58 protein-coding genes (2 of these 58 cut by a window edge) are annotated in these 56,155 nt (G+C 67.2%); 35 read left to right on the top strand and 23 right to left on the bottom strand.

All coding sequences use genetic code 11. From position 1 onward, the window contains the following. Positions 1 to 749, bottom strand: the 5' portion of a protein-coding gene (gene cobF / locus ACZ50N_RS01600; RefSeq protein ID WP_048421656.1) for a precorrin-6A synthase (deacetylating). The gene continues 40 nt to the left of window position 1, outside the view; 749 of the gene's 789 nt are visible here — the first part of the coding sequence; the start codon lies at positions 747 to 749; its stop codon lies beyond the left edge, outside the window. 24 nt (positions 750 to 773) lie between these two features. Beyond that, positions 774 to 1,640 carry a LysR family transcriptional regulator ArgP gene (locus ACZ50N_RS01595; protein ID WP_133412872.1) on the bottom strand — a complete coding sequence of 289 codons (867 nt, stop codon included), beginning with the start codon at positions 1,638 to 1,640 and terminating at the stop codon, positions 774 to 776. A gap of 83 nt (positions 1,641 to 1,723) precedes the next feature. On the opposite strand from ACZ50N_RS01595, the gene ACZ50N_RS01590 reads away from it, so the two are divergent. Continuing rightward, entirely contained in the window at positions 1,724 to 2,497 is a 774-nt protein-coding gene (locus tag ACZ50N_RS01590; RefSeq protein WP_464474443.1) for an alpha/beta fold hydrolase, read from the top strand. A gap of 17 nt (positions 2,498 to 2,514) precedes the next feature. Here ACZ50N_RS01590 and ACZ50N_RS01585 read toward each other — a convergent pair whose 3' ends face one another. The 3 genes from ACZ50N_RS01585 to ACZ50N_RS01575 form a co-directional block, all read right to left on the bottom strand. Further along, positions 2,515 to 4,011: a flavin-containing monooxygenase gene (locus tag ACZ50N_RS01585; protein WP_464474442.1), complete on the bottom strand. Its 1,497-nt coding sequence runs from the start codon at positions 4,009 to 4,011 to the stop codon at positions 2,515 to 2,517. Positions 4,012 to 4,037: 26 nt separating this feature from the next. After that, positions 4,038 to 4,748: a cutinase family protein gene (locus tag ACZ50N_RS01580; RefSeq protein WP_048421659.1), complete on the bottom strand. Its 711-nt coding sequence runs from the start codon at positions 4,746 to 4,748 to the stop codon at positions 4,038 to 4,040. Positions 4,749 to 4,862: 114 nt separating this feature from the next. Then, on the bottom strand, positions 4,863 to 5,663 hold the full coding sequence (locus tag ACZ50N_RS01575) for a DUF5718 family protein (protein WP_048421660.1): 801 nt from the start codon (positions 5,661 to 5,663) through the stop codon (positions 4,863 to 4,865). A 49-nt stretch (positions 5,664 to 5,712) separates the two neighbouring features. Between ACZ50N_RS01575 and ACZ50N_RS01570 the strand changes: the two genes are divergently transcribed. The 5 genes from ACZ50N_RS01570 to ACZ50N_RS01550 all read left to right on the top strand — a co-directional run bounded on the left by ACZ50N_RS01570 (position 5,713) and on the right by ACZ50N_RS01550 (position 9,578). Next, entirely contained in the window at positions 5,713 to 5,859 is a 147-nt protein-coding gene (locus ACZ50N_RS01570; RefSeq protein ID WP_464475752.1) for a hypothetical protein, read from the top strand. 64 nt (positions 5,860 to 5,923) lie between these two features. After that, positions 5,924 to 6,820 carry a spore photoproduct lyase family protein gene (locus ACZ50N_RS01565; protein WP_464474441.1) on the top strand — a complete coding sequence of 299 codons (897 nt, stop codon included), beginning with the start codon at positions 5,924 to 5,926 and terminating at the stop codon, positions 6,818 to 6,820. Positions 6,821 to 7,266: 446 nt separating this feature from the next. Next, entirely contained in the window at positions 7,267 to 8,349 is a 1,083-nt protein-coding gene (locus ACZ50N_RS01560; protein ID WP_464474440.1) for a YihY/virulence factor BrkB family protein, read from the top strand. Positions 8,350 to 8,374: 25 nt separating this feature from the next. Further along, complete coding sequence (locus tag ACZ50N_RS01555; protein WP_464474439.1) at positions 8,375 to 8,497, top strand: hypothetical protein; 123 nt, start codon at positions 8,375 to 8,377, stop codon at positions 8,495 to 8,497. Between the two features lie 4 nt (positions 8,498 to 8,501). Further along, positions 8,502 to 9,578 (top strand): NAD-dependent epimerase/dehydratase family protein, encoded by a 1,077-nt coding sequence (locus ACZ50N_RS01550; RefSeq protein ID WP_464474438.1) that lies wholly within the window; start codon positions 8,502 to 8,504, stop codon positions 9,576 to 9,578. 70 nt (positions 9,579 to 9,648) lie between these two features. On the opposite strand, the gene ACZ50N_RS01545 is transcribed toward ACZ50N_RS01550, so the two are convergent. Next, positions 9,649 to 10,482: a GNAT family N-acetyltransferase gene (locus ACZ50N_RS01545; protein ID WP_464474437.1), complete on the bottom strand. Its 834-nt coding sequence runs from the start codon at positions 10,480 to 10,482 to the stop codon at positions 9,649 to 9,651. A gap of 118 nt (positions 10,483 to 10,600) precedes the next feature. On the opposite strand from ACZ50N_RS01545, the gene dctA reads away from it, so the two are divergent. The 7 genes from dctA to ACZ50N_RS01510 all read left to right on the top strand — a co-directional run bounded on the left by dctA (position 10,601) and on the right by ACZ50N_RS01510 (position 20,587). Beyond that, on the top strand, positions 10,601 to 11,977 hold the full coding sequence (gene dctA, locus ACZ50N_RS01540) for a C4-dicarboxylate transporter DctA (protein ID WP_464474436.1): 1,377 nt from the start codon (positions 10,601 to 10,603) through the stop codon (positions 11,975 to 11,977). Positions 11,978 to 12,059: 82 nt separating this feature from the next. Next, on the top strand, positions 12,060 to 13,352 hold the full coding sequence (locus ACZ50N_RS01535) for a cytochrome P450 (protein WP_464474435.1): 1,293 nt from the start codon (positions 12,060 to 12,062) through the stop codon (positions 13,350 to 13,352). Positions 13,353 to 13,431: 79 nt separating this feature from the next. Further along, positions 13,432 to 14,667: a PucR family transcriptional regulator gene (locus ACZ50N_RS01530; RefSeq protein ID WP_464474434.1), complete on the top strand. Its 1,236-nt coding sequence runs from the start codon at positions 13,432 to 13,434 to the stop codon at positions 14,665 to 14,667. A gap of 108 nt (positions 14,668 to 14,775) precedes the next feature. Next, positions 14,776 to 15,732: a fumarylacetoacetate hydrolase family protein gene (locus tag ACZ50N_RS01525; protein WP_046361554.1), complete on the top strand. Its 957-nt coding sequence runs from the start codon at positions 14,776 to 14,778 to the stop codon at positions 15,730 to 15,732. Between the two features lie 15 nt (positions 15,733 to 15,747). Further along, a complete protein-coding gene (locus ACZ50N_RS01520; protein ID WP_073684422.1) occupies positions 15,748 to 16,437 on the top strand; it encodes a VOC family protein in 690 nt (229 codons plus the stop codon). A gap of 3 nt (positions 16,438 to 16,440) precedes the next feature. Next, on the top strand, positions 16,441 to 18,222 hold the full coding sequence (locus tag ACZ50N_RS01515; protein WP_464474433.1) for an FAD-dependent monooxygenase: 1,782 nt from the start codon (positions 16,441 to 16,443) through the stop codon (positions 18,220 to 18,222). Between the two features lie 22 nt (positions 18,223 to 18,244). Beyond that, the gene (locus ACZ50N_RS01510; RefSeq protein WP_464474432.1) at positions 18,245 to 20,587 is read left to right on the top strand and encodes a thiamine pyrophosphate-binding protein; all 2,343 of its coding nucleotides are present in this window, start codon (positions 18,245 to 18,247) and stop codon (positions 20,585 to 20,587) included. Positions 20,588 to 20,626: 39 nt separating this feature from the next. Here ACZ50N_RS01510 and ACZ50N_RS01505 read toward each other — a convergent pair whose 3' ends face one another. Then, positions 20,627 to 21,607 carry an NmrA family NAD(P)-binding protein gene (locus ACZ50N_RS01505; RefSeq protein ID WP_464474431.1) on the bottom strand — a complete coding sequence of 327 codons (981 nt, stop codon included), beginning with the start codon at positions 21,605 to 21,607 and terminating at the stop codon, positions 20,627 to 20,629. Between the two features lie 82 nt (positions 21,608 to 21,689). Then, complete coding sequence (locus ACZ50N_RS01500) at positions 21,690 to 22,484, bottom strand: SDR family NAD(P)-dependent oxidoreductase (RefSeq protein ID WP_464474430.1); 795 nt, start codon at positions 22,482 to 22,484, stop codon at positions 21,690 to 21,692. 108 nt (positions 22,485 to 22,592) lie between these two features. On the opposite strand from ACZ50N_RS01500, the gene ACZ50N_RS01495 reads away from it, so the two are divergent. Then, positions 22,593 to 23,315 (top strand): TetR family transcriptional regulator, encoded by a 723-nt coding sequence (locus tag ACZ50N_RS01495; protein WP_464474429.1) that lies wholly within the window; start codon positions 22,593 to 22,595, stop codon positions 23,313 to 23,315. A 228-nt stretch (positions 23,316 to 23,543) separates the two neighbouring features. After that, the gene (locus ACZ50N_RS01490) at positions 23,544 to 24,302 is read left to right on the top strand and encodes a YoaK family protein (protein ID WP_464474428.1); all 759 of its coding nucleotides are present in this window, start codon (positions 23,544 to 23,546) and stop codon (positions 24,300 to 24,302) included. Positions 24,303 to 24,318: 16 nt separating this feature from the next. On the opposite strand, the gene ACZ50N_RS01485 is transcribed toward ACZ50N_RS01490, so the two are convergent. Together ACZ50N_RS01485 and ACZ50N_RS01480 are read right to left on the bottom strand one after the other, a co-directional pair. After that, positions 24,319 to 27,231: an MMPL/RND family transporter gene (locus ACZ50N_RS01485; protein WP_464474427.1), complete on the bottom strand. Its 2,913-nt coding sequence runs from the start codon at positions 27,229 to 27,231 to the stop codon at positions 24,319 to 24,321. Beyond that, the gene (locus ACZ50N_RS01480) at positions 27,228 to 27,674 is read right to left on the bottom strand and encodes an MmpS family transport accessory protein (RefSeq protein WP_048421671.1); all 447 of its coding nucleotides are present in this window, start codon (positions 27,672 to 27,674) and stop codon (positions 27,228 to 27,230) included. Before ACZ50N_RS01480 ends, ACZ50N_RS01485 begins: the two co-directional genes overlap by 4 nt. Positions 27,675 to 27,852: 178 nt before the next feature. Between ACZ50N_RS01480 and ACZ50N_RS01475 the strand changes: the two genes are divergently transcribed. Further along, on the top strand, positions 27,853 to 28,464 hold the full coding sequence (locus ACZ50N_RS01475) for a TetR/AcrR family transcriptional regulator (protein ID WP_464474426.1): 612 nt from the start codon (positions 27,853 to 27,855) through the stop codon (positions 28,462 to 28,464). On the opposite strand, the gene ACZ50N_RS01470 is transcribed toward ACZ50N_RS01475, so the two are convergent. Next, positions 28,461 to 30,155, bottom strand: a complete 1,695-nt coding sequence (locus ACZ50N_RS01470) for an amidohydrolase (protein ID WP_464474425.1) — start codon at positions 30,153 to 30,155, stop codon at positions 28,461 to 28,463. The genes ACZ50N_RS01475 and ACZ50N_RS01470 overlap by 4 nt on opposite strands. Before the next feature lie 5 nt (positions 30,156 to 30,160). Then, positions 30,161 to 31,585, bottom strand: coding sequence for an APC family permease (locus tag ACZ50N_RS01465; protein WP_046361565.1), 1,425 nt, complete (start codon positions 31,583 to 31,585; stop codon positions 30,161 to 30,163). Between the two features lie 81 nt (positions 31,586 to 31,666). On the opposite strand from ACZ50N_RS01465, the gene ACZ50N_RS01460 reads away from it, so the two are divergent. Continuing rightward, positions 31,667 to 32,269: a TetR/AcrR family transcriptional regulator gene (locus ACZ50N_RS01460; protein ID WP_464474424.1), complete on the top strand. Its 603-nt coding sequence runs from the start codon at positions 31,667 to 31,669 to the stop codon at positions 32,267 to 32,269. Positions 32,270 to 32,327: 58 nt separating this feature from the next. On the opposite strand, the gene ACZ50N_RS01455 is transcribed toward ACZ50N_RS01460, so the two are convergent. From ACZ50N_RS01455 to xylB, 4 genes are all read right to left on the bottom strand, one after another. Continuing rightward, the gene (locus ACZ50N_RS01455; RefSeq protein ID WP_464474423.1) at positions 32,328 to 32,852 is read right to left on the bottom strand and encodes an SIS domain-containing protein; all 525 of its coding nucleotides are present in this window, start codon (positions 32,850 to 32,852) and stop codon (positions 32,328 to 32,330) included. Next, the gene (locus ACZ50N_RS01450) at positions 32,849 to 33,523 is read right to left on the bottom strand and encodes a beta/alpha barrel domain-containing protein (RefSeq protein ID WP_464474422.1); all 675 of its coding nucleotides are present in this window, start codon (positions 33,521 to 33,523) and stop codon (positions 32,849 to 32,851) included. The genes ACZ50N_RS01455 and ACZ50N_RS01450 overlap by 4 nt, the downstream gene beginning before the upstream one ends. A gap of 105 nt (positions 33,524 to 33,628) precedes the next feature. Beyond that, entirely contained in the window at positions 33,629 to 34,861 is a 1,233-nt protein-coding gene (locus ACZ50N_RS01445) for an integrase catalytic domain-containing protein (RefSeq protein WP_048421677.1), read from the bottom strand. Between the two features lie 9 nt (positions 34,862 to 34,870). Then, complete coding sequence (xylB, locus tag ACZ50N_RS01440; RefSeq protein WP_464474421.1) at positions 34,871 to 36,388, bottom strand: xylulokinase; 1,518 nt, start codon at positions 36,386 to 36,388, stop codon at positions 34,871 to 34,873. 196 nt (positions 36,389 to 36,584) lie between these two features. Between xylB and lysE the strand changes: the two genes are divergently transcribed. The 4 genes from lysE to ACZ50N_RS01420 are packed head-to-tail and all read left to right on the top strand — an operon-like array spanning position 36,585 to position 39,519. Then, complete coding sequence (gene lysE / locus ACZ50N_RS01435) at positions 36,585 to 37,193, top strand: L-lysine exporter (protein WP_464474420.1); 609 nt, start codon at positions 36,585 to 36,587, stop codon at positions 37,191 to 37,193. Between the two features lie 44 nt (positions 37,194 to 37,237). Continuing rightward, complete coding sequence (locus tag ACZ50N_RS01430; protein ID WP_464474419.1) at positions 37,238 to 37,822, top strand: TetR family transcriptional regulator; 585 nt, start codon at positions 37,238 to 37,240, stop codon at positions 37,820 to 37,822. Positions 37,823 to 37,869: 47 nt separating this feature from the next. Continuing rightward, positions 37,870 to 38,823 (top strand): ABC transporter substrate-binding protein, encoded by a 954-nt coding sequence (locus ACZ50N_RS01425; protein WP_464474418.1) that lies wholly within the window; start codon positions 37,870 to 37,872, stop codon positions 38,821 to 38,823. Between the two features lie 12 nt (positions 38,824 to 38,835). After that, positions 38,836 to 39,519 carry a queuosine precursor transporter gene (locus tag ACZ50N_RS01420; RefSeq protein WP_073684435.1) on the top strand — a complete coding sequence of 228 codons (684 nt, stop codon included), beginning with the start codon at positions 38,836 to 38,838 and terminating at the stop codon, positions 39,517 to 39,519. Here ACZ50N_RS01420 and ACZ50N_RS01415 read toward each other — a convergent pair. Next, positions 39,516 to 40,382, bottom strand: a complete 867-nt coding sequence (locus ACZ50N_RS01415; protein WP_046361572.1) for an EamA family transporter — start codon at positions 40,380 to 40,382, stop codon at positions 39,516 to 39,518. The two genes, ACZ50N_RS01420 and ACZ50N_RS01415, sit on opposite strands and share 4 nt — an antisense overlap. Positions 40,383 to 40,421: 39 nt before the next feature. Here ACZ50N_RS01415 and ACZ50N_RS01410 point away from each other — a divergent pair, with 39 nt between their 5' ends. From ACZ50N_RS01410 to ACZ50N_RS01390, 5 genes are all read left to right on the top strand, one after another. Further along, a complete protein-coding gene (locus ACZ50N_RS01410) occupies positions 40,422 to 41,066 on the top strand; it encodes a 5-oxoprolinase subunit B family protein (RefSeq protein WP_464474417.1) in 645 nt (214 codons plus the stop codon). Continuing rightward, a complete protein-coding gene (locus ACZ50N_RS01405) occupies positions 41,063 to 41,971 on the top strand; it encodes a 5-oxoprolinase/urea amidolyase family protein (RefSeq protein ID WP_464474416.1) in 909 nt (302 codons plus the stop codon). The genes ACZ50N_RS01410 and ACZ50N_RS01405 overlap by 4 nt, the downstream gene beginning before the upstream one ends. A gap of 10 nt (positions 41,972 to 41,981) precedes the next feature. Beyond that, a complete protein-coding gene (locus tag ACZ50N_RS01400) occupies positions 41,982 to 42,518 on the top strand; it encodes a GNAT family N-acetyltransferase (RefSeq protein ID WP_464469467.1) in 537 nt (178 codons plus the stop codon). A 117-nt stretch (positions 42,519 to 42,635) separates the two neighbouring features. After that, on the top strand, positions 42,636 to 43,778 hold the full coding sequence (locus ACZ50N_RS01395; protein WP_464474415.1) for a uroporphyrinogen-III synthase: 1,143 nt from the start codon (positions 42,636 to 42,638) through the stop codon (positions 43,776 to 43,778). Next, on the top strand, positions 43,775 to 44,464 hold the full coding sequence (locus ACZ50N_RS01390; protein WP_464474414.1) for a sirohydrochlorin chelatase: 690 nt from the start codon (positions 43,775 to 43,777) through the stop codon (positions 44,462 to 44,464). Before ACZ50N_RS01395 ends, ACZ50N_RS01390 begins: the two co-directional genes overlap by 4 nt. On the opposite strand, the gene fdxA is transcribed toward ACZ50N_RS01390, so the two are convergent. From fdxA to ACZ50N_RS01365, 5 genes are read right to left on the bottom strand one after another with little or no spacing between them, the layout of a single operon-like run. Next, positions 44,455 to 44,808: a ferredoxin gene (fdxA, locus tag ACZ50N_RS01385; RefSeq protein WP_111509128.1), complete on the bottom strand. Its 354-nt coding sequence runs from the start codon at positions 44,806 to 44,808 to the stop codon at positions 44,455 to 44,457. The genes ACZ50N_RS01390 and fdxA overlap by 10 nt on opposite strands. Before the next feature lie 49 nt (positions 44,809 to 44,857). Continuing rightward, positions 44,858 to 45,232 (bottom strand): nitrite reductase small subunit NirD, encoded by a 375-nt coding sequence (gene nirD, locus ACZ50N_RS01380; RefSeq protein ID WP_046361578.1) that lies wholly within the window; start codon positions 45,230 to 45,232, stop codon positions 44,858 to 44,860. After that, the gene (gene nirB, locus ACZ50N_RS01375) at positions 45,229 to 47,751 is read right to left on the bottom strand and encodes a nitrite reductase large subunit NirB (RefSeq protein WP_464474413.1); all 2,523 of its coding nucleotides are present in this window, start codon (positions 47,749 to 47,751) and stop codon (positions 45,229 to 45,231) included. The genes nirD and nirB overlap by 4 nt, the downstream gene beginning before the upstream one ends. A 35-nt stretch (positions 47,752 to 47,786) precedes the next feature. Further along, on the bottom strand, positions 47,787 to 48,158 hold the full coding sequence (locus tag ACZ50N_RS01370; protein ID WP_464474412.1) for an Asp23/Gls24 family envelope stress response protein: 372 nt from the start codon (positions 48,156 to 48,158) through the stop codon (positions 47,787 to 47,789). Continuing rightward, positions 48,155 to 48,568: an Asp23/Gls24 family envelope stress response protein gene (locus ACZ50N_RS01365; protein ID WP_046361581.1), complete on the bottom strand. Its 414-nt coding sequence runs from the start codon at positions 48,566 to 48,568 to the stop codon at positions 48,155 to 48,157. Before ACZ50N_RS01365 ends, ACZ50N_RS01370 begins: the two co-directional genes overlap by 4 nt. 163 nt (positions 48,569 to 48,731) lie before the next feature. On the opposite strand from ACZ50N_RS01365, the gene ACZ50N_RS01360 reads away from it, so the two are divergent. From ACZ50N_RS01360 to ACZ50N_RS01350, 3 genes are all read left to right on the top strand, one after another. After that, the gene (locus ACZ50N_RS01360; RefSeq protein WP_464474411.1) at positions 48,732 to 49,304 is read left to right on the top strand and encodes an RNA polymerase sigma factor; all 573 of its coding nucleotides are present in this window, start codon (positions 48,732 to 48,734) and stop codon (positions 49,302 to 49,304) included. Beyond that, positions 49,295 to 49,732 (top strand): hypothetical protein, encoded by a 438-nt coding sequence (locus tag ACZ50N_RS01355; protein WP_464474410.1) that lies wholly within the window; start codon positions 49,295 to 49,297, stop codon positions 49,730 to 49,732. The genes ACZ50N_RS01360 and ACZ50N_RS01355 overlap by 10 nt, the downstream gene beginning before the upstream one ends. A gap of 82 nt (positions 49,733 to 49,814) precedes the next feature. Continuing rightward, positions 49,815 to 50,264: a universal stress protein gene (locus tag ACZ50N_RS01350; RefSeq protein ID WP_046361584.1), complete on the top strand. Its 450-nt coding sequence runs from the start codon at positions 49,815 to 49,817 to the stop codon at positions 50,262 to 50,264. A gap of 25 nt (positions 50,265 to 50,289) precedes the next feature. Here ACZ50N_RS01350 and ACZ50N_RS01345 read toward each other — a convergent pair whose 3' ends face one another. Beyond that, entirely contained in the window at positions 50,290 to 51,048 is a 759-nt protein-coding gene (locus ACZ50N_RS01345) for an isocitrate lyase/PEP mutase family protein (protein WP_046361585.1), read from the bottom strand. A gap of 108 nt (positions 51,049 to 51,156) precedes the next feature. Here ACZ50N_RS01345 and ACZ50N_RS01340 point away from each other — a divergent pair, with 108 nt between their 5' ends. The 6 genes in view from ACZ50N_RS01340 to ACZ50N_RS01315 are tightly spaced (at most 56 nt apart) and all read left to right on the top strand, a layout consistent with a single transcriptional unit that may run on beyond the window. After that, positions 51,157 to 51,453, top strand: a complete 297-nt coding sequence (locus ACZ50N_RS01340) for an Rv0250c family protein (RefSeq protein ID WP_046361586.1) — start codon at positions 51,157 to 51,159, stop codon at positions 51,451 to 51,453. Between the two features lie 53 nt (positions 51,454 to 51,506). Further along, positions 51,507 to 52,343, top strand: coding sequence for a succinate dehydrogenase subunit SdhC (locus tag ACZ50N_RS01335; RefSeq protein ID WP_046361587.1), 837 nt, complete (start codon positions 51,507 to 51,509; stop codon positions 52,341 to 52,343). A 51-nt stretch (positions 52,344 to 52,394) separates the two neighbouring features. Then, positions 52,395 to 54,335 (top strand): fumarate reductase/succinate dehydrogenase flavoprotein subunit, encoded by a 1,941-nt coding sequence (locus ACZ50N_RS01330; protein ID WP_046361588.1) that lies wholly within the window; start codon positions 52,395 to 52,397, stop codon positions 54,333 to 54,335. A gap of 5 nt (positions 54,336 to 54,340) precedes the next feature. Next, positions 54,341 to 55,096 (top strand): succinate dehydrogenase/fumarate reductase iron-sulfur subunit, encoded by a 756-nt coding sequence (locus ACZ50N_RS01325; RefSeq protein WP_046361589.1) that lies wholly within the window; start codon positions 54,341 to 54,343, stop codon positions 55,094 to 55,096. Between the two features lie 56 nt (positions 55,097 to 55,152). Further along, entirely contained in the window at positions 55,153 to 55,530 is a 378-nt protein-coding gene (locus ACZ50N_RS01320; RefSeq protein WP_236728406.1) for a hypothetical protein, read from the top strand. A gap of 30 nt (positions 55,531 to 55,560) precedes the next feature. Continuing rightward, positions 55,561 to 56,155: the 5' portion of an acyl-CoA dehydrogenase family protein gene (locus ACZ50N_RS01315; RefSeq protein ID WP_046361591.1), read on the top strand. 1,142 nt of this gene lie beyond the right edge of the window; the window shows 595 of its 1,737 coding nt (coding positions 1-595); its start codon is at positions 55,561 to 55,563; its stop codon lies off the right edge, out of view.

Here is a 56,155-nt window from a genome sequence, read left to right as displayed (position 1 = left end):
TCGGTATCCGCGGCGGCCGCGCGCGCGGCGGGCAGCAGCGGTTCGACGTCACCGAGCCGGCCCGACAGCAGCTGCTCCCCCGGTGCGCCGAGATTGGCGCCCCACCAGATGGTCCACTCGTGCAGCCCGGTGAAGTCGAGGCGGTGCGGCGGAGGGTTGAGCATCGCGACGATGTTGTCGAGCCCGGCGGCGACGGCTTCCTGCAGTCGCCGTCCGGTGGTGACGTGCACGGACCGGCCGACCTCGTGCAGCACGATGCGGTGCCGCGCGGCCAGCAGTGCCGGTGCGCTCACGCCGGGCAGCACGTCGTAATCGAGGTCGACGCCGAGAGCCCGCACGTGTTCGACGATGCGGATCGTCGAGTCGTACAGCGATGGATCGCCCCACACCAGGAACGCGGCCGTCCCGCCGCGGCGGCGCAGGACGTCGGCATAGCGGGCGGCGCGGGCCGCATGCCAGTCCGCGACGGCGGATTCGTACTGCGACGCGGTCAGCCCGGCGGAGCGATCGCGCGGTGGATCGGTGATCGCGACGACCTCGGCGGGTCCGTCCGGTCCGGGGAAGGCACCGACGACGGCGCGGCGCAGCTCGAGCAGGGGGTCCTCGTCGGTTCTGGCGTCGGCCTCGGGGTCGGTCTTGTCGGCCGCCAGCACGTAGTCGACGGACCTCAGCGCGTCGGCGACCTCGCTCGTCACGTGGGCAGGCCCCATCCCGACGCCGAGGATTCTTACCCTGACCGGCGCATCCATGGTCACGATTGTCCCCGGCCGGTCTCACTGCGGCGGCAGCAGGCCCGTCGCCGCCGACTTCACCGCGTCGGTCACCAGCGCCACGGTGGCGCTGTCGAGTTTCCAGCACTGCCAGTACAGCGGGACGTCGAGGTGCTCGTCGCTGATGAGCGTGAACGACGCGTCGATCAACTGCTCGGGGTACATCCCCCAGCCCAGCCCGGCATGGACGGCAGCACCGAACCCCGCTGCAGTGGCCACGTAGTGCACGGGTCGGCGCACGTCTGCGCCGAACACCTGACGCACCAGCTGATCCTGCAGGGCGTCGTCGCGGTTCCAGGCCAACGACGGCGCCGCGGCGGCGGCCTCGGCAGTGAACCCGTCCGACAGGTGTCGCTCGACGAACGTCCGGGTGGCCACCGGCCGATAGCGCATGATGCCGAGAGGCTGCACACGACACCCGGGCACCGCGGCGCTCTCGGTGGTCACCGCACCCATCACCACCCCTTCGCGGAGCAGCCGCGCCGACAGATCCTGGTCCTCGATGCGGATGTCGAGCAGCGCATCGGTCAGGTGGGCGAAGACGCCGGTGAACCACGTCGCCATCGAATCGGCATTGACGGCCAACGCAATCCGCGGGCGGGCGGCCGGGCCGCCGCGTATCTCCGCCAGCGCCTCGGTCTGCAGCAGTGCTGTCTGCGCCGCCAACCTCAGCAGCGGTGCGGCTACAGGGGTTGCAGCGCAGGGCTTTTCGCGGATCACGAGAACCTGGCCGGTGCGCTGTTCGAGGGCTTTGATGCGCTGACTGATGGCCGACGGCGTGACGTGCAGGTGGGCCGCGGCCGCGTCGAAGCTGCCGTATTCGACCACCGCCGCCAGGGCCGCCAACTGACCGGTGTCCACGTGGTCCACCTGAGCAATGCTAATGAGACAGGCGTCCTATCCCGTGGAACTTTCCTCCGTATCAACCCGTCCGGTCGGGGTACCCGCCCCAGATGTACTCGATCCGTACCGGCTCAGGTAAACCCCTTCTGCTCGTCCATGGCATCTCGAACCTGCACAACTGGGACCTCGTCGTCCCCGCTCTGGCCCGCGAACGCTCGGTGATCGCCATCGACCTTCCCGGCTTCGGCGAAAGCCCACCGCTGACCGGTGAGGTCTCCGTCTCTTCGCTCACCGATGCCGTCGAGAACTTCATCATCGAGCACGAACTCGGCAACGTCGACGTAGTCGGTAGCTCGATGGGTGCGCGATTGGTGCTCGAACTGGCCCGCCGCGGTCACGGCGGTAACGCGGTGGCCCTCGACCCGGGAGGGTTCTGGTCCGACCGACAGGTCAAGATCTTCGGCTGCACCGTCGGTCCGTCGATCGCTCTGGTCAAGCGCATTCAACCGCTTCTGCCCGCCCTGACGAACAGCGCTGTCGGGCGTACCGCACTGTTGCTGCAGTTCTCTGCCAAACCGTGGCAGCTGCCCGCGGAACTGGTGCTTGGCGAACTACGCAACTTCGCTAGCTCTCCGAGTCTGGACGACGCGGTGCGAGCACTGGTGCACGGACCCAAACAGCAGGGCGCACCGGCCGGTTCGTTGAGGGGCCGAGTCACGATCGGCTGGGGGCGTAACGACCGCGTGACCCCACCGAGCGAGGCCGAACCGGCGATGCGTGCCTTCCCCGACGCTTCTCTGCACTGGTTCTCGCACTGCGGCCACTTCCCTCATTGGGATCAGCCCGAAGAGACGGTGAAACTCATTCTGGACGCCACCAGCTGATGGGGTAGGAGTTGTGTTCAGTGACTCTGCAGCAGGTTCCAGTCGGCCTGTTCGCGGTCGGTGAACTCCGGCGACTCAATTGCTCCGAAGGCAGCTGCGGCACGGGCGAATTCCTCGGCGGCATCGGGCAGGGCGTCAGGTCCGTCCAGGCGAAAACAGCTCGGCGCGAGCGGGCCGAACAGCAGTGCACGCCGCAGCTCGGGCCATCGGTCGAGCTGCGGTTCACAGCCCGCGGCGCGCGCGAAACCGATGGCGGCAAGGTTCATTCGGGTCTTCTGCGGCAGTCCGCGGCGGGCCCGGTACGCCGCGACGGCGGCGCGCTGCGCCCCGAGGTCGGCTCCGGGCACCCGGCCCGACCAGGTGTAGGCGAGCCAACGGGCCTGCAGTTCCAGGGGCACGAAGTAGCCGCCCGACTGATCCCACATCCCGACGAACGCCAGGCCCGGCAGGTCGGGGTGGAAGGTGTACCGGTCTGCATCCAGGTGGACGTCGTCCAGGCCGAGAGTCTCTCGGATCTCATCGGCGAGGAACGGCAGATCCAGGCGGAAGCCCGTGCCGAACAGGACTCCGTCGAACTGCTGAGTGCCTCCGTCGGCGAACGTCACGTCGGGGCCGGACACCGACAGCGGCCACGGCCGCACATCGATGCGTCCCTCGGCGACCAGAGGGAGATAGTCCTGGCTGAGGGTGACCCCCGCGGCGAACAGCGATGGATCGGGGGTCGGAGCCCCGTACTGCTCGGGGCTGCCACCGGCGTCGGTGACGATCGTCTTGAGCTGACGATCGACCTCGGTCACCGGAAGACGTTCGGCGGCCAAGGCGCCGTAGCGGGTGAAGATGCGGTGGTCGGACGGCACCCCGGCGGCGAACTTCGGCAGCACGTAGCGCTGCCGGCGCTGTGTCACCGTCACCGCGGCCGCGCCGCCGTGCACGAGTTCCGCCGCCACCTCCAGGGCGCTGACAGCGCAGCCGCCGACGAGAACGCGCTTACCTCGATACGGTTCGACGCCGCGGTAGTCGAAGGTGGACCGCACACCCTCGGGTCCGCTGAACGTCGACAGACCGGGCACCGGCGGCAGCGCAGGAGTCTGGAAGCGCCCACTGGCGATCACGACCCGGTCGAAGGCCTCGGCTCCGTCCGCCGTCTCGACAGACCACCGGCCACCGCCATGTTTCACGTGAATCACCTTGGAGCTCAACCTGATTCGATCCTTCAGGCGGAACATCCCGGCATAGCGGTGCAGATAGCGCAGGATCTGTGGTGCGGACAGGAACGTCTGGCCGCCGTCGTGGGGCAGGTCGCTGAACGCGGTCAGGATGCGGCTGGTGTTCGTGTAAAGCGTGGGCCACACGCCGCTGGCGCCGATCTCTCCGGTCCACTGCCCACCCAGCTCAGGCCCCTGCTCGAACAGGTGTGTATCGAAGCCCTCGGCGAGAAGCCAACGCGCCGCGACCAGTCCGCCGGGTCCAGCCCCGATGACCGCCACCTTGGTGTGCACAGTGCACTGTGACACGGTGCATGCCCCGGCGGGCCGAAATGTCAGCCGACGGTGCCCGAGGCGTTGACGAGCGTGCCGGCCGGCGCGTGGCTCGCCACCCGTCCGGCGACGAAATCAGCTGCCTGCGAGACCAAACCGGACTGCACGTAGGCGCTGTGCGCGGGCCGGTCGTCACCGTTCGAGCACACCGGATCGGCACCGTTGCACAGGTCGATGGTCTTGGCGCCGTAGAGCGGGCTCGACGTGGTCAGGGTGCGACCGATCCGTCCGGCGGGATTGCCGAGCACCGCGACGGCCGCCACATGGTCGGCGACGTCAGCCGGCATCGGCCGGCCGAAGCCGAAGGTCGCGGCGGGATCGCCGGTGATCAGATCCACCACCGCCGCGCCCTGCGAATACCCGCCCACCACGATGCGGGTATCGGGGCAGCGGGCGGCGGTGGCCTGGATCTGGGCGCTGGCGTCGTCGGCGCCGGCCGGTGCGGACTGCAGGAAGTCGTAGGACGCCGGGTAGTTCACGGCCGCCACACCGACGCTGCGTCCGCCGAGTTCACCACGGAGGTCGTCGACGAACGCCTGCCCGACCCGGCCCAGGCCGGCCGGCTCGGCGGTCCCGCGGGCGAACACCACAGACACGTCCGGACAGGATTCGGCGTGTGCGCTCGCAGTGCCGGGGCCGAGAAGCCCGGCGGCGGCGACCGCGCCGATCCCGCCCAGGAGGAGTGCCCGTCGAACGGTGCGCTGATCGGTCATCTCGGTCTCCTCCGTCGTGATCGCCCCGCTGGCGACACTTGGATGAATGCCGCTGACCGCGCGAAAAATTCCGGACGTGACCCGAGGTGTGATGTGGACCGCTCGAGGAGTTCCTCAGCGCACGGTCTGGCGCAGCTCAGCCGCGGCGTCATCGGCGGTGTCGTAGACGCGCACGATCGCGTCGTCGCCGGATTTGAGGAACGTGCTCTCGCCGAGCTCGGTATAGCGGGTGGCTCCGATTCCGATCAACACGTTCTCGGGGTGACCGCTGGCGACCATCAGAGCGCCGACGTCCTCGAGCGGGGTGTCCTCCGAACCCTTTTGGTTCGCGAGTCGTTCGACGATCCAGTCGAGCAGCACCTCGCCGTAGTAGGAGTAGCCGATCACCGGGCTGTCGACGCCGTAAGCGTGCTCCTCGCCGTCGGAGTGGAGCAGACACACCAGCCGCAGCGTGGCGGTCGGCCCGTCCGGGGTGAGGTCGCTGATCTCGAAGAACGAGCGAGACACCCCCTTCGACGCAGGTCCCCAGTTCTTCTTGTGGCTGATCTTCTTGGCGCCGGGCCGGCGGATCGAACAGTCGTTGAACGCGCCGAGCGCGAACGGTTCCAGTGTCACCACGGTGTCGCCGCGCCACACCACCCGGCACGCCAGCCCGACCTCGGGCTCGATCTGCAGGTTCAGCGGACCGTCTGTCTCGGGGGGCAGGCGGGTCTCGTCATTGGACAGCGGGAACTCGCCGAGAAACGTCTCGGAGCCCGGCGCGTACCACGGGAAGATGCCCTTGGGCGCCTCACCGTCGCTGGCCACGTTGACGAAATCCACCGCTTCGCCGGCCTGCTCGAGATGACCGGCGAAATTGCCCGCCACGCCGAAGCCGAACCAGTCCCGCATGTCGCTCAGCGCGATGTCGATCACGGTCGGTAAGCGTACGCGGGCGGATAGCCTGGAACGGTCAGGAGGGGACGTGATGGAAAGAGATCAGAACGAGCGCGCCGAAGTCGGCGCAGAGGACAGCCCAGAAGACAAGGACCGGCCGGGGCCGGCCGATCACGGCAAGGAAGGCGGCATGGCCACCCGCGAAATCGCCCCGGAGCTGACCGACGAGGACTGACTCGTCAGTGTCGTGCGACCACACGAATCAGGAACCCGCGCGTCCCGACGGTCGTTGTCTGTCGGTGAACCGCCGGACCCCCGAAGCCCTTGCCGGCCGGCTGCTCGACGTCACACGCATCTACCACGAACCTGACATCGAACGCTTTCCCCGCGCGCGCCAGGTGCTCGACCGCTACCCCGCGGCCGAACGCATCGAGGTGCTGTCCCATCAGGCGATCCCCGGTCTGTACGGCAACGAGGGGAACGTCGAGGACTGGGTGCGCAACAAACGCGAGGTGCTCGTGCTCGGCGAGAAGAAGAGCCTCAGCGCGCGTCGAAACGAGCGCTCCAGCGACTGGATCGCCCCGTCGACGTCCAACGGCTGTGCGATGGCGTGCTCGTACTGCTACGTGCCGCGGCGCAAGGGGTACGCCAATCCGATCACGGTGTTCGCCAACATCGAGAAGATCACCGGCTACCTCGAGCGGCACGCAGGTCGCCAAGGCGTGAAAGCCATTGCCAATCAATGCGATCCGGTCGACTGGGTGTATGACATCGGGGAGAACAGCGACTGTTCGGTCGACGCGATGGTCTCGGACAACGTTCACGACCTCGTCGACCTGTTCGCGCGCCTTTCGAACGCCAAGGCCAGTTTCGCCACGAAGTTGGTCAACCGCGATCTGCTGACCTACGACCCGCGGGGCGGAACCCGGATCCGCTTCAGCCTGATGCCGGCCGACACGTCGCGCGTCGTCGACGTCCGCACGTCGAAGATCGCTGACCGCATCGCTGCTCTCGACGACTTCGTCGATGCCGGCTACGAGGTGCACCTGAACTTCAGCCCGGTGATCGTGCACGAGAACTGGCTGGCGGACTGGACAGAACTGCTGACCCAGGTGGCGGACGGCACCAGCGCACGGACCCGCGCCCAGCTGGCGGCCGAGATCATCTTCCTGACCCACAACGAGGGGCTGCACTAGGTCAACCTCGGCTGGCACCCGCGCGGCGAGGACCTGCTGTGGCGCCCGGATCTGCAGCAGGTCAAACGCAGCGAGAGCGGCCAGTGGAACGTGCGCTACAAGACAGGGTGGAAAGGCCGGTGGGTGGACCAACTGACCGACCTGATCGCCACCACGCTGCCGGAGTGCCGCATCCGCTACGCGTTTTAGTCGCACGTGTGCCGCCGCAGAGGCGGGGCAAATCTGGCTAATGCAGCGAGGTCGCCAACTGCAGGCGGGTATCGCCGCCGAGGACGACCTGCAGCTGCCCCTGCGCGACACCACGGTGATCGACAAGAACTCGCCAGCGAGGACCAGCAGCGGCGACGCGGCCGCACCCTGCGCCGCTCGCGTGGGCAACGTGAGTGAATCAGCAGGTGAGCGGGTATCCCCGCAGCGGCGCAGGGCCGTAGGCGTGGGAGGTCACGATGGTCAAGTGGCTGGATCGCCTGCAGCAGCGCAGCCGAGCGGCCGGGTTCACGATCGCCGTCGTCTACAAGTACGTCGACGATCAAGCCGGATATCTGGCCGCGCTGATCACCTATTACGCGTTCGTCTCGCTCTTTCCCCTGCTTCTGCTGCTGACCACGGTGCTCGGCGTCGTGCTGTCCGGCCGGCCGGAGTGGCGCGAGCAGATCGTCAACGCCGCCATCGACCAGTTCCCGGTCATCAGTGACCAGCTGAGCCAACCTGAGGCGCTCAGCGGCGGCACCACCGCGGTGATCATCGGTATCGCCGGTGCCCTGTACGGCGGGCTCGGCGTCGGCAACGCCCTGCAGAACGCGATGAACATCGTGTGGGCCGTGCCTCGGTACACCCGTCCGGACCCGATTCGTGCGCGGCTGTACAGCCTGCTGCTGTTGTTCGTGCTGGGCTCGGCGGTCATCGCCACGACCGTGTTGACCGCAGTCGGCCGAGCCTGGGCCGGTCTGGGTTTCCTGGGCACCACCGGGGTGGTGCTCGCGTCGCTGGCGTTGAACACCGCGGTCATCGTCGCCGCGTTCCGGGTCACCACCGTGCGGCCGCTGAGCTATCGCGACGTGCTGCCCGGAGCGATCGCCGCCGCCGTGCTCTGGCAGCTGCTGCAGTGGTTCGGCGCCGCCTACGTCGCTCACGTGCTGAGCTCGGCCAGCGCGACGAACAGTGTGTTCGCCATCGTGCTGGGGCTGCTCGCCTTCCTATACCTGGTGTCGACGACGCTGCTGATCTGCGCGGAGATCAACGCGGTGCGCGTCGACCAACTGCACCCGCGCGCACTGCTGACCCCGTTCACCGACAACGTCGAACTCACCGAAGCCGACCGGAAGATGTATGCCGGTCAGGCAGAAGCCCAGCAAGCCAAAGGCTTTCAGCGTGTCGATGTGAGGTTCGACCCGCCCGAGCCCGACGACGGCGTTTGCGAGAACGACGACTCGGGTATGGCCGACGCACACTCACGAACCGGAGGAAGTCATGAGCGTCACCAGCAAGACCCGGTCCGCGGCCCGTACGGGCCTGAAAATCCAGCGTAGGGTCGCGCTCGCACAGTTCCTGTTCGTGCCCACGCTGCTCACCGCCACGCTGCTGACCGGAGCATTGATCATCGCGCGTAAACGCGATCGTTCGGCATCGAAAGTCGAGACGCTGCCGGTCCCGGACAGTCCCGCCGCGACGGCGTGACACCGTGCGCGTCGTCATCACCGGCGCGTCCGGCAACGTCGGCACCGCGCTGCTGCGCCGGTTCGCCGACGAAGCACCGGAGTGGGACATCGTCGGCGTCGTGCGCCGTCCACCCGAACCCGAGGGTGTCTATCGACACGTCGAGTGGCAGGAACTGGACCTCACCGAACCCGATGCCACGCAACGCCTGACGCAGATCGTCAAGGGCGCCGACGCGGTCGTACACCTCGCGTGGGGTTTCCAGCCGACCCGCAACACCGAGTATCTGACCCGACTCGGCGTCGGCGGCACCTCGGCGATTCTGCAAGCCGCACATCAGGTGTCGGTGCCTCACCTGATCCACATGTCGTCGGTGGGTACCTATGCCGCAGGGCGCTACACCCAGCGCGTCGACGAGTCCTGGATCACCTCGGGCATTCCCTCCTCGCCGTACAGCCGCGACAAGTCGGCCGCCGAAGAGCTGCTCAACGACTACGAGCGTGAACACGGTGACGACGCCATCCCGATCGCGCGCATGCGTCCGGGCTTCATCGTCCAACGCGCGGCGGCCAGCGGCTTGATGCGCTACGCGCTGCCGGGGTGGCTGCCGATGCTGGCCGTGCCCATGCTGCCGGTCCTTCCGCTGGATCGCCGGCTGTGTATCCCGCTTATCCACGCCGACGACGTCGCCGCGGCGATCCTGCGCGCCCTCGAACGGCGGGCGACCGGGGCGTTCAACCTGGCCGCGGACCCACCGATCACCCGTACAGAGGTGGCAAAGGTGCTGGGTTCCTTCCAGATTCACGTGCCGTCGCGGGTGCTGAGCACATTGGTGGATCTGAGCTGGCGGGCCGGGCTGCAGCCGATCGACCGCGGCTGGCTGGACTTGGCGTTCAGCGTCCCGCTGCTGGACTGTTCTCGAGCCCGCAGTGAACTGGGCTGGGACCCGCAGTGGTCGTCGGTGGCAGCACTGACCGACGTCGTCACCGGCGTTGCGCTGCAATCACATTCGGACAGCCCGCCGTTGCGCGCCCGGTCGATGGTCGAGCAGCTGCGCCGCGACTTCACCGAGGGAATGCTGACGACGCGGCAGCTGCCGTAGGTGCGGGCGCCGAATGTACGGTTTATGACGGATTTTGGCGGAAATCCATCAGAAAGCGTGCACTCGCGCGTCACTGTGGGACGAAGTCGATCCGGACGTTCTGGCTGACCGGTTCGAAACCGATGCGGCGGTAGATCCGGTTCGATGTCGGGTTGGCCAGGTCCGCGAACAGGACCACCTCCGGCACGCCCTCGTCGCGGGCGAGGCGCGCAGCAGCCGCCGTCACCGCCGACCCGAAGCCGCGCCCGCGCGCGGCCACGGGTGTCTGGACAGGGCCGATCCGCGAAACCCCCGATGCGGGGGCGCGCAGCATCGCCATGCTCACCACCTCGTCGTCGACGATCCACAGCACGAACCGATGACCGGCGGCCACAGCGCCTTTCACGAACCGCACCCCGGCCTCATCGTCCCGGACCTCCTGGAACGCTTCGACGAAGAAGTCCTCCACCCGCGCGGCAAGCACCGGATGGTCGGTCTCGGCGGCGAGGCGCTGTTCTCCCGGCACGTCGACCGGGGGCTGCAGGGTGCCCAACCGGTACAGCATCTCCTCGACGTTGACGCGGCCACCGACTGCCAGCGTCGACTGCCATGCGGCGCAGAACCGCTGAGCACGCTCACGCAGACCTCGGACTCCACACAGGGTGGGGTGAGTCTCGGCCACGAATGCCACAGTGCTGCCGATGGTTTCGATCGGCAGGCCGTTGACCAGCAGAGGATAGGGCGGGGTCTGCATCGCCGCGCCGACCACATCGTCACCCTCCTCCACTGTCAAGAGAAGTGCGTCATCGGCGACACCGGCGGCCAGCGCGGTCAGCTCGACGGTGTGCCGGATCGGGTCGCGCCCATAGAGCGGACCCGCGAGCGCGAGAAAGCTCGCGACGTCGTCGTGGGCCCGGACCTGCATGGTGGCGACGATAGGTCGCGAAGACCAAGCCGAGAAAGCCATTTTCTTTCCGGTCACGTTTCATGCGGGAAACATCGGCCACACAGCATGGTCACGGGAGCTTCCTAGCGTCTGGCGCATGAGCACCGCGATCGAACCGCCACAGAGCGAAATGGTCCGACTGGCCACCAAACCGCCCTGGTACACGTCCCTGTTCATCCAGTTGCTGCTGGCGATCGTCGCGGGCATCCTCGTCGGCTGGCTGTGGCCCGACATCGGCGGCGCACTCAAACCGCTGGCCGACGGGTTCATCAAGCTCATCAAGATGCTCATCGCCCCGATCATCTTCTGCACGGTGGTGCTCGGTATCGCACACGTGGGAGACCTGAAGTCGGTGGGCCGTATCGGGGTGAAAGCGCTCATCTACTTCGAGGCCGTGACCACCTTCGCGCTGATCTTCGGTCTGGTCGTCGGCAACATCGTCAAGCCCGGCAGTGGGTTCAGCATCGATCCGCAGACACTGGCCAGCGGCGCCGAGGCCGTCGCGAAGAAAACCAGCAACGGCGAGCTGCCCCACACCGTGGAGTTCCTGCTCAACATCATCCCCACCTCGGTGGTCTCCGCATTCGCGGAGAACGCCCTGCTGCAGGTGTTGTTCTTCGCGGTGCTCTTCGGGCTGGCCCTGGCCAAGTTCGGCGAATCCGGGCCACCGCTGATCTTCGACCTCGTCGATCACCTCAGCCACATCTTCTTCACGGTGATCGGCTGGGTGATGCGGCTGGCCCCACTGGGCGCGTTCGGCGCGATGGCCTACATCATCGGGCAGTACGGCATCGGGTCGCTGGCCAGCTACGGGAAGTTGATCGCCGCCTGCTATCTGGCCGCGCTGCTGTTCATCCTGATCCTGGCGGTGATCGTGAAGGTCTTCGCCGGGGTGAACCTGTGGAAGTTCCTGGTGTACATCAAGGACGAGATGTTCCTGGCGCTCGGCACTGCATCCACCGAGGTGGTGTTGCCGCGCATCATGGCCAAGCTGGCCAACGCCGGATGCTCCCGCACGACAACGGGTTTGGTTGTGCCGACCGGGTATTCGTTCAACCTGGACGGCGCCACCCTCTATCTGTCGATCTGTGTGCTCTTCTTGGCCCAGGCGCTCGGGGTGGATCTGAGCCTGGGCGAGCAGATCACCGCGGTGCTGGTGCTGATGCTCACCTCGAAGGGGATGGCCGGCGTGCCCGGCTCTTCCTTCCTGGCCTTGTCGGCGACGGTCGCCGCCATCGGGCACGGAGCGATCCCCGTCGCCGCGGTCGCGCTGCTCCTCGGCGCCGACCGCATCATGGATTCGATGCGGGTCTCGGTGAACCTGCTCGGCAACTGTGTGGCGACCTTCGTCGTCGCCAATTGGGAGGGCCAGCTGGACAAGGACCGGATGCAGAAGGTGCTCGCCGGCGAGGACGTCGAACCGCTGGCCGACGCGCCCGAGCAGGATGCGGTGACCGTCGGCCCGCGCGATTGAGAGGTCTGGGGGCTCGCTTTCGGAGCGGCGTCTTGGACTCTGATCCAAGTAGTCGTTGTCCCGCAGTCTCTACTCTGGCGGTATGACGGTCCGGCAGCGCCTGCACTGGATGACCCTGCACGGCGTGATCCGCGCCCTGACCACGGTCGGGGCGCGCCGCAGCGATCTACAGGGCCGGCTGATCGCCGATCCCGCCGCCCGCGCGAACCCCGGCGAGTTCGCCGACGAGATCCGCGCCCAGGGCAGGCTCGCGCGCGCCCGCGCGGCTTGGCTCACAGCCGATCACGCCGTCGTCCACCAGGTTTTGCGCTCCGACGATTTCGCCGTGACGTCGAGCGGCAACTCGCTGCCGGCGTTCCTCGGTCTGATCGAGGAGCGCCTGCGTCCCCGCGGCCGAATCCACCCACTCCTGCCGCCCTCACTGCTGTCGGTGGAACCGCCCGACCACACCCGCTATCGCCGAACCGTCTCCTCGGTCTTCACCGCCAGGGCGGTGACGGCGCTCGAAGAACGCATCGAGTCGGCGGCGGTGGCGCTGGTCGACGAGCTCGACAGCGAGGAAGGCGTCGTGGACATCGTCGACCGGTACTGCTCACGGCTGCCGGTGACGGTGATCGGCGACATCCTCGGTGTGCCCGAACGCGATCGCTCGAAGATCTTGCAGTTCGGCGAACTCGCCGCGCCGAGCCTGGACGTGGGGTTGTCCTGGCCGCAATACCTTCGTGTCGAAGAGGGCCTCACCAGCTTCACCCAGTGGTTGACAGACCATATTCGGGAATTGAGGGCGTCGCCCGGAGACGATCTGATGAGTCAGCTGATCGACGCCACCGACGAGGGCACCCGGCTCGACGACTCCGAGCTGCTCGCCACAGCAGGTCTGGTGTTGGCTGCGGGCTTCGAGACCACGGTGAACCTGCTCGGCAGCGGCATCGAACTACTGCTCCGCCACCCTGATCAACTGGACCTGCTGCGGGAACGGCCCGACCTGTGGCCGAACGCCGTCGAAGAGATCCTGCGGCTCGAATCGCCCGTGCAGCTCACCGCGCGCATCGCGGTGCAGGACAACGACGTTGCGGGACACACGGTTCGGGCCGGCGACGCGGTCGTCCTGTACCTCGCCGGCGCCAACCGTGACCCCGGGGTCTTTCCGAACCCCCACCTCTTCGACGTGACCCGCGACAATGCCGGGCGACACCTGTCGTTCTCGGGCGGCCGGCATTTCTGTCTGGGTGCAGCATTGGCGCGGTCGGAGGGTGCGGTGGGCCTGCGCACGTTCTTCGATCGATATCCGCACCCGGTCCTGGCCGGCGACGGCCGGCGGCGGGACACCCGCGTCCTGCGCGGATGGGCGACGCTGCCGATCAAAATTGCCTAGAGAGTCTCCGACAGCGCGAATCACACCCTGGTTCGCCGAACTGGAACCGCGGACCCCGGGGGCCTTCCCGGACAACTCCGTGCTGCCCGAGCGTGCCCGGCTGCTCGCCGAAGCGCTGGGCCCCGGCCCCGCCGGCTGGGCTGTCGAACTGGGTGCGCTCATGGCGGCGCGTGTCACTGCGGAGATACCCGAGCTTGCGGTGGACGTGGTCGCCGATGAGGTCGCGAAGGGGTGCGAAGCCGTCGCGCTCGGCGCGCTGTCCCTGGTCGCCCTCGACGACGACGTGTCCTTCGCGCAGATGCCGGAGGTCCTCGCGGGACCGATGGAGGTGGTGGCGCGCGGCATCGGCATCGAACACATGCTGCGGAGCATCCACCTCGCCCACTCGACAGCGGTCGGTTTTCTGCTCGACGCCGCCGAACGTGTCGTGCCGGAGGCGGAGCGCTTCACCGAGATGCGGCGGATCAACGAGGTGCTGTTCGGCATCGTCGACGTCCTCACCACGCACATGGCCGCGGAATACACACGCGCACATGAGGAGTGGGTGGCGGGTTCGGTGGCGCTGCGCACCCAGATCGTCGAGGACCTGCTGGCGGGTTCGCCTGTGCCGACGGACCGGGCGGTCCGGGTTCTCGGCTACGACCTGAACCGCTGGCACCTCGGGATCATCGTCTGGACCGGCCCGGCGGTGTCCGCCGAACCGGCACAGCTGAGAATGGTTGCAGCACAGGCGCTTGCCGCGGCGGGATGCGCGTCGACTCTGGTGCATCCCATCGGTGCGCAGCGGGTGTGGGCCTGGGGTTCACGGACGACGACACCGCCCGAAGCCGTGATGCCCACGCTCTCACCACCGCCGGGCATCCGCATCGCGATTGGCACGGCGGGCGCCGGGGTAGAGGGCTTTCGCCAAAGTCACCGGCGAGCAGCAGAGGCGGCGCGGATCGGCTCGATGTCCACGCGGCCGGGCTGCGTGTTCCGCTACGAAGACCTCGACATCGTGGCGATGCTCAGCACCGACCTCGCCGCGGCCCGAGAGTTCGTCACACGCGAACTCGGCAACCTGGCCGGCAGCGCTGAGGCGGTGAGAACCGTGCGTCATACCCTGAAGTGTTACCTCGACCGGGACAGGAGCCTGGCTGCCGCGGCCGCCGATCTGCAGGTCGCCCGCAACACCGTCGCGTACCGGGTTCAGCGCGCCGAGCAGCTGCGCGGCCGGCCCACGACGATCCGCCGCCTTCAGTTGCACGCAGCGCTCACCCTTGCCGAGGAGCTCGGCGACGTCGTGCTGGAACCGACCTCACGCCCCTTGGACTGAACGCTCACATCGCCGCGTCGATCCTGGACTCGAGGCCAGGTACCGCGGGTCCGCCGCGCAGTTCACTGGTCATCGAGCCGGTCGCGGGACCGGCAGTAGGAGTCGTCGATGGTCGTCCACCTCGTCCGATACTCACGCAACGAGCGTGCCTCGTGGGGTGTGCTCACCGGCGAGCGCATCTCGCCGCTGAGCGGGGACTACTCGCGGACCGCGGACCTGATCGAGCGCGGGCGAGACGACTGGACCGCTGCCTCAGCGGAGCCTGCGGCGGTCGCGCTCGACGATGTCGACCTGCTCTCCCCGGTCACGGTTCCGTGCCGGGTGATGTGCCAAGGGGCGAACTATCGTCAGCACGCCATCGAATCGGGAATGGACCCCGACGCGCGCGAATTCAACCTCTTCTTCGACAAGACCGACGCGGCCGTCACCGGCCCCAACGACCCGGTCGTCCGCCCTGCGCACGTGACCCTGCTCGACTACGAGATCGAACTCGCACTGGTGCTGCGCGGCACGGTCGATGCACCGGTCACGATCACCGCCGAGAACCTGCCCGAGTACGTCTTCGGTGTCACCATCGCCAACGACCTCTCGGCCCGTGACGTCCAGCTCCCGCAGGGACAGTTCCTGAAAGGCAAGAGCTACCGCGGATTCTGTCCGCTTGGACCGGTGCTCGCGGTCCTCGAGCCCGACGACTTCCCTCTGCTCGACGACCTCGAGCTGCGACTCGAGGTCAACGGGTCGCTGAAGCAGACCGACAACACCGCGAACATGCTCTACAAGCCCGCCGAAACACTCACCGAGCTGAGTGAGTTTTGCAACTCCGACCCCGGGGACGTCCTGTTGACGGGTACGCCGCACGGCATCGTGGCGGGGTCACCGCCAGCAGTGGTCCGCCGCCTCGCCACGGCGTTGCTGCCCGAGGACAAACTGTGGGCTGCCTTCGTCCGGATGAATCAGCGCAAGCCGTATCTGCAGCCCGGTGACGTCGTCACGGCGTCCATTCGCAACACCGCCGGGACCCTGGACCTCGGCACACAGCGCACCACCATCACCACCGACCGCTGACGGGAGTTCGAATCCATGAGTGCCACACCCAATCCCTTGCAACCAGACCACCAGGACGACGCGGACACCGTCGCCACGGCGCCGGACCTCAGTGATCTTCCGGATCGTCTGGTACCGGACTTCATCGCGCACTGGGTGGTCAAGACCGCGCGCAGCGCCGAGATGATCGAGTGGTACGGCCATGTCTTCGGGGCACGCGTGGTCCACGAAGACGGCCAGATCGCCTTTCTCACATGGGATCACGAGAGCCATCGGCTGGCTCTGGTCAAACTCCCGCCACCACTGCGCTACGCCTTCCCTCTGTCGCGATGGCGCCGCAAGACCTACGGTATCGACCATCTGGCCTTCACGTTCGTCTCGGTGGAGAAACTGCTGCTGACCTACGAACGACTCAAAGGCGTCGGCATCACCCCGGTGTGGGCCATCAACCACGGGCCGACGACCAGCCTCTACTACGAGGACCCCGAGGGGATCCGGTTGGAGTTCCAGACCGAGAACTTCCCCACCGCACAGCAGACCGCGGATTACTTCAACAGCCGCGAATTCGACGACAACCCCATCGGCGTCGACATCGATCCCGATTACCTGCTCGAGCGACTGCGCGCCGGTGCCGACTCCGAGCAGCTCCTCGCGAGGGGCGCCGGCACGCGGCCCGGCACGAAGCCGCGCTCGAACAAGCGCGCGATCACGTGGAAGACCCTGTGACACATGCCTACTGAACCGGTTGTCATCGTCGGTGCCGGCGCCGCGGGTTCGACCATGGCGCTGCTGCTCGCGCGCTACGGCATCGCCAGTACCCTTGTCGAGGAGCGTCGGGACCCGCGCATGCACCCGGCGGCGCACGTCATCAACGCGCGGACGCTGGAGATCTGGCAGCAGGCTTCCCCGGACCTAGGCACCGCGCTGAACGCGATCACACCGCCGATCGACACCGTCAACATCATCCGCTGGTGCACCGACGTCCGCTCCGATCCGATCGGTGAGATCGACCTGCTGTCCCAGCCGGACCGGCTCGCGGAGGTCCGCACACACAGTCGCCACCTCATCTCCCACATCGGTCAGCATCTGCTCATGCCTGAGCTGTGGAACGCCGTGGAGAACCACCCCCTCGTCGATTTCCGCCGTGGCTGCCACGCCGAGATCCTGGGCAGCAGAGTGATTCTGCGATCCGGAGAACGGGATGCCGATGTCATCGTCCCTCGGTTCGTCGTCGCTGCCGACGGCGCGAACAGCGGTCTGCGCGATAGCGCCGGAATCACCATGGACGGCCCTGCGCTCGCCAACATGGGCAGTGTCTTCTTCCACGCCCCCGGGCTGTACCCGGAAGGTGCGAGCCGACCGCTGCTGAGCTGGATCTACCACCCGCGCTTCAGCGGCGTGATGATCGCCCACGCCGACGACGACTACGTGCTGATGACACCGTATCTGCATGCGGCGCAGATGATCGCGCGTGACAGTCGGCACTATTGGAACACGATCCTGCCCGAAGTGATCGGGTCCACCGACTACCGGATCCGGTCGACCGGCACCTGGACCATGACCCAGCAGATCGCGGACCGATTTCGGCAGGGTCCGCTCCTGCTCATCGGCGATGCCGCGCACCGTTTCCCCCACACCGGCGGGTTCGGCCTCAACAGCGGGGTGCAGGACGCCCACAACCTCGCGTGGAAGCTCGCAGCGGTGCTGCGGGACGACGCACCGGAGACACTGCTGGACACCTACGAGTTCGAGCGGCGGCCGGTCATCGAGCGGTTCGCCGCGCAGAGCACCCACAACCATTTCGCCCTGGACCACGTCACCGCGCCCCTGGGCATCACCAACCGCTCCCTGCACCGGGCCACCGAGCTCTTCGGCAGGCTGCCGCTGCACTGGATTCCCGACCGGATCATCGCGGCCGTCGCGGATGCACTCACGACCGCGCAGACATCGCGAACCCGACGCCTGCTGCGTGAGAACGCGCGCAGCAGGCGACTGCGTCGGCGCATGGCCGAGGCCATCCCTGGGCAGGAGGAACATTTCGTCGCCAGCGGCCTGGAGTTCGGCTACGCCTACCAGAGCCCGCTGATCGACGACTCCGAAGGACCCTGCCCCGCGGGAGACGTCGCACTCTATCGCCCGACCACCCATCCTGGCGCACGCCTCCCGCATGCGACCATCACGTCGCCCGACGGTGTCGAGGTATCGACCCACGAGGCCATCCGCCGACGGGGGCTCACCCTCTTGACAGCCGATCCGCGGCAATGGACCGAAGCCCTTACCGAACATCCGTTCTCCGCGCCGCTCACCGTCGTCGCGGTGACCGGTACAGACGCGGTCGACCTGCTCCAGGTGGGTGACCACGGCGCGGTCGTAGTGAGACCCGACGGCCACGTGGTGTGGCGGACCCGAACCGGTCCGGCGTCGATCGACCGGCTCGTGACGTTCATCGAACGCGCATGGCGTGATGTCTACGCTTGCGCGAACGCGTGCCCCGGCGAACACTCCGCCTAGACCGGAAAGGACAGCTGACGTCATGACGATTGCCCACTCTCCCGAGCCCGTGTCCCGGCCCGACGATGCGGCGACCGTGTCGGATCTCGACGCGATCGCCTCCCGCGTGCTCTGGCTGTCGACGGCAATGGTGCACCACGCCAACCGGATACGCCCCAATACCAGCGGCCTCAAAGTCGGCGGACATCAGGCGTCGTCGGCATCGATCGCGGGGATCATGACCGCGTTGTACTTCGGACGGCTGCGCGCCGGCGACAGGGTCTCGGTCAAGCCCCACGCCTCCCCGGTGCTGCACAGCATCAACTATCTGCTCGGGTCTCTCGACGAGCAGTACATGACGAGCCTGCGAGAATTCGGAGGCCTGCAGAGCTACCCCAGTCGGACGAAGGACCCCGATCCGGTCGACTACTCGACGGGATCGGTGGGCATCGGCGCGACGGCGCCGATCTGGGCCACCTTCGCTCGCCGCTACGTCGACACCGTCTTCGGCGGCAGTGGGTCCGGCCGTCAGTACTCGCTCGTCGGCGACGCAGAACTCGACGAGGGCGCCATCTGGGAAGCGGTGCTGGATCCGGTGGTGCCCGAGCTCGGGGAGATCGTCTGGATCGTCGACATGAATCGGCAGTCGCTGGACCGCGTCGTCCCCCACATCGCCTCCGGGCGGCTGGAGGCGATGTTCGCCGCCGCAGGATGGCAGGTGCTCACGGTGAAATTCGGCACCGTGCTCGAAGGGCTGTTCCGCCGCCCCGGCGGTGACGACCTGCGCACCCGCATCGTGACCATGCCCAACGCCGAATACCAACGGCTGCTGCGCTGTTCGGCCGAGGAACTGCGCGCCAGGCTGCCCGGTGACGGTCCGGAATCGGCCGGGGTGGCCGCGTTGATCGCCGACCTCGACGACGCCACCCTGGTCCGGGCGATCGCCAATCTCGGCGGGCACGATGTCACCACTCTGCTGGACGCCTACGACCGGATCGACGACACCCGGCCCACGGTCATCCTCGCCTACACCATCAAGGGCTACGGCCTGCCCACCCAGGGGCACCCGCAGAACCATTCATCGCTGCTGACCGACGACCAATTCGCTGATCTGGCTGCCACTCTCGGCGAGGACGCGGGTCAGCCGTTCCATCGCTTCGATCCTGGGTCGTCCCCCGGTAGACTCTGCCGCCGGGTCGCCGAACGGCTGCATCGAGACACGATCCAGCCCGTCGAACCCCCGCGGGTTCCGACCGACATCGGGCGCAACCCGCCCGCGGTGTCCACCACGCAGAGTGCACTGGGGCGCACCTTGCTCGACCTGACACGGGAAGCGCCCGAGGTGGCGCGGCGCATTGTCACCGTGAGTCCGGACGTCAGCTCCAGCACCAATTTGGCCGGGTGGCTCAACAAAGTGGGTGTGTGGTCGCCGTCGGAACGGCCGGACTGGTTCGCCGACGACTCGGACACGATCATGCACTGGCGGGAACGCCCGACCGGTCAGCACATGGAGCTCGGCATCGCCGAGGTCAACCTCGTCGGCCTGCTGGGCGAACTGGGCGCCACCTGGAGTCGCTGGGGTCAGCCGCTGCTACCCATCGGCGTGCTGTACGACCCGTTCGTCGAACGTGCGCTGGAGCCGTGGTCCTTCGGTATCTATGCGGGCGGACAATCGATACTCGTCGGCACCCCGTCCGGGGTCACGCTGGCCGCCGAAGGCGGTGCGCACCAGTCGATCACCACACCGTCCATCGGTCTCGAGCAACCCGGCTGCACCAGCTACGAACCGGCGTTCGCCGCCGAGGTCGAGTGGATCCTGCTCGAGTGCCTGAGCCGACTGGGCAAACCCGACGGGTCGTCGTCCTATCTGCGGCTGTCGACCCGGCCGGTGCGTCAGGAGCTGGCCGGCATCCCGACGGATCCGGCGGCACGGGAACGACGCCGTCGGCACGTTCTCGCCGGTGCCTACACCCTGCGTCCGGCCACCGCGCCCTCGGTGTCCATCGTGGTGATGGGGGCGCTGGTCACCGAGGCTCTCGCAGCGGCGGACCGGCTCACCGGCGCGGGTGTGGAGGCCGAGGTCATCTGCGTGACGAGCCCCGACCTGCTGTACCGCGCGATCCGCGCCCGCGACGGGCTCGTCGAGGGACCATCGTGGATTCTCGACCAGATCTTCCCGGCCGATCGAGCCGCGCCCATGGTCACGGTGCTCGACGGGCATCCCCACACCCTGGCGTTCCTTGCGACCATCAACCGTGTGCGGTGTAAATCGTTGGGAGTGAGCACGTTCGGTCAGGTCGGTGACCTCGAGTCGGTGTATCGCCTCCACAGCATCGACACCGACTCTATCGTCGGTGCCGCGCTCGACGTGTCGGCTCACGGCTGATTCAACCAGCGATCGACTGCGGCGCCGGTTCCGACGGCCTCATGGTGTGGCGACGCCGTGCGCCACAGCGGTACGGCGAGCGAACTGCTCGTAATCGGTGGGCTTCCGCGGCAACACCTTCGGCAGATCGTCGAAATTGCCTGCAGGGAGTCCGTGTACGTCGTAGTACGTCATCATCTGCACGTACGTGTCCTGCGCCTCTGGCGACCAGCTTCGGAACCCCCGCGCATTCGGCGCCGCAACCAATCCCCGCAGGACGTGGGGGAGCGAACGCAATCTGCTCGACAGCAACGATTTCGCGATCGCCGAGCCGAACGGCGCCACCGCCGCCAGCGGGTTCTCCAGCGCCTGCGGGGGAATCCGGACGGCGACCATGGGATGGCCGAGCACGCGGCTCCAGATGCGCGCCATGTCGTGGCGGGTGAGTTCTACCGTCGACAGATCGTAGGTCTTTCCGATGTGTTCCGCTGGGCTGGCCAACACGTTGGCCGCCGCGGCGGCAATGTCTTCGACGTCGACGACGCCCATGGGGATTTCGGGTGAGGTGGGGTAGGGAAGTAGTCCCGCGCCGAAGAAATCCCAGAAGTCGAGAACGTTCTGCATGTAGTGCGACGGGCGAAGCACGGTCACGGGCAGACCCGACTCCCGCAGGATGTTCTCCACCTCGAGCTTTTGCCGGTGGTGAGGAAGCTCGGCGATGTCAGGATGAATGACCGAGTGGAACACGATCTGATCGAGCCGTCCACCTCTGGCTGCGTTGATCAGTCGTTCGGCCACGGGCAGCTCGTCGATGAGCTGGGTCGGGGCGGCGTGGTAGATCTGGTGGGCTCCACTCAGCGCGTGTTCGAGGTCGCCCGGTCGCCCCAGGTCACCGATCACGGTCTCACTCGCCCCGTCCGCCCGTGAGCGTCGCGCCTGATCTTCGTTCTTGACGAACGCCCTCACAGTGTGGCCGTCGGCGACGAGCTGTCGAACGAGGGGACGCCCGACGCCGCCCGCTGCGCTGGTGACCAAGATCATGTCGTGCTCCTACCGTAGGTTGCGAATGTGGTTCAGGTGCAGGGGAATATCGAGAGCTTTGCTTTCGACTGGACGTCGGCGGTCATCGCTTGGCTTCCACGGGTCGCAGCGACCGCGCGAGCGCCGGCAGGAGCACACGCCGCGGAACCAGCCGCGCCAGTGCCGCGGAGATCGTGTTGCTCACCCCGGAGACCGCAGAGGGTGGCGTCCAGCGACGGTCGAGCGCACGCAAGCCCGCCGCGGCGACCTGGTCAGCGGACTGCATCCGGCCCACGGCGGTAGCGGTCTCGCCGATCACGTCGAAGAACTCGGTGTGGGTGGGCCCCGGCGCGAACGAGAAGACCGTGACGCCGTGTTGCCGTGCTTCGTACCAGAGTGATTGGCTGAAGCTGAGCACGAACGCTTTGGCCGCCGCGTAGACGGCCAGCGTGGGTACCGGTTGATACGCCGTTGTGCTGGAGACATTCACGATCGCGCCACGACGCCGTCGGACCATCTCCGGCAGGAATGCATGGCAGAGGTCGACGACTGCCCCGACGTCGACGGCCAGTACCCGGGCGAAGTCCTCTGCGTCGCCCTCCACGAACGGACCTTGGGCGGCGAACCCAGCACTGTTGATGAGGATGTCCACGTCACCCTCGACCAGCGCCCGCAGTTCTCTTCCCGGGTGCCGAGCGGACAGGTCGAAAGGCACTGAGACACAGGAAATTCCGTGCCGCTCCTCGAGCTCCTTCGCCAACGGTTCGAGCCGCTCTCGGCGGCGGGCGACCAACACCAGGTCACAGCCGCGTGCGGCGAGTGCCTTCGCGAACGCCTCCCCGATGCCCGAGCTGGCACCCGTCACCAACGCGCGCGCCGTGCGGTAGTCGCTGCGCACGAGGTGCCTCCCTTTCGTGTGAGGTGTACCGCTCGGGCGAACCTCTCAATGCGACTATTGCATGTCGAATGCAATTTACGCAAGGCCGCGTCGTCGTACGATCGCCACATGGCCGGTAGGTCGAGCCCAGGGATCTCGGTGCGGCAGGCGGCTGTGGAACGAGTGCTCGGTGGAGAACGGGCATCGACTGTTGCGGGGGAGGTCGGTGTCCATACGTCGACCGTGCACCGATGGGTCAACGATGCGTCTGGCCGCGACACCAAGTCCGTGCCCACCGATCTACGTCTGATGATCGCCACGCAGGAACTGCTTCGGGACCAGGACTACAGCCAGATCACCGTCGAAGAGGTGGCCCAGCACTGCGGTGTCGCGCTACGTACTGCTTTCCATCACTTCGACAGCAAGCGCGAACTGTTCAAAGCAGCGATCGACAACGCTGCCATCGTGTTGGTCGAAGCCATGCGTCGCCACTACGAGAGTTCGCCGTGGCCGGCCGAGCCCCTCTCGCAGTTGAGCACGTTCTTGCGGCTGTCCGCCGAAGCCATCTACGCGACACCGTCCGCGCATGTCCTCTTCCGCGACCTCGGAGTTCCGCGTTCAGAATCGTTCGCCGAGCGCTGGCACGACACCTTCGAGCAGGGCGTCGAGCAGATCCTGACGAGGTGCGCTGCAGACGCGACGATCGACCCGGATACCGACATCCCGGCGGCAGCGCACACGATCACCGGGGCCATGCGAGGAATCCACGCCGCGGTCTTCGACCGCGGCGATACTGCACAGGCTCTACGAATGGTCGGTCGCCTACATCTGACGGTGTCGAGCGACTCATAGCTGCTCACCAGTAGCGGCCGCCGCTGGCGTCTCCGGAGACGTTCGCCTCCCGTCATCTTTAGGCGGTTTCCCTCGGTTCAGCGGCCGGGTAGAAAGGACCACAACTTCGGCAGTCTGAAGTGGTCCGCCAAAGTTGTTGCCGGGCAACACAGTGATTCATCGCACACCGTCAACGTCGACCGTGTCTCGCGCCGCTGCCTGCCGCGCCCCAACACATGAGGAGCCGACGTGACAGACAAGAGCTTTCCCGCCGACGACAGAACCCGGTTCCGCTTTGCGGTCACGTTGTCGCTGCTCGCCGGGATGGCAGACGCCATCGGATTCATCGAGTACGCCCAGTTGTTCATGTCTTTCATGAGCGGGAACACCACCCGCTTCGGCGAGGCCGCCAGTGACGCCGACTGGATCGGCGTGGTCCGGTTCGGCGGCGTCATCCTCGTCTTCTGCTTCGGCGCGTTCCTCGGCACGCTCGTCGCCGCGTGGTCGGGCAGGTGGCGGCTGGCCACTCTGCTGACCGTGCAGGGGTCGCTGATACTGCTGGGTGTCTTCATGCCCCATGGACCTGACGCAGTGCCGTGGCACGTCTACCCGATCGTGCTGGCACTGGGCCTGCAGAACGCCACGCTTCAGGACGAGGCCGGCCGCAGCCTCGCGCTGACGTACGTCACCGGCAGCGTCGTTCGCTTCGGCGCGGGGTTGGCGAACATGCTGCTGCACAAGCCGGCTCCGTCGTTTTGGATCCAGGGTCCGCTGTGGCTCGGACTGACCTCTGGCGCGGTCATGGGCGGCTTCCTGCAGCACTACTTCGGCGAGAAGGCCTTTCTTTTCCCCGCGGGCGCGGTGCTCATTCTCGCAGTGCTCGCCTGGGTCATGACCATGGTTCGACCGCAGAGCGAGGCGGTGTTCAGCCCGACGGCTCCGCAGCCCGACGCCCATCCGGATGCCAAGCCGCTGGCGGCGGGGCTGGGCGCTCGCCAAGGGAAGTGACCTCCCCCGGCTCGGGCTAGGTCTCGGCGGGCGCCGTCGGGGTGTCCCGCTTGCGCTCGTCGAGGTGCAGCAACTCCCTCACCGCAGTGCGGGTGCCGTACGGACGGAACATTCGGCTGGCCGGGCTGGGCCGGACGTTGCGCGGCCACCAGAACCAGCGGCCCAGTAGCGCCGCGATGGCCGGTGTCATGAACGAACGCACGACCAGGGTGTCGAACAACAGACCGAGCCCGATCGTGGTGCCGATCTGACCGAGCACCACCAGGTCGCTGAAGATGAACGACGACATCGTCGCCGCGAAGACCAACCCGGCTGCGGTGACGACGCGGCCGGTACCGGCCATCGCTCGGATGATGCCGGTCCGTAGGCCCGCGTTCATCTCCTCCTCGAATCGCGAGATCAGCAGCAAGTTGTAGTCCGCACCGACCGCGAGCAGCAAGATGATCGCCAACGGAACGACGATCCAGAACAGATGGATGCCGAAGATGTACTGCCACAACAGGACTGACAAACCGACCGACGCCCCGAGGGACAGTGCCACGGTGCCGACGATGACGATCGCCGCCACGATGCTGCGGGTGATGAACATCATGACCAGCAAGATCAGCGCCAACGCTGCCAGCGCGGAGATCAGCAGGTCGTACGTCATTCCCTCCTGGATGTCCTTGTTGGTCGAAGCGAGGCCCGCGACGTAGATCTTGGCGTCCGACATCGGGGTGGCCTTCAGTGCGTCGAACGCCGCGTCCTTGATGGCATCGATGTGCGGAATACCCTCGGGGTCCGCCGGGTTGCCCTGATGGGTGACGATCATTCTGGCCGCTTTACCGTCCGGCGACAGGAACAGCTTCAGGCCACGCTTGAAGTCCGGGTTGTCGAAAGCCTCGGGCGGAAGGTAGAACGAGTCGTCGTTCTTGGCGTCGTCGAAGGCCTTCCCCATGGCGGTGGCATTGACCAGGGCCTCTTGGCTCTGGTTGTTGGTCCCACCTGTGGTCGCGTAATTCGACAGCGTCAGCTCGCGATTACGTTCTTGAATGGCGATCTGCGGTGGTAGCAGCGCAACCAGTTGGGGCTGGAGTGCATCCAGTTTGTCCAGGCTGGCGGTGATGGCATTGAATTTGTCAGCCAGCTCCGAGATCCCGTCGAGGGAGTCGAACACCGAGCGCAGCGCCGCGCACATCGGGATGTCGAAACAGTGCGGCTCCCAATAGAAGTAGTTTCGCAGCGGCCGGAACTGATCGTCGAAATTGGCGAGCTTGTCACGCAGATCGGTGACCGTGTTGACGGTGTCGTGGAACGCCTCGGTCTGCTCGTGGGTGACTGCGGCACTCTGTTGCTGCAGGGCCAGCTGCTGCCTGAGCACGTTGATGGTGTTGTCGATTTCATTGGCCTGCTTGAGTAGATCCTGAGCGCGGTCTTGCTGGTAGCTCAAGTTCATGATCTGGCTGGCACTTGACGCACTGATTTGAAACGGTATGGAGCTGTGCGTTATCGGTGTGCCGAGCGGCCGAGTGATCGACTGGACCAGCGCGATACCCGGCGTGTGCAGGACCGCTTTGGCGACACGCTCCAGGATGAGCATGTCGGCCGGATTACGCATGTCGTGATCGGTCTCGATCATCAACAGCTCCGGATTGATCCGAGCTTCGGTGAAATGTCTTTCGGCGGCCTGCATCCCGACCACACCGGGCGCACTGTCCGGGATGTAGGGCCGATTGTCGTAACTGGTCTGGTAGCCGGGCAGGGCGAGCACACCGATCAGCGCGATGCCCAGTGTCACCACCAGGATGGGGCCCGGCCAGCGCACGATGGCGGTGCCGATCCGGTGCCACCCGCGGGCCTGTAGCTTCCGCTTCGGTTCCAGCAAGCCAAATCGGCTGGCGATCAACAGAACTGCGGGCCCCATCGTCAACGCCGCTGCCAACGTGATGAGCACCCCGAGCGCCGCCGGTATGCCCAGGGTCTGGAAGTACGGCAGCCGGGTGAATTGCATACACGCGACGGCGCCGGCGATGGTCAGGCCCGAGCCGAGGATGACGTGCACGGTGCCGCGGTACATGTCGTAGTAGGCGGGCAGACGTTCGAGCCCTTTGCTGCGCGCCTCCTGGTACCGGCCGACGACGAAGATCGCGTAGTCCGTCCCGGCCGCGATGGCTATCAGCGTCAAAAGATTCGTGGAGTAGGTGGACAGGCCGATGAGCCCGGAATGGGCCAGAACAGCGACCACGCCACGGGCAGCCATCAGTTCGACGGCCACCGTGAGCAGCACGATCAACATCGTCACTACGGAGCGGTAGACGACCAGCAGCATGATCGCGATGACGAGGAAGGTGATGGCGGTGACCTCGTGGGTGCCTTCGCTACCGACTTCGAAGTTGTCGGTGACCAAGGGCGATGCGCCGGTGACATAGGCCTTCACACCCGGTGGCGCCGGGGTGTCGGCGACGATCTTGCGGACCGCGTCGACCGATTCGTTGGACGCCGCCTCACCCTGATTTCCGTGCAGGTAGAGCTGCACGGTCGCGGCCTTGCCGTCCTTGCTCTGCGATCCACCGGCCGTGAGCGGGTCGCCCCAGAAGTCCTGGATGTGTTCCACGTGTTCGGTGTCCGCCGACAGCCGCTTGACCAACCGGTCGTAGAACTCGTGTGCGTCGGCACCCAGCGGCTTGTCACCCTCGAGCACGATCATCGCCGCGCTGTCAGAGTCGAACTCGTGGAACACCTGCCCGATGTGGCGCATCGCCATGATCGACGGTGCGTCCGGCGCGTTGAGACCCACCGAGCGTTCGGCGCCGACGACCTCGAGCTGGGGCGCTATTGCGTTGGACAGCACCGCGATGGCGACCCAGACCAACACGATGGGGAGTGCGAGCCGCCGGATCAGGCGGGCCATCCGTGACCCCTCGACGGTCTCCGCGCTGTGGTTGCTCATGCGGTCTTGTCCAGGCAGGAGATGTACCCGTTCACGTTGTTCGTGGACCTTTCGTCCTTGACTATCCCGTTGACCGTGATGCGGCATCCGATAGTCGCGCCGTCACCTTGAGCGCGCAGGTCGGCATACAGCGTCGGGTCGTCGGTGGTCAGCGTCTGCGTCCACGGCAGGGGCACGTCGTCGACGCGCTGCGGTTGGGCGTGTATGTCGAGGTAATTGATCGTGGCCACCGATCCCGGGGACCCGAAGACCTCGAAGATCACCTGCTTGGGGTTGAACCCCGTGTTCTCCAACGCGTCCGACCCTGGCCGGGACACTTCGTTGTCGGATCCGAAGATGCCGTGCAGCCGGACCACGGTGAACGCAACCAACGCGACGACAACGACGGCGACGATGACGGTCCACCACCGCCGCGCCAACCGGCCAACCGAAATCCCACTCACTGGTGCGCCTTTCGCATCCGGCCGACGCAGCCGGCACCGGCCGCATCTGTCGGTCATCCCGTAGACCGTACGAGAACGGTACGGTACCGTTCAACGCGTCGCAACCGCTTGACGCGCGCACGAACGACTGCTCTCCCCGCTGCGAACGTCAGTGATCGCGGATGCATTCCGATCTAAGGTGAAAAATGTGAACAGCGAGTCCACGGACGACACCGCGCAGTGTCCATGGACGACGCGTGAAGCTGAACTGCTCGCCGTCACGCTGCAGCAGTTGCAGCAGCACGGATACGACCGGTTGACCGTCGAGGCCGTCGCGGCGGCAGCACGGGCGAGCAAGGCGACCATGTACCGGCGCTGGCCCTCGAAAGCAGACCTGGTGCTGGCGGCATTCATCGAGGGCACCCGCAGTTCATCGGTGCCGCCCCATACGGGCTCACTGCGTACCGATCTGCTCGAGATCGGGCGCGCCGTGTGCGAGCATTCCCGCGACCACACTCCGACCATGCGGGCGGTGCTCAACGAGATGTCCCACAACCCGCGGCTCAGCCAGGCTTTTCAAGAAAAGTTCGTCATACAGCGCAAGATGATCATCGACGGCGTGCTCGCCGCCGCGGTGGAACGCGGCGAGATCGACGCATCGGCGATCAACGAGGAGATCTTCGATCTGCTGCCCGGATACCTCGTGTTCCGAGCGTTGGTCGCCGACCGACCGCCGACCGAGGAAACCGTGCGAACCCTCGTGGACACGGTGCTGCTGCCCAGCCTGACCAGGAGGGTCACCGAGTTCTAGTGGCAGTGCACGTGCTCGACGGCCGTGCCCGCGATCACCGGATCGACCGCGACATCCGAGCCCACGCGATCGGTCAGCGTTCCGGTCGAGTGCGCGACCGTCCCGTCGACCATCGTCAGCTCGGCGCGCTGGTCCAGTAGCGCCTCCGGCGAGTTCTCGTAGTCGTACAGGTCACCGGACCACACCACGAGATCGGCGAACAGCCCGGTCCCGATGCGGCCCCGGTCGTGTTCCGCGTGCCACGCGCGCGCGCCGTGAACGGTGTAGGCCTCCAGGCCGCGATCGAGGCCGACCCGTTCGTCGACGGTCCACGGATCGGAACCGTCCAGCCCGGCCCGCGTTGCCGCCGAGTACAGGCCGACGAGCGGATCCATCTCCCCCACCTGCCAGTCGCTCGAGAATGCCACGGTCGCACCGGATTCCAACAGGCTGCGGAACCGCCACGCGCGATCCCACCGCTCCTCGCCGACGTTCTCCATCCAGGTGCCCGCGACCAGATCCGGCGAGCAGTGTCGTGGTTGCATCGCCGCCGTCACACCCAGTTCCGCGAACCTCGGCAGGTCGTCGGGGTGCAGGCACTCGACGTGCACGATCCCGTGTCGACGGTCGCGGGTTCCGTTCACCCGGGCGGCCGCCTCGATTGCGTCAAGGGTCAGGCGGATTCCCGCGTCTCCCGTCGCGTGGGTGTGGGTCTGGAATCCCATCCTGTCGAGTTCGCCGATGACGGCGACGAGTTCGCGGCCCGGATAACTCGGCCGACCACGCTGACCCGGCCGGTTGGCGTAGTCCTCGAGCATCAGCGCGGTGTGCGGTTCGATGACGTCGTCGGCGTACAACTTGACCGGACCCAGTCGAAGCATCGGGTGGTCCATCGCCGAATCGACCGCGTCACGCAACCGCCGCCGGAATCCGCCGTCGGCGCCGACGGGGTGGAACAGCGCCGCGATCACCCGCGACGTCAACACGCCCTCGGCCAACGCCCGCTCAAACAACGGCAATTCAGCAAGCGGAACCTGTGGTTCCACGACCGTGGTGATGCCCAGCGCCGTCGCCATCCGCATACTCGACTGCAGCTTTCGGTAGCGGCGGTCTGGCGAGTACATCGGGACGTCGGCTTGCAGCGCCGCAAGGCCGGCCTCGGTCATGGCGCTCGTGTAGAAGTCGGTCACCCATCCGGTGGGGTCCCCGGTGACCTCGTCGCGTTCGGGCCGCCCCCACGGCACGTCGGCGCCGTCAGCGATGCCGAGCACCGCAAGCGCTGCGCGGTTGAGCCATACCGAGTGCTGATCGTAGGTCGTGATGAACAACGGCTTGTCGGTAAGCCCGTCGAGGTCTCGCGCGTTGGGTCGACGTCCCTCGACCACCGAGTAGACGGCGTTCTCAGCACAGATCCACGTCAGATCACCTCGCCTGCCGGCGAATTCGGAGATGCGTCGGCGGACCTCGGTGAGGTCGTGTGCACCCTCAAGCGATACGGCGTCCTCGTCAAAACCGAGCAGCAGGTGGTTGTGACTGTCGACGATGCCCGGCGTCACCAGCCTGCCACCCGCGTCGATCACCTGCCGGGCTGCCGGAGCATCGGCAGCCGGGCCGACGAAGGCGATGCGGCCGGCACGGACGCCGACCGCCTCGGCCCACGGCAGTGCATCGTCGAACGTACGGACGCGCGCGTTGGTGATGAGAGTATCCATCTGCGTCAGCCCTCCTCGTCGCGCACGTCGAGCAACAGCAGGTGAGTGCCCGCCCGCGAGCGCAGATAGCAGAAGTAGTAGGCGTATCCGGCCGCGACGATGCCGACCGCGATGCCGAGACTCAGCCACTGGTTCGGGTCGAGCACGCCGACCACGAAGATCGTCGCGATCGCGAGCAGCGCGGCCACCGGTGGCAGCGGCCACCACGGCATCCGGTAGCCGTCGCCGGGAGACGCGTTGCGCCGCATCATGATCGCGGCGAGCGCGATGAACCCGTAGCTGAACGCCAGGGTCGATCCGGTGGCATTGAGAAGCACGCCCAGCGGTACCAGGCAGCCGGCCGTGGCGAGCACGCCCATCACGATCGTCGCCACCCACGGCATCTGCGCCGACGCCGAGACGCGGGTCAGCGGAGCGGCGAGCGAGGCGGGCAGGGCCTGATCGCGTGCCGCGGCGAACAGCAGACGCCCGGACTGTAGTGCGATCGCGATGATCGCGTTGACGATCGCCAGCGCGATCGACACCAGCACGAACACCGTCACGGCGTGTCCAGCGCGCTCCTCGAGGAACGCCTCGACCGGCAGATCCGACCCGAACAGATCCGTCAGTGAACCCGTGCCGAGAAGGATGGCGGCCAGCGGAACGATCTCCGCTGCGATCGTGATCGCGGCGCTCCACAGCACCGCGCGGGCGACGGCCCGCCTGGCGTTCTTCGTCTCCTCGGCGAAGTACACCGCTCCGCCGTAGCCGTTGTAGGAGAAGATCCCCTGCGTGACGGCGATGACGAGGCCGGCGATTCCCAGCGGCGCCAGGCCACCCGTCGCGGCGTCGAACGCCTGCGGATCGAGCAAGGCACTGACCGGCCGCTCGACGTGCACGAAGCCGAGGACGGCCAGCAGCGCGAGTGCGGCCATCTCCACGAACAGAAACGCGCCGGTGACCCACGCGTTGGCGCGGATGTTCAGGCACGCCGTCGCCGTGGCCAGCACCGTCACGACGATCGCCGTCCACAGCGGGTCCAGGCCTCCGATCGCGACGCCGAGATAGTCGGCGACGCCCAGCGCGAAGATCGCCACGATCAGCGGCAGCGTGACCAGGCCGACGAAGAACACCGCGACACCCGTTGCGGGGCCGAGGGTTCGGCTGACCAGCGAGTAGTCACCGCCCGCGACGGGATGGCGGGATGCGAGCTCGGCGTAGCAGAGCGCGATCAGCAGGCTGATCACACCGGCGATCGCAAAGCCCCAGAACACCCCCGTGCCGTAGGCGGCCAGCGCGGCGCCACCGAGGACGAAGACGCTGGAGGCCGGCGAAATGCCCGACAGCGTGATCAGGACGTTGCCGCCCACGCCGAGCGAGCGCGAGAGCACGCCGTCGTAGGTCGCGGGCGGCTGGCCGGTGACGCCGGGGGGCGTCGTCGATCGGGTCATGTCGGGTCCAGACGTCGGGTGAATAATTATTTGACAGTAACGTCGAAGAATGTGACATGTGACCTCGATTACTGTCAACCCATGGCTCGACCGCGTAATCAGGGTGCCCGCCGACAGGCCCTCATCGAGGCCACCTACAGCGCCGGCCACAAGCGCGGCCTGCGCTCGCTGTCCCTCACCGACGTCGCCGAACAGGCCGGACTGAGCCGCGGCACGGTGCTCTACTACTACGACGACCTCGACGCACTGCTCGTGGAGGCGCATTCCGCCGGCGTGGAACGATTCTGCGACGAGCGCGACCGTCTGGTCGGCGAGACCGACGACCCGCGAAGGCAACTCGGGATCGCAATCCGCGCGGGCCTACCCAGCGGACCCGACGACGCGCTGATGCGGTTGCTGTACGAATTCGACTTCCTCGCAGGCAATTCCGCTCTGCACGACGAACTCGTGCAGAAGATGTACCTCCGCCAGACCGCCACCTATCTCGGCATCTTCGCCGCGGGCAGACGAAGCGGCGCGTTCACCCCGAACCTCGACGACGATCAGCTCGCGATGACGTTCGTCGCGCTCGAAGACGCCTACGGGCTGCACGTCGTCGCGGGCAACGCCCTGCTGACGGTGGACGCCGCGGCGGCCGCCATGACAGCTGTTGCAGCTGAATTGGGTTGCCCACCAAGCGATTAGATGCCCGGCGGTGACATCGCCGTGTGGGTTCTCAGCGCTCACGTGAAGAGTATTGACGTCATTCGAGATTGGTGTGGTTCTGGCGCATGATGTCCAGGGCACCGGGGTTGTCGTGGGTGAGTTCGACGACCACGGCATCGAGTAGCAGCAGTGAGCTCTGTTCGAACAGCGAGCCTCCGAATTGGCTCGTGGTGATCACGGGGACGACTACCACGTGGTTGGCGATGTCAGCCAGCGAGCTGGTGGCTTTCGTGGAGATGGCCAGGACGTAGGCGCCCGCGTCGGCGGCGCGACGAGCCAGGTGCAGTGACACCGGGGTCTCGCCAGACGCCGAGAGCATCAGCAGGGCATCGCCGGTGCCGATCGAGGGTGCGGTGACCTCTCCCACGAGATGGGTTTCGAAGCCGATGTGCATGAGCCGCATCGCGGCCATGCCGGCCACCAGCCGCGATCGCCCTTGCCCGGAGACGAACCAGCGTTGGGTGCGGTCGGCGAAATGGTCGGCCAACCCGGTGAGGACGGCGGGGTCGATCGCGCGCAAGACCGTGTTCAGTTCCTCGCGAACGAGATTGAGGGGGTTCACCGAAAACTTCTCCCTGGTCGGTCGTCGGGGCTCACGAACAGTCTGCGACCGACGACGAGATACCCGGCGCCGGACCGGTGGACCTGATCGAGGATGTCTTCTCCCACCCCGCCGTCGACGCCGTTGGGCAGATGGGCACTGTGGGCATCGACGTTCTTGGTGAGGTTCGAAGTGTCGGCGGCCTGGCTCGTGCCCGGTTCGATCAGCATGACCAGTAGTCCGTCGACGTGGGCCAGAGCATCGCGGCACTGGTCGAACGTTGTTGCCGGGGAGACCGCCAGCCAGGCCTGGGCACCGATTGCGCGGATGCGTCCGGCGATGGCCTCGGTGTCGTGTAGCCCCTCGAAGGGGAAGGTGATCCGTGAGATTCCCGGCCGGCACACTGCGGCGAACGCCGCATCGTGGGCAGCGGCATCGAGTAGGTGAACATCGACGAAACCGGTTGCGGTGTCAGCCATCTCCGTGATCAAGTCGATGCTGACACCGGTTGTGACGTCGCCGAAGACATCGGCGTGGATCCCGATGCCTCGCCGCCCCAGCAGCGTGGCGGCGGCCCGGCGGTCTGGTGCAGGCAGGGCGTAAAGACTGCCCGCCAAGTCGATCGGCTCCGGCAGGTCCTGCAGCCGGCGGATGAGACTGTCATTGAGCGGAATGACGTGGGATGCGGGCATGACTGATCGATTCACCGCGCCGCCGCCGCGGACCCAGGGGGCGTTGGCGGTGGGGTGCGAGCGACGCTGTCGAGATCGCCCCAGTCGACGGCCTGTTGCCTCACGTCAAGATGCGCGCGTAGGAGTGGTCGTTGCCTCACGTGAGCGTGCGCGCTTGGTGATGGCCGGTTGGCCGTCGTTAGTGGGTTTGCTGGTGGCGAGGGTGAAAAGTTGGACGGTCAAGGCGTGGAGTTGGCGCCGTGTGGCGGCGGGATTGATGAGCGAGTAGATCCGCTTGAGCGCTATGACGCGTTGAACCGTCATGGTCTGGTGATCGATCGCACGCCGGTACGGCGTGGTCGCCTGGTCGTGTTTCTTGGAAACTTTGGCACCGCGACGAGTCTTGGAGATCAGTTTCTGCTGCGGGCAGAAGTAGTTGGCCAGCTTCGAATGCAAACGCCAGATCTCGTTGAGCAACAACAGCTCCGCGGCGGTGTCGTAGCGGTAGTAACCCACGACTGAACGCACCACGGCCCAATTTTTCTGCTCGACATGACAGCCATCGTTTTTGTTGCCTGGTCTCGCCCGGGTGAAGGTGACATGGCGCCGCTCGCACCACGACAGCAGGTGACCGTTGATGAACTCGTATCCGTTGTCGGAATCCACTCCGATGATCGGAAACGGCATCGTGTTAGCGATGTCGTTAAGAGCCGCCACCACATTTTTGGCGGATTTGCTCGGTACGGATCGATTTTCGGTCCAGCCGGTCGCGACATCGGTGACGGTCAAGGTGAATGCATGGCCGCCACCGCGGTCGCCGCCGTCATGGAAGACCAGGTCGATCTCGACGAACCCGGGTTGGGCGTCGTCCCACTCCGCCCAGGTGCGTACCGGTATCTGGGTCTTGAGCAGCGATCCTGGCTTCGTGCCCACATGCCCTCTGAGCTGGCGGTTGGCGCGTTCACCGGCAAGTCTGCGGTCGATGGTGGCCGCCGACATCGAGGTCAGCAATGCCGCGGTGTCCTCGGTAATGGTCAGCTCTCCGAAACGCCGCAACACCGCCACCAGCTCACCGAGCATCGGCGCCAGCCGCTTGCCGGCCGGCATCTCCAAGACCTGCCAACAGACCGTCAACGCTGCGATGACTTCCGGCCCGTATTTCACAGGACGCGGGCTGCGCCTGGCCACAATCCTGGGCACCAGCGCCTGTTTCAGCGCCTTGCGGGCGTGACTCCTATGCCACCCGGTGTTGGCGCACAACTCGTCGAGGATCCGACCTTTGACGCCCTTGCTTGCCAGCTGATAGCGCTTCGCAGCCGCCTCGGTGATTGCTCGGCGCTCGGTCAACGTCAACCCCATCTACTGGGCCTACGCGCGCATTTCTGATGAGGCAACGGCCCGCCCATTTGCGCGCATTTCTAGTGAGTCAACGCGGACGGTGCGCAGATAGCGTTCGAACAGCCATTCGCGCAGGTGCTCTGTGCTCGGGCGTGGAGTAGCCATCACCTGCGTCGACGGCGCCCAGTCGCGGCGGACGTCGGTGACCGAGCTGCCCAGAGCGACGGCGGCGGCTTGAACGGCGGCGCCACGCGCGGTGGCTTCGTCGGCGTCGATGGGGTCGGCGACCTGAACGGCGCGGCCGGTGAGGTCGGCCAGGATCTGGCGGTAGGCCGGCGAGCGGGATCCGCCGCCGGTCACGAGGATGCGTCCATCGGTGGCCACACCGGCGGCCGCGATGCTGCGCAGGCCAAGCAGCAGACCCAGCAAGACGCCTTCGTGGGCGGCGCGGGCGAGCTCGTCTCGTGACGTCGCCGCGGTGATGCCGGCCAGCACACCGGTGGCGTCAGGCCGGTTGGGCTTCCGTTCCCCGTCGAGGAAGGCCGCGAACACTGGAGCGCGACCGGGGTCTGCGGCCAGCGCCATCCTGGCCAATTCGGCGTGGTCGACGCCCAGGATGCGCTGCACCCAGTCGGTCACCCGTGCGGCGTTGAGTGTCGATACCAGCGGTAGGTAGCCGCCGGCCATGTCCGCGACCCCGTCAACGGTCCCTGTTGGGTCGAATACTGGTGCGGCGCTGACGGTGTAAACCACGCCGGAGGTTCCCAAGGCGAAGACGACGTCGCCGGGTTCGACTGCGAGCCCCAGCGCTGCAGCGTGCTGATCACCGCCACCGGCGCCGACGACGAGATCGGCGCGCACGCCCAGACGCCTTGCGGCGTTGGAGGTCGCGGTACCAGCAGCGTCGTTGGGTCCCAAGACCGTGGGGAGCATGGTGCTCCACGACCGGTCAGCGTCGATCAGCCGCAGATACTCGGGCAGATAACGACCCTCGGCGGCACTGTAGTAGCCGGTTCCGGAGGCCTCGGAGCGGTCGGTGATGTGCGCGCCGGTGAGTTGGCGGGTCAGCCAATCGTGGGGCAGGCAGATCTTGGCCAGCCGCGAGAAGCCCGCTGGCTCCCGCTCGGCAAGCCAGGCGAGTTTACTGAGGGTGAAAGCCGCGGTCGGCAGCGATCCGACCGCGTCGACCCAGGCCTTGTCGCCGATCCGTTCGCGGAGCCGGTCGAGCTGCGGTGCGGAGGTGGTGTCGTTCCACAGCTTGGCAGGCCGGATGACTGAGTCGTCGTCGGCGAGGGCAACCAGGCCGTGGCATTGTGCGGCAAAGGAGATCGCGACGACCTCGCGGGCAGCGATGCCGGCGGTGGTCACCGCTTGAGCGAAGGCTGCCTCGAAGGCATCCCACCAATCGCTGGGCCACTGCTCGCTGCATGGCGCGAACGCCGGGGGGTGCGGGGCTGCGCCCCTGCCGAGCAGCGCGCCGTCGTCGAGCCGGCGCAGTTCGACCTTGCAGGACTGGGTCGAACTGTCGACTCCTGCGACGACGGCCATGGAAACAGCTCCAGTTCTTTCCGTTCAGTGATCGTCGGTGACTGGACGCTCGTAAACATCGCACACTTCTGCCCGAGGAAAGCTCAACAGTGCAGTACACGGCAGCCGCAAGACGTCCAGCACGCATTAGCCATACTGATTCATCTTAAGAATCTTTAGCTGTATTGGTCAGAGACAGCTACCTATCGTCACAGTCATGAACGCTTCGTCGCTGGTGTTGCTGACCGGCTTCGCCACGTCGATGGCACTGATCGCGGCGATCGGCGCACAGAACGCCTTCGTGCTTCGCCAGGGCATCCGCGGTGAACACGTCCTGCCCGTCGTCGCCCTCTGCACCGTGTCCGACCTCGTCCTCATCGCCGCCGGAATCGCGGGCTTCGGGGCGCTGGTCAGCGCGCACCCGCGACTAGTCGACGTCGCGACCTACGGCGGTGCTGCATTCCTGTTGGTCTACGGACTCCTCGCGGCACGCAGAGCGCTGCGACCCGGGGCGTTGACCCCCGCCGACGCCAAGCCCGCGCGACTGGCCGGTGTCCTCGCCACCTGCCTCGCGCTGACTTTCCTCAACCCGCACGTGTATCTCGACACCGTGGTCCTGCTCGGCACCCTGGCGAACGAGCACCGCGATCAGCGGTGGCTGTTCGGGGTCGGCGCCGTGACGGCCAGCGCCGTCTGGTTCACCGCGCTGGGCTTCGGGGCCACGCGACTGCGCGGCTACTTCGCCTCGCCGCGCACGTGGCAGGTGCTCGACGGGACCATCGCGGCAGTGATGATCGCGCTAAGTGTGACACTTGTGCTCAGCTGAACCGATCGGCAGAAGTCTGGGGATGACTGCGCCATGATCTGTGAATGTCCCTGAAACACACTGAGGGGCTTCGCGAACGCAAGAAGCGTCAGACCCGCGAAGCGGTGCGATGCGCCGCTTTCCGGCTCTTCGAGCAATTCGGCTACCCCAACACGACTGTCGAGCAGATCGCCGCAGCGGCCGACATCTCGCCGCGCACCTTCTTCCGCTACTTCCCCACCAAAGCCGCGCTGCTGATCCCCGATCAGTTGACGGAGCCGGTCATCGAACTGTTCCTGGCGGCGCCCGCCGAACTCTCTCCCATCGCGGCCTACCGGTGCGCCGTCGAGCAGATGTTCGCCGGCATCGACGAACCCGAATGGGCCGACGAGATGGCCCGCCAGCGGCTGCTGTATTCGTTGCCGGAAGCACATGGCGCGCTCTACATGACCTACATCGAGACGATCGAGCTGATCACCGACGGCCTCGCTATTAGAGTCGGCCTGCCGGCGGACGACCCCCGCCTGCGCATCACCGCGGGCGCGATGACCGGCGTCATGATGGCCGCGCTGCACAACACCCCCATCGATCCGGCCGCGATCGTCGCCGGACTCGACTTCCTCGACGACGGGCTGCCGCTCACGTCATAGCTCGGCAATATCCGGCAACCTCGAGACGGGCTCTATATTCTCGCCGGGTGCCCGAAGTGTGGACCCGGCGGAACGTTCTGGCATTGACGGCCGTGGCGGCGGTGCTGACCGCCTGTCGATCCGAAAAGCCGGGTGCGGTGGCCTCCGACGGTTCAGTCACCGTGACCCACGCTTTCGGCGAGACCAAGATCCCCAAACCTCCGACGCGCGTCGTGAGCGCGGGGCTCAACGACGCCGACGACCTGCTGGCGCTCGGCGTGGTGCCCGTCGCCATCACCGACTGGTTTGGCGGGGAGCCCTTCGGCGTCTGGCCCTGGGCGCAGGCGCGACTGGGCGGCGCGACGCCCGCGGTCTTGTCTCTGGCCGACGGCATCCAGGTCGAACAGATCGCCGCGGCGCGGCCCGACCTCATCGTCGCGACCAACGCAGGCCTCGACCAGGACACCTACCAGGCCTTGACGGCCATCGCGCCGACCATCGCACAGTCCGGCCGTAATGCCTTCTTCGAGCCCTGGCGCGATCAGGCTGCGCTGATCGGACAGGCCACCTTCCATCACGACGACATGACGAAGATGGTCTCGGACATCGACGCATCGCTGAAGAAGGTCAAGGACGACCACCCGGAGTTCGCGGACAAGACCGTGCTGATGCTCGACGGCCGGGTCGACGACGCAGGCGCGCGCGTCACCGGCCCGGCCTGGCGGCGGGCGTTCCTCACCGACATGGGTCTGACCCTCGTCGACGCTGACGGCACCATCGCGCGGGACCGGCTCGCGCGCGTGCTCGACTCTGCCGATGTCGTGATCTGGACCACGGAGAGCGACGAGGAGCAGGCGGCGTTGCTGGCCGATCCCATCGTCGCCGCGGCACGGGCGACCACCCGAAAGCACACCGTGTTCACCGGAAAAGAGCTCGCCGGCGCGATCGCCTACGCCTCGGTGCTGTCCTATCCCATCGTGGTCGACAAACTGCCACCGCTGATCGCGGCCGCGCTGAGCTGATCTAATGGGCCGGTGACCGAGCCCCAGACCGCAGAGCACGCCACCTTCGCGCGCGTCGGCTCGGCCTACTATCCGATCCTCGTCGCTGTGTTCACCGCACTGGTGATCATCTCCAACGTGACCGCCACCAAGGGCGTCGCGTTCGGACCGATCATCACCGACGGCGGCTTCATCGTGTTCCCGCTGACCTATGTGATCGGCGACGTGCTGAGCGAGGTGTACGGGTTCAAGGCCGCCCGACGCGCCATTTTCGCCGGGTTCGCGATGAACATCCTTGCTGCCCTTGCCTTCTGGGTGACCATCTATCTGCCCGCCGCGGACTTCTACACCAACCAGGAACACTTCGAGAACGTCGTGCACGCCTACACCCAGCTGATCGTGGCCGGGCTCGCCGGCTTCATCGTGGGTCAGACGCTCAACGCCTGGGTGGTGGTGGCGATCAAGGAGCGCACCAAGGAGAAGCACCTGTGGGCCCGGCTGGTGGGGTCGACCTTCGTCGGTCAGCTCGGCGACACCCTGGTGTTCTGCACCATCGCCGCGAGCGCTATCGGCATCTCGACGTTCAAGGACTTCGCCGTCTACACCGCGCTCGGTTGGGTCTACAAGACCGCGGTCGAGGTCGTCATGCTGCCGATCACCTACCGGGTGATCGCGGTGATCAAGCGCCGAGAGCCCACGTATCAGCTGGTGGGCTAACCGACCTCGATGTGCATGTCAGCCTGCCGGCCACCGCTGCGCGCCGCACCCACCCCGGCGATCACCACCACGAAGATGCCGATGATCGCGGAGACACCGAGCTCCTGATCCAGCAGCGTGAAGCCGACGACGAACGCCAGCGCCGGCTCTAGACACATCAGCGTGCCGAACGCCGCCGTCGTCAACCGGCGCAGCGCCAGCAGCTCGAGCACGAACGGGACCACCGGCAGCAGGATCGCCATACCCAGGCCGATGAGAACCACCTGCCACGTCATCCGCTCGAACACCGTCGAGCTGACGGTGAACGTCGATACCAGACCCGCGATGGGCATCGACACCGCCAGCCCGGTCACCCCCGCGACCTGATCGCCGACATTCTGGGTCAGCAGGATGTAGAGCGCCCACGCCGCACCCGCGGCGAGCGCCAGCATCACGCCCTTGAGGTCGACGCCACCGCTGAAGGGCTGGCTGAGCAGGATCACCCCGAGTGCGGCCAGCCCCGGCCACAGCACCCGCGCGAGCCCGCGACCGTGCGCGGCGGCGACCGTGAGCGGGCCGAGGAACTCCAGCGCGGTCGCGGTGCCGAGCGGCAATCGGTCCAGCGACGCCATGAAGAACAGCGACACCGCGGCACTCACCACGCCGAGCACCACGCACATGCCGAAGGTCTTGGCGGTGAACGCCGACGGGCGCGGCCGCACCCAGAGAAGCAGGATCAACCCCGCCCATGCCAGCCGCAGCCACGCGGTGCCGTCGGAGCCGATGTGGTCGATCAGCTTGACCGCGACCGCCATACCCAGCTGTACCGAGACCATGGCGGTCACCGTCATCAGCGCGCCGGCGCGCGCCGACCCCCCACCCATTCGTGCATTCAACCGTGCGTTCGACGGTAGCGTTGGCAGATGGGTGTGACAGCAGCCGCGGTGCACGACTACGGCGATCGGGCGCTGCTCCTGGAATTCGGCACGACGGCCGAGGTGCTGGCCTGGACGGAGGCCCTGCGCGCGGCCGAGCTACCCGGCGTGGTGGACCTGGTGACCGCTGCCCAGACCGTCCTGATCATCCTCGCCGACAGCGCCTGTCAGGCCCCGGTGCGTCAGCGGCTCGGCCGGGTCACGCCCGGCGCCGACAGCATCGCCGACGCGGGCTCTCCCCCTGACGAGGCCGACGTCGTCCTGCACGTGATCTACGACGGAGCGGATCTCGACGAGGTCGCCCGGCTGACCGGCCTGTCTGTCGACGAGGTCGTCGCCGCGCACACAGGCCGGCCCTGGCGCGTCGGATTCTGCGGATTCGCACCGGGTTTCGGCTACCTGCTCGACGGCGACGAACGACTCCAAGTCCCCCGGCGCGCCGAACCCCGGACCAAGGTGCCCGTCGGTGCGGTCGCGCTCGCGGGTTCGTTCAGCGGCGTCTACCCTCGGGAATCGCCCGGTGGCTGGCAGCTCATCGGGCGGACCAACGCGGTGCTGTGGGACATCGATCGTGACGAACCCGCGCTGCTGACACCGGGGCAGTGGGTGCAGTTCCGGGCGGTGACGCCGTGACCGGGGTGACACTGGAGATCTTGCAACCGGGCCCGCTGGCCCTGGTCGAGGATCTCGGTAGACCGGGTCTGTCCCACCTCGGAGTGACCCGCTCCGGGGCCGCCGACCGGCGCTCCCACACGCTGGCCAACCGGCTGGTGGCCAACCCCGACGACCGAGCCACTGTCGAGGCCACGCTGGGCGGGTTCACCGCGCGGGTGTGCGGCGGCGACGTCACCGTCGCGGTGACCGGCGCCGACACCGACCCGGCGGTCAACGCAATCCCGTTCGGCACCAACAGTGTTCACCACGTCCGCGCCGGCGAGACGATCTCCCTCGGGCCTGCCCGCACGGGTCTGCGGTCCTATCTCGCGGTACGCGGCGGATTCGACGTCGACCCGGTGCTCGGATCGCGAAGCTACGACGTACTCTCCTCGATCGGACCCCGCCCGCTGACATCCGGGGACGTGCTGCGCGTCGGCGAACACACCGACGAGTTCCCCGAGCTCGACCAGGCGCCGGTCGCCGCACTCGACGACGACGTCATCGAGCTCCGGGTGGTCCCCGGGCCCCGCGACGACTGGTTCCTCGACCCCGACGTCCTCGTTCGCACCAACTGGCAGGTCACCGACCGCAGCGACCGCGTGGGGGTCCGGCTGGTCGGCATGCCGCTGGAGTACCGCTGGCCGGACCGCCAGCTACCCAGCGAAGGCGCAATGCGAGGGTCGATTCAAGTGCCGCCCAACGGCTTTCCCGTGATACTCGGCCCCGACCATCCGGTCACCGGCGGCTACCCGGTGATCGGCGTCGTCGTCGACGACGACGTCGACGCCATCGCGCAGGCCCGGCCGGGCCAGACGGTACGGCTGCACTGGGCGCGCCCGAGGGCGCCGTTCTCACCACCGGACAAGGGCCTCGCCTGGTAGACCTGCAGGTGTGCGTGCCCGCCTCGTCCACACCTCCGATCTCGACGACGACCTCCGCGCCGATGCCCGGCGGATGCTCACCGAGGCATACGACGGTGAGTTCTCCGACACCGACTGGGAGCATGCACTGGGCGGTATGCACGCGGTGATCTGTCAGCGCGGGGCGATCGTCGGCCACGCCGCAGTGGTCCAGAGGCGGCTGCTGCACCATGACACGGCACTGCGGTGCGGTTACGTCGAAGCAGTGGCGGTACGGGAGGACCACCGCGGTCAGGGCTTGGCGCACGCGCTGATGGAGGCCGCCGAGCAGGTGATCCGCGGCGCCTACGTCATCGGCGCGCTGAGCACCAGCGATCTGGGGCGGCCGCTGTACTCGAGCCGGGGCTGGACGCCGTGGCCCGGCACGACGTCGGTGCTGACCCCGAGTGGCCTGATGCGCACCCCGGACGACGACAGCAGCGTCTTCGTCCTGCCGGTGACCTCGTCCGTCGACCTCGACGCGGCCGGCGACCTCGCCTGCGACTGGCGCGACGGCGACGTCTGGTGAGGCCTCACACGCAGCGCACACCGGCGGTGAGCACAAATTCACGGCCTGTCCGGCGGTGACACCGCACAGCAACGACGGAGTAACCGGCGCGAAACACGGACTGAATAGACAGTGGTCATGAGTGAGCCGGACTGGTCGCCGCTCACCGGATTCCGAGTCGCGGTGACCTCAGCACGGCGCGCCGACGAGCTCGCCGCCCTCCTGACCCGCCGCGGTGCGACCGTCACCAGCGCGGCCGCCATCGAGATGGTGCCGCTGCCCGACGACGACGAGCTGCGCCAACGCACTCAGGCCCTCATCGACGAACCACCGGACATCGTCGTGGCCACGACCGGTATCGGGCTGCGCGGCTGGATGGCCGCGGCCGACGGCTGGGGCCTGGCCCCCGAGCTCACCGCGGCCCTGAGCAAGGCCCGCGTGGTGTCCCGCGGCCCGAAGGCCACCGGGGCGCTACGAGCGGCCGGCCTGCCCGAGGAGTGGTCGCCGGATTCGGAATCCTCCCGTGAAGTGCTGCACTACCTGCTCGAGGGCGGCATCGCCGGGGCCCGCATCGCGGTGCAGCTGCACGGCGCGACAGCCGACTGGGACCCGTTCCCCGAATTCCTCGACGAAATGCGCGCTGCCGGCGCCGACGTGGTGCCCATCCGCGTGTACCGCTGGCACCCGGCGCCGCGGCACGGTGACTTCGACGCCCTCGTCGTCGGGATCGCCGAGGAGAAGTTCGACGCCGTCAGCTTCACCTCCGCACCCGCAGTGGCCTCGGTGTTGATGCGGGCCCAGGAGCTCGGCGTCGAAGACGAACTGCTGGCCGCCCTGCGCGGCAGCGTGCACGCCATGTGTGTCGGCCCGGTGACCGCCCGCCCGCTGGTGCGCCTCGGGGTACCGACCTCCGCGCCGGAGCGAATGCGATTGGGCGCGTTGGCCCGTCACATCACTGACGAACTACCACTACTGCAGGCCCGCACCGTACGAGTGGCCGGGCACCTGCTCGAGATCAGGGGCAACTGTGTGCTGGTCGACGGGGCCGTCAAGGCGATGTCACCGGCGGCGATGGCCACCATCCGCGCGTTGGCCCAGCACCCCGGTGCGGTGGTGTCGCGAGCCGATCTGCTGCGCGCCCTTCCCGGCAGCGGCACCGACACCCACGCCGTCGAAACAGCAGTCCTGCGTTTGCGAACCGCGTTGGGAGACAAGAAGATGGTTGCCACTGTGGTCAAACGCGGCTACCGGCTGCCGGTCGACGAGGCATACGCGTCATGAGCTACGTCCTGGTGGCCCACGGCACCCGCAAGCCGCAGGGCGTGGAGCTGATCGGTGACCTCGCCGCCCGGGTGTCGGAGCTGGTGAAGAACCCCGTCCATGTGGCGTTCGTCGATGTCATCGGCCCCACGCCGACCGAAGTACTCGACGCCCACGCCGGCGAGCCGGCTGTGCTGGTGCCGGCATTCCTGGCGCGCGGCTACCACGTGAGCACCGACATCCCGGCGCACGTGGGCGCCAGTGACCACCCTGCCGTCACCGTGACTCCCGCACTGGGACCGGATCCTGCGCTGGTACGTGTCGTCGTCGAGCGGCTCGTCGAATCAGGCTGGCGTACCGATGATTCGGTCATCCTCGCGGCCGCCGGCACCTCGGATCCGGCCGCGCTGCGCGATCTGCACACCACGGCGGCGTGGGTGTCGGCGACGATCGGTACCCGGGTGGAACTCGCGTTCGCCGCGACCGGAGAACCCCGGGTGGCCGATGCCGTCACGGCTCTGCGCCAGCCCGGCCGACGCGTTGTCGTCGCGTCATATCTGTTGTCCGAAGGGCTGTTCCAGGATCGACTGCGCAACAGCGGCGCCGATGTCGTGACCGAGCCGCTGGGCCGGCACCCCGGCATCACCCGGCTGATCGCCCAGCGCTTCCTCCGGGCCAGGCTGCCGAGCCCCGCCCGTCAGGGGTGAGTTGTCAGCGACGGCGGCTGCGCGGCCACCAGCGGGGTGTCGACGCCGATCCGGCCCAGTGCGGCCGCGCCACCCGGGTCCCCGATGGGAGCGTCGCGGCCGGGCAGCACCGCACTGAAGAACGCCGCATTGTCCTCGAGATGCGCGAATTCCTCGTCGGGCAGGTCGGTTTCGTAGTAGATGGCGTCGACGCGGCACGCGAGCCGGCACGCGCCGCAGTCCACGCACTCGTTGGGGTTGATGTACATCGCCCGCGCGCCCTCGTAGATGCAGTCGGCGGGGCACTCCTGCACACAGGATTTGTCGACGATGTCCCTGCACGCGCTACCGATCACATACGTCATGCCTACGACGTTAGGTAGTTGTCAGCCCGGTGTCGCGGGCCGAAAGTCCCTAATCCTGCGCCGCGGGTGGTGAGCCCACTTCGACGTCGCCGGCCGGGGTGATCCGCGTGGCGTACACGGGCAGCTCGTAGGTCGGATCGTCCAGGCACACCCCGTCGTCGAGGGCGAACGCCTGCTTCTTCAGCGGCGACTGCACCGTGGCGCGCCCGCCCCGATCGCCGACGATGCCCCGCGACATCACCGCCGCGCCGGTGAACGGGTCGATGTTGCCGACCGCGTGCACGCTGCCGTCGTCGAGGCGGAACAGCGCGGCCTGCGCCCCATCGGGCAGCAAGACCCCGACGCCGCGGTTGGGTAGCAGGACGTCGTAGGGGCAGGCCGTGGTCCAGACACCGACCCTGCCGATGTCGCTGAGAATCGTCACCGCTGCACCACCTTCGGCAATCCGAGCGGGGTCGGCACCATGCGCCCCGCACTCTGTGTGAACGTGACCGTCGGGTCCGCGGTGTCAGGTGCGTTGACGAACGAGACGAAGCGCGCCAGTTTCTCGGGGTCGTCGAGCACACCCTTCCATTCGCACGCATAGCCCTCGACGTGCCGGGCCACCGCGGCCTCGAATTCGGATGCCAGACCCAGAGAGTCGTCGCACACCACGTCGCGAATGTGCTCCAGCCCTTTCTCCTCCACCCACGGCGCGGTGCGTTGCAGGCGGTCGGCGGTGCGGATGTAGAACATCAGGAACCGGTCGATGTAGCGCACCAACGTCTCGTCGTCGAGATCGCCCGCCAACAGTTCGGCGTGCCGCGGCGTCATTCCGCCGTTGCCGCCGACGTAGAGGTTCCACCCGGTTTCGGTGGCGATGACGCCGACGTCCTTGCCGCGCGCCTCCGCGCATTCGCGGGCGCATCCCGACACGCCCATCTTGATTTTGTGGGGAGCGCGCAGGCCGCGGTAACGCAGTTCCAGATTAATGGCCATCTGCACCGAATCCTGTTGCCCGTAGCGGCACCAGTCACTGCCGACGCAACTCTTGACCGTGCGTAGCGACTTGCCGTAAGCGTGCCCGGATTCCATGCCGCCCTCGACCAACCGTCGCCAGATCTCGGGGAGCTGATCGACCCGCGCGCCGAACATGTCGATACGCTGACCGCCGGTGATCTTGGTGTAGAGCCCGAATTCGCGGGCGATCTCGCCGATCAGGATCAGGTGCTCAGGAGTGATGTCACCGCCGGGCACGCGCGGCACCACCGAATAGCTGCCGTTGCGCTGGATGTTGGCCAGGAAGTGGTCGTTCGAATCCTGCAGGGACGCCTGCTCCCCGTCGAGGATGTGATCGCTGCTCGTCGACGCCAGGATCGACGCCACGACGGGTTTGCAGATGTCGCAACCTTTTCCGGAGCCGAATCTTTCGACCAACCCGGAGAAGCTGCGGATCTCGGTGGCACTGATGATCTCGAACAACTCGGGCCGGGACTGGCTGAAATGCTCGCAGAGCGCCTTCGACTGCGCGACCCCCTGCGCCTCGAGCAGCTGCTTGAGCAGTGGCACGCACGATCCGCACGAGGTACCCGCCTTGGTGCACGCTTTGAGCGAGGGGACGTCGCAGCACCCCGAGCCGATCGCTTCGGTGATGTCGCCCTTGGAGACGTTGTTGCAGGAGCAGATCTGCGCCGTCTCGGGCAGAGCGCCGACACCCAGAGACGCTGCACCCGAATCGCTTCCGGCCGGCGCGAGAAAGGACACCGGGTCTCCCGGCAGCTGTTCGCCCACCATCGGGCGCAACACACCGTAGGCCGACGCATCGCCGACCAGGATGCCACCCAACAGAGTGCGGGCATCGTCGGAGAGCACCAGCTTGCCGTAGGTCTGCGCGACCGCATCGTTGACCACGACGTCGAGGCAACCTGGTGTGACGCCCATCGCATCGCCGAAGCTCGCGACATCGACCCCGAGGAGCTTGAGCTTTGTCGACATGTCCGCGGTACCGAATTCCGCTGCACCGCCAAGCAATCGGTCGGCGACGACCTCGGCGCTCGTGTATCCCGGCCCCACCAGGCCATAGCAGCGGCCCTCGATCGCGGCGACCTCGCCGATCGCGAAGATGCGGGGATCTCGAGTCGCACAGGATGTGTCGGTCAGCACGCCACCCCGCTCGGCGATGGCCAATCCGGCCTCACGAGCGAGTTCGTCACGGGGTCGGACACCGGCGGCGAAGACGATCACGCCGGCGTTGACGACGGTCCCGTCGCTGAGCGTGACGCGCGCTCCCGAGCCGACTGACTCGATGCGCTCGGTACCCACTCCGACGTGCACGGCGATCCCCAGGTCACCGATCATGCGGGCCAGCAGCGCTCCGCCGGCCTCGTCGAGCTGCTGGGCCATCAGCCGCGGCGCCATCTCGACGACGTGCGGAGTCATCCCGAAGCCGCGCAGCGCATTGGCCGCCTCCAGCCCGAGCAACCCGCCTCCGATGACGACACCGGCGGCGTCATCGGAGTGGGCGGCCACTGCGCGTTGCGCGTAGGTCTTGATCGCGTCGAGATCATCGAGGGTGCGGTAGACGTGACAGAGCGGCAGGTCGTGGCCCGGTATCGGCGGCACGAAGGCGTACGACCCGGTCGCCAGCACCAGCGCGTCATAGCCGAATCGGTCTCCGGCGGCGGTGGTCACGCTCGACGCCGCGGAGTCGAGCGCGACCACACGGTGCCCGAGCCGCAGATCCACCCGCTCGTCACCGGCATAGGTGTTGCCCGCCAACGCAAGTCGCGGACGCTCCCAGTGATCGGTGTAGCCCGTCAGACCGACCCGGTCGTAGGCGGCGTCGAGTTCCTCGGCCAGCACGGTGATCTGCCAGCGATTTTCGGTGTCGCGCGACCGCAGCGCCTCGACGAACCGGTGGGCGACCATGCCGTGGCCGACGACCACGACCCGTGAAGTTGCCATGCGGCCACGCTAGAAAGCGCATATTGCCGCTGTGTTCAGCCGTGTGAAGGGATCATCACGGTGTGCTCACCGACAGCGATCACCCGCTGTGAGCGTGAGTCGGCCGCTGATACATCCACTGCCGGGGAGTCGACTGCGATGACGTCCTCCACGGTGACGTTGACGGCCTGCCCGGGGAATTCGCGGGCCACCGCCTCGCGGACCGCGGCGGCGGTCTCGCGCACCGGCGCCCCTTCCCGCACGGTCAGATGCACGTCGATGTCGTTGTCGCCGAGCCGGACACCGTCCACCCGCCGCCCCGGCAGGTAGGTGCCGACCTCACCGAACATCCCGGGATGCAGCCCGGCGACCCCCGGTGTGGCGAGCACTGCGTCGGCGACGGTGTCGGCGGCCTCGCGGGAGGTCATACGACCCGCAGCTCGTCGGAGGTGCGCTTCGCGTCGACGTCACGGTCAACCGTGTCGTCCGCGACGTACACGTCGTGCACCGTGATGTTCACCTCGACCACCTCCAAGCCCGTCATCCGTTCGAGGGCGGCGATGACGTTACGCCGGATACCGGCCGCGAGATCGTTGATGGACACGCCGTACTCGGCGACGATGTCGACGTCGACCGCGGCCTGCTTCTCCCCGACCTCCACCGACACGCCCTGCGCGTGATTGACGGAGGCACCGGGAATGCGGTCGCGCAGCGCGCCGACGGCACGCGTCGCGCTGCCGCCCAGTGCGTGCACGCCGGTCACCTCGCGCGCCGCCAGGCCTGCGATCTTCGCGACCACCGTGTCGGCGATCGTCGTCTTGCCTCGTTCCGTGCTCATGGTTCTCCTGTCCTCGATCTCCACTGAGGGTGAGTCGCAGCGTGCCCGCCGATCCGAATCCCTGATTTGTGTGTCACTGCCCACATCATGATCCCGTGGATGACTAGGCTCGCGGCGTCACGCGGTTTCGCGTGATGGATAGCCGAGAGGATCGATACCGACGATGTCTGTTGGCGACCTTCTGGTCGAGGACCTCGAGGTCGACGACCGGGAACTGGCGGCCGCGGCAGCCGCCGGGGACCGCAGTGCCTTCGAGTCCCTGATCCGCCGTCACGGTCCCGCGCTGCATCGCTATGCGCGCCGGATGACCCGCGACGAGGCCGCGGTGCAGGACATCGTGCAAGAGACATTCGTTGCCGCGTGGCGGCAGATCGACAAGTTCCGCGGCGATGCGAGCCCGCGGACGTGGCTGTTCGCGATCTGCTCACGCAAGGTGGCCGACTCGCACCGGGTGAAACGGGCGATCCCGCTCGACGACCGCCTCATCGATCCCGTCGATTCCTCTGCGTCCTCCGACCCGTTCGCCACGCTGTCGAACACCGAATTCCTCGGTGCGTTGGAGGAGGCGCTCGCCGAACTGCCGCCCCGGCAGCGGGCAGTGTGGATGCTGCGAGAAGTCGAGGAATTGACCTTCCCGCAGATAGGGACGATCCTGAGCCTGAGCCCAGACGGTGCGCGGGGGCATCATCACCGCGCCAAAACCACTCTTCAACAGAGGCTGGAACGATGGCGATAGGCGACTACGACGTGCTGGCCCGGGCGTCCCGGGAACTGCGCGCGGCGCCCGAGCCCGGCTGGCCGGCTGTCGAGCGCCGCGTGATCGCGGCGGTGCGCGCCACCCCCCGCTCCGGGTGGCCGGTCACGGTCGTCGATCCGCGGCCGGGCCGCAATCCCGGTCGTATCCAGGTGAGCGATCTCGTGGTGCGCGCCCACCTGGCCCGCGTCCTGCGCGCCGTTCCCGACGTCAAGCTGGCCGAGCTCAGCGTCTCCGTCGAGGACACCGAGCTACAGGCGGTGCGCATCGAGGTCAGCGCTCTCTACGGCACCGACCTGGCCGTCCTCGCGGATCACGTCCGAACGCAGGCCCTCGCGGTCATCCGCGACGTCGTCGGAGACGCCACCGACGTGGACGTCGACGTCGCGATCACCGACGTGCATCGCTGACCCGATTCGCATCGTCCCGTTCTGGGTAACTTCGCGAGTGAACACTTGTACGCTGAAGTTCACGCCAGGAAAGGGGCAACGCGTGACCTCGTACCAGACCATCGTCGTCGGAACCGACGGCTCGGACACCTCGCTGCGCGCCGTGGACAAGGCGGCGTCCCTGGCCGCAGAATCCGGCGGGCGTCTGATCATCGCGTCGGCCTACTCGTCGAAGCACCATGACGCCGCGGGCCCCGACCCCGACCAGCCGCGCGGCGAGGGCTACCGCACCGCAGGTGATGCTCCCGTCTACGGCTTGCTCCGCGACGCGGCTGAGCGCGCCCGGACCGCGGGCGCCCGCACTGTCGAGGAGCGCGCGATCCACGGCGTACCCGCCGATGCGCTGATCGAGCTGGCCGAAGAGGTCGGCGCTGATCTGCTCGTGGTGGGCAGTGTCGGCATGACCTCGATGGTCGGGCGGCTCGTCGGCTCGGTACCGCGCATCGTCAAACGCAAGGCCCACACCGAGGTGCTGGTCGTCGAGACCGACTGACCTGAGCCTGATACCGCCCCTGACGTCAGCGCCAACGCGCCAGGATCTCCTTCGCCCGCTCGGCGAGTGCCGCCTGCCAGAACGGGCCGAAGCTGATGCGCGCCACGCCGAGAGGTCCGTACGACGCGGGATCCGCCTTGTCGGGTGCGCCGATCGCGTTCACCGGCAGCGGTAGCTCCGACGTCAGCCGCTGCATGGTCTCCGGACCGTGCAGACCCACCGGATACAGAACGTCGGCCCCGGCGTCGGCGGCCAACCGCAGCCGGGCGATCGCTCGGTCCACTCGATCAGCCTCGTCGCCGTCCTGGCGCAGGAACAGATCGGTGCGCGCGTTGACGACAACGTGCACGCCGGCCGCGTCGGCGGCCGAGCGCAGCGCGCCCACCAACTCGGCGTGCTCCTCGGGGCTGCGTAGTCGACCCCCCTCGCTGTGGACGGTGTCCTCGATGTTCAGGCCTACCGCCCCGACGCTGAGAAGCCCCTCGATGAGCCGGGCCGGCGCTTCGGCGTAGCCGGACTCGATGTCGACCGACACCGGCAGCTCGGTGGCTGACGTGATCTGCGCGACGCGAGTGATCAGATCGTCGAACGTCATGCCCTCGTTGTCGGCCTTGCCGACCGAGTCGGCTACCGGATGGCTACCGACGGTCAACGCGGCGAACCCGGCCCCCTCGGCCAGCCGGGCCGACCACGCGTCCCAGACCGTCGGCAGAACCACCGGATCGCCGGGCCGGTGCAACGCCAGCAACGTCTCAGCGCGGGCCTTCAGCAGGTCTTGCGTCATTGTTACCTCCATGCATCAAAGTGATCTGTCTCACCCCATTAGTGGGTGATGTGGCTAGCATCGAGTGCGTACTGTGATGCACGACACCCTTCAGCCCAAGGAGGTCACTTGTCCACCACCACCGAGCTCGCCGAACTTCACGATCTGATCGGGAACCTGCGGCGATGCGTGACCACGCTGGCGTCGCGATACGGGGACAGCCCTGCCACCCGTCGCATCGTCAACGATGCCGAGCGCATCCTCAACGATATCGATCGCCTCGATATCGACGCCGAGGAGCTGGAACTCGCGCGCGGGCTGTCCCGGCATCATCACGTCGGCGAGCGCATCGCGATTCCGGACACCCAGTACGACACCGATTTCTGGCGCGGTGTCGACGACGAGGGTCTCGGCGGCACGCGCTGAGCTCGGGGCCGGCCGGACAGGTCTGCCCCGCAAACATTCATCGAGAGGGAAACGTGAGTGCACCCACCGCCGACCGCAAGGCGACCGGCGTCTTCTCCCCAGGCCGAGCGCAGATCGCGGCGCGCACCCTGCGCACCGACAACTGGCTCAAGTCGCCGATCGTCACGGACCTGGGGTTCGCCGCGTTCATCATCTACGCGACGGTGCGTGCGTTCATGCGCGACGACTTCTTCGTCGAGAAGTACCACTACCTCACGCCGTTCTACTCACCCTGCCTGAGCAAGGCCTGCGGCGAGGCCAGTGAGTTCTGGCCGCAGATCCTGCCCACGTCGGGGCCACTCTCGCTGCTGCCGTACGCGCTGCTGTCGCTGCCGTTCCTGCTGCTGTTCCGGATCACCTGCTACTACTACCGCGGCGCCTACTACCGCTCGGTGTGGCAGTCGCCGACCGCCTGCGCCGTGGCCGAACCCCACGCGAAGTACACCGGCGAGACGCGCTTCCCGCTCATCCTGCAGAACCTGCACCGCTACTTCTTCTACATCGCGGCGCTCATCTCGCTCATCAACACCTGGGATGCGATCAAGGCCTTCCACTCCGAGGACGGTCCCGGCGGCTTCGGCTTCGGGCTCGGCAACGTCATCCTCGTGATCAACGTGGTGATGCTCTGGGTGTACACGATCTCGTGCCACTCCTGCCGCCACGTCGCCGGCGGCCGGCTCAAGCACTTCTCCAAACATCCTGTCCGGTACTGGATGTGGACGCAGATCAGCAAGCTCAACACCCGGCACAAGCTCTACGCCTGGGTCACCTTGGGCACGCTGATGTTCACCGACTTCTACGTGATGCTGGTGGCCAGCGGGACGATTTCCGATCTGCGGTTCGTCGGCTGAGAAGCGCACGCGCACAGAGTTTTTCTATTGATCAAGGACGAGTGAGGGTTGATGGCTTCGCATGAAGCAGAAGTAGAAGTAGAGATCGAACGGCACGAGTACGACGTCGTCGTCATCGGTGCCGGCGGGGCGGGACTGCGCGCCGTGATCGAGGCCCGGGAGCGGGGCCTTCGCGTGGCAGTGGTGACGAAATCGCTGTTCGGCAAGGCACATACGGTGATGGCCGAGGGTGGTTGCGCGGCAGCCATGCGCAACGTCAACACCAAGGACTCCTGGCAGGTGCACTTCGGTGACACCATGCGCGGCGGCAAGTTCCTGAACAACTGGCGGATGGCCGAGCTCCACGCCCAGGAAGCCCCCGACCGGGTGTGGGAGCTGGAGACCTACGGCGCGCTGTTCGACCGCACCAAGGACGGCAAGATCAGCCAGCGCAACTTCGGCGGACACACCTACCCGCGGCTGGCCCACGTCGGTGACCGCACGGGTCTGGAGATCATCCGCACGTTGCAGCAGAAGATCGTCTCGCTGCAGCAGGAAGACAAGCGCGAACTCGGCGACTACGAGGCGCGCATCCGGGTGTTCCACGAGGTCGCGATCACCGAGCTCATCAAGGACGGCGACAAGATCGCCGGCGCATTCGGCTACTACCGCGAGACCGGCGACTTCGTACTGTTCGAGGCGCCCGCGGTGGTGCTCGCGACCGGCGGAATCGGTAAGTCCTACAAGGTCTCCTCGAATTCGTGGGAGTACACCGGGGACGGGCACGCGCTCGCGCTGCGGGCCGGCTCATCGCTGATCAACATGGAGTTCATCCAGTTCCACCCGACCGGCATGGTCTGGCCGCTGTCGGTGAAGGGAATCCTGGTCACCGAGGGTGTGCGCGGCGACGGCGGAGTGCTGAAGAACTCCGAGGGCAAGCGGTTCATGTTCAACTACATCCCCGACGTGTTCAAGGGTCAGTACGCCGAATCGGAAGAGGAAGCCGACCAGTGGCTCAAGGACAACGACTCGGCGCGCCGCACCCCTGACCTGCTGCCCCGCGACGAGGTGGCCCGCGCGATCAACACCGAGGTCAAAGAAGGCCGCGGAACCCCGCATGGCGGGGTGTATCTCGACATCGCCTCCCGGATGACGCCCGAGGAGATCAAGCGCCGGCTGCCGTCGATGTACCACCAGTTCATCGAGCTGGCCGAGGTCGACATCACGACCGACGAGATGGAAGTCGGGCCCACCTGTCACTACGTGATGGGCGGTATCGAAGTCGACCCCGACACCGGTGCGGCCGCGACGCCGGGGCTGTTCGCCGCCGGTGAATGTGCCGGCGGCATGCACGGTTCCAACCGCCTCGGCGGGAACTCGCTGTCCGACCTGCTGGTGTTCGGCCGCCGCGCCGGCCTCGGCGCCTCCGACTACGTGCGCGCGATGTCCGACCGGCCCGCGGTGACCCAGGACGCGGTGGACACGGCCAAGGACATGGCGCTGGCGGTGTTCGACGGTCCGTCCGACGGCTCGTCACCCGAGAACCCGTACACGCTGCAGCTGGACATGCAGGACACCATGAACAATCTGGTCGGCATCATCCGCAAGGCCGACGAGATGCAGGAGGCGCTGGACAAGCTGCAGGAGCTGCGCGATCGCTACAAGAGGGTCAGGGTCGAGGGCGAGCGAAAGTTCAACCCCGGCTGGCACCTGGCGATGGACCTGCGCAACATGCTGCTGGTCAGCGAGTCGGTGGCCAAGTCGGCGATGACGCGGACCGAGAGCCGCGGCGGCCACACCCGCGACGACTTCCCGACCATGGACGCCAGCTGGCGCAACCACCTTCTGGTGTGCCGCTCCGAGGGCGACGACCCGGTGGTCCCGGACGTCGCCGTCTCCAAGGAGCGTCAGCCCACGATGCGGACCGATCTGCTGGAGACGTTCGAGCTCTCCGAGCTCGAGAAGTACTACACCGACGACGAACTCCTCGAACACCCGCAACGGAAGGGCTGAGCCACATGGGTGCCTATAACGCGAAGATGCGTGTCTGGCGCGGCGACGCCTCCGGCGGCGAACTGAAGGACTACACGGTCGAGGTCAACGAGGGCGAGGTCGTTCTCGACATCATCCACCGGTTGCAGCAGACCCAGACCGGTGACCTGGCGGTGCGGTGGAACTGCAAGGCCGGCAAGTGCGGATCGTGTTCGGTGGAGATCAACGGCCGTCCGCGCCTGGCGTGCATGACGCGCATGTCGACCTTCGGTGAGGACGAGACGGTCACCGTGACCCCGCTGCGCACCTTCCCGGTGATGCGGGACCTCGTCACCGACGTGTCCTTCAATTACGAGAAGGCCAGGGAGATCCCGTCGTTCACGCCGCCGAAGGACCTGCAGCCCGGTGAGTACCGGATGGCGCAGGAGGACGTGAACCGGTCGCAGGAGTTCCGCAAGTGCATCGAGTGCTTCCTGTGTCAGAACGTCTGCCACGTCAACCGTGACCACGAGGAGAACAAGCTCGCGTTCTCGGGCCCGCGGTACCTGATGCGGCAGGCCGAGCTGGACATGCACCCGCTCGACACACACGGCCACCGCGCCGAGCAGGCCCAGGAGGAGAACGGCCTGGGCTACTGCAACATCACCAAGTGCTGCACCGAGGTGTGCCCCGAGCACATCAAGATCACCGACAACGCGCTGATCCCGATGAAAGAGCGTGCGGCAGATCGCAAGTACGACCCGGTGGTGTGGCTCGGGAACAAGCTGTTCAGGCGGAAGTAGCCCCGGACGTGACCGACGGCCGGGCTGTTGCCGGGTCGATCTCGACGACGGACAGCGTGGCCGTCGCCGGATCGATCGGCACCGTCAACAGTGCGGCCGTCGCCGGATCGATCGGCACCGCCGGCAGCGTCGGCGTTGTCGGCTCCGTGGGCACTGCAGGTAGCGCCGCCGTCGCACGGGCGATCGGGACTGCCGGCAGCGCAGGCGTGGCCGGGTCCATCGCCACGGCGGGCAGCGCCGCCATCGCAGGGTGCGTGCTCGCCGTGCTGTGTATCGCGTGCCGGGGATGCCTGGCCTGCCTGGCGTGCGTCGACTGCGCGCGGTGCCGGGCCTGCGTCGGATGTGTCAGCTGTGACGACTGCATCGGCTGCGTGGGCTGTGTGAACTGCTCCGGGCTGCGCAACGCCGTCGGACTTCGCGACGTTCACGCCTGACGGACAGCCGAGGGCGCTACGTTGGCACGCATGCCGACTGCGCGCCTGCTCAACCCGCACACCTTCGACTCCGACCGGCTCGACCCCGAGTCCCGCCGGCAACTGCAGGCGCTGATCGCGTGGTTCGAGGAGCGCGGCAAGACCCGACTGCTGCGCGACGACCTCGACGCGGCCTGGGTGTCGGATTTCCTCGACTTCGTCAAGCGTGAGCGGCTGTTCGCGACGTTCCTGACACCGTCGGAGTTCGCCGGCGGCAACCCCGACAAGCGGTGGGACACGTCTCGCAACGCGGTGCTCAGCGAGATCCTCGGCTTCTACGGCCTGTCCTACTGGTACGCCGAGCAGGTCACGATCCTCGGCCTCGGTCCGATCTGGCAGAGCGACAACGTCAAAGCCAAGGAGAAGGCCGCCGCGCAACTGGAGGCCGGCGAGGTGATGGCGTTCGCGCTGTCGGAGCGCGAACACGGCGCCGACATCTACAACACGGACCTGGTGCTCACCCCCGCCCGCCCTGACGATGACGAGGGCGTGCTGTTCCGGGCTTCCGGGGAGAAGTACTACATCGGCAACGGCAACGTGGCCGGCATGGTGTCGGTGTTCGGGCGGCGCGGCGACGTCGACGGGT

The organism is Mycolicibacterium obuense (assembly GCF_055397605.1).
Note: the sequence above shows the minus strand (reverse complement) of the source record. Positions and strands in the feature narration are given on the sequence as shown.

What these genes read in the sequence shown, in the direction of transcription:
- xylB (WP_464474421.1), bottom strand. Translation starts at nt 36,388, where the DNA reads ATGGCCGTCGTCGCAGGAGTCGACAGTTCGACCCAGTCCTGCAAGGTC.
- ACZ50N_RS01430 (WP_464474419.1), top strand. Translation starts at nt 37,238, where the DNA reads ATGTCCCTGAAACACACTGAGGGGCTTCGCGAACGCAAGAAGCGTCAG.
- ACZ50N_RS01325 (WP_046361589.1), top strand. Translation starts at nt 54,341, where the DNA reads ATGGGTGCCTATAACGCGAAGATGCGTGTCTGGCGCGGCGACGCCTCC.
- ACZ50N_RS01505 (WP_464474431.1), bottom strand. Translation starts at nt 21,607, where the DNA reads ATGATCTTGGTCACCAGCGCAGCGGGCGGCGTCGGGCGTCCCCTCGTT.
- ACZ50N_RS01410 (WP_464474417.1), top strand. Translation starts at nt 40,422, where the DNA reads ATGGGTGTGACAGCAGCCGCGGTGCACGACTACGGCGATCGGGCGCTG.
- ACZ50N_RS01450 (WP_464474422.1), bottom strand. Translation starts at nt 33,523, where the DNA reads ATGCCCGCATCCCACGTCATTCCGCTCAATGACAGTCTCATCCGCCGG.
- ACZ50N_RS01590 (WP_464474443.1), top strand. Translation starts at nt 1,724, where the DNA reads ATGTACTCGATCCGTACCGGCTCAGGTAAACCCCTTCTGCTCGTCCAT.
- ACZ50N_RS01515 (WP_464474433.1), top strand. Translation starts at nt 16,441, where the DNA reads ATGCCTACTGAACCGGTTGTCATCGTCGGTGCCGGCGCCGCGGGTTCG.
- ACZ50N_RS01390 (WP_464474414.1), top strand. Translation starts at nt 43,775, where the DNA reads ATGAGCTACGTCCTGGTGGCCCACGGCACCCGCAAGCCGCAGGGCGTG.
- ACZ50N_RS01460 (WP_464474424.1), top strand. Translation starts at nt 31,667, where the DNA reads ATGGCTCGACCGCGTAATCAGGGTGCCCGCCGACAGGCCCTCATCGAG.
- ACZ50N_RS01465 (WP_046361565.1), bottom strand. Translation starts at nt 31,585, where the DNA reads ATGACCCGATCGACGACGCCCCCCGGCGTCACCGGCCAGCCGCCCGCG.
- ACZ50N_RS01545 (WP_464474437.1), bottom strand. Translation starts at nt 10,482, where the DNA reads ATGCAGGTCCGGGCCCACGACGACGTCGCGAGCTTTCTCGCGCTCGCG.
- ACZ50N_RS01360 (WP_464474411.1), top strand. Translation starts at nt 48,732, where the DNA reads ATGTCTGTTGGCGACCTTCTGGTCGAGGACCTCGAGGTCGACGACCGG.
- ACZ50N_RS01560 (WP_464474440.1), top strand. Translation starts at nt 7,267, where the DNA reads ATGGTCAAGTGGCTGGATCGCCTGCAGCAGCGCAGCCGAGCGGCCGGG.
- ACZ50N_RS01345 (WP_046361585.1), bottom strand. Translation starts at nt 51,048, where the DNA reads ATGACGCAAGACCTGCTGAAGGCCCGCGCTGAGACGTTGCTGGCGTTG.
- ACZ50N_RS01510 (WP_464474432.1), top strand. Translation starts at nt 18,245, where the DNA reads ATGACGATTGCCCACTCTCCCGAGCCCGTGTCCCGGCCCGACGATGCG.
- ACZ50N_RS01365 (WP_046361581.1), bottom strand. Translation starts at nt 48,568, where the DNA reads ATGAGCACGGAACGAGGCAAGACGACGATCGCCGACACGGTGGTCGCG.
- ACZ50N_RS01525 (WP_046361554.1), top strand. Translation starts at nt 14,776, where the DNA reads ATGGTCGTCCACCTCGTCCGATACTCACGCAACGAGCGTGCCTCGTGG.
- dctA (WP_464474436.1), top strand. Translation starts at nt 10,601, where the DNA reads ATGAGCACCGCGATCGAACCGCCACAGAGCGAAATGGTCCGACTGGCC.
- ACZ50N_RS01355 (WP_464474410.1), top strand. Translation starts at nt 49,295, where the DNA reads ATGGCGATAGGCGACTACGACGTGCTGGCCCGGGCGTCCCGGGAACTG.
- lysE (WP_464474420.1), top strand. Translation starts at nt 36,585, where the DNA reads ATGAACGCTTCGTCGCTGGTGTTGCTGACCGGCTTCGCCACGTCGATG.
- ACZ50N_RS01580 (WP_048421659.1), bottom strand. Translation starts at nt 4,748, where the DNA reads ATGACCGATCAGCGCACCGTTCGACGGGCACTCCTCCTGGGCGGGATC.
- ACZ50N_RS01330 (WP_046361588.1), top strand. Translation starts at nt 52,395, where the DNA reads ATGGCTTCGCATGAAGCAGAAGTAGAAGTAGAGATCGAACGGCACGAG.
- ACZ50N_RS01535 (WP_464474435.1), top strand. Translation starts at nt 12,060, where the DNA reads ATGACGGTCCGGCAGCGCCTGCACTGGATGACCCTGCACGGCGTGATC.
- ACZ50N_RS01395 (WP_464474415.1), top strand. Translation starts at nt 42,636, where the DNA reads ATGAGTGAGCCGGACTGGTCGCCGCTCACCGGATTCCGAGTCGCGGTG.
- ACZ50N_RS01370 (WP_464474412.1), bottom strand. Translation starts at nt 48,158, where the DNA reads ATGACCTCCCGCGAGGCCGCCGACACCGTCGCCGACGCAGTGCTCGCC.
- ACZ50N_RS01415 (WP_046361572.1), bottom strand. Translation starts at nt 40,382, where the DNA reads ATGGGTGGGGGGTCGGCGCGCGCCGGCGCGCTGATGACGGTGACCGCC.
- ACZ50N_RS01485 (WP_464474427.1), bottom strand. Translation starts at nt 27,231, where the DNA reads ATGAGCAACCACAGCGCGGAGACCGTCGAGGGGTCACGGATGGCCCGC.
- ACZ50N_RS01470 (WP_464474425.1), bottom strand. Translation starts at nt 30,155, where the DNA reads ATGGATACTCTCATCACCAACGCGCGCGTCCGTACGTTCGACGATGCA.
- ACZ50N_RS01520 (WP_073684422.1), top strand. Translation starts at nt 15,748, where the DNA reads ATGAGTGCCACACCCAATCCCTTGCAACCAGACCACCAGGACGACGCG.
- fdxA (WP_111509128.1), bottom strand. Translation starts at nt 44,808, where the DNA reads ATGACGTATGTGATCGGTAGCGCGTGCAGGGACATCGTCGACAAATCC.
- ACZ50N_RS01445 (WP_048421677.1), bottom strand. Translation starts at nt 34,861, where the DNA reads ATGGGGTTGACGTTGACCGAGCGCCGAGCAATCACCGAGGCGGCTGCG.
- nirB (WP_464474413.1), bottom strand. Translation starts at nt 47,751, where the DNA reads ATGGCAACTTCACGGGTCGTGGTCGTCGGCCACGGCATGGTCGCCCAC.
- ACZ50N_RS01495 (WP_464474429.1), top strand. Translation starts at nt 22,593, where the DNA reads ATGGCCGGTAGGTCGAGCCCAGGGATCTCGGTGCGGCAGGCGGCTGTG.